Source organism: Streptomyces sp. Ru71, from assembly GCF_002920535.1.
Taxonomy (GTDB): Bacteria; Actinomycetota; Actinomycetes; order Streptomycetales; family Streptomycetaceae; genus Streptomyces.
This window is the reverse complement of sequence record NZ_PQSS01000054.1, coordinates 1-52630: the sequence shown is the minus strand read 5'-3', so window position 1 is coordinate 52630 and position 52630 is coordinate 1. Positions and strand designations below refer to the sequence as shown.

Below are 52630 nucleotides of genomic sequence, written 5' to 3'. Positions count from 1 at the left end.
CGCCGTCGGCGTCTTCGCCGTACGGGCCGCCGTCGCCACCGACCCGGGGCGGGCCAAGGGCCTGGACGACACCCTGCGCTCCTTCGCGGGCACACCGCTCGGGCCCTGGCTGCTGACCCTGGTCGCGGCCGGGCTCGTCCTGTTCGGCGGGTTCTCCTTCGCCCTCGCCCGCTGGCGGCGCGTCTGAGCCGCGCGGCCCGGGGAACACGGGGGACATGGACGACTCAGACCTCCCGCCGGACGAACGCCCCGTGGACGTCTACCTCGACCTGCTGCGGTTCCGCATGGACAGCGAGGACTTCCAGCTGCTGCTCAGTGTGGTGGAACCGGTGCTGCGGGCCATCGAGGAGAAGCGGTTCGGGGGTATGGAACTCGTGGTCGACTGCGACCGCGCGGACGGCCTGCCACAGGCGATCCGCGACGAGGCGGCCCTCGTCATCGCCACCGCGGTGACCGGCCGCCTGGACAACCAGGTCGTCGAGATCGACGTGGAGGGCTCCGGCCCCGTCCGCGTCGTGACCGACCCGGCCACCGCAGCCGACCCCGCGAGCCTCGACCGTATCGCCGGCTACCTCCACGAACGCCGCCGCACCGACGAGGAACTCCGCGGCATCGCCGAGGCGAGCGGCCTGCCCAGCGACTTCTGACCCCGCGCAGGCCGGTATATGCGCGCCGCCGGGGGAAACGCGCCGGTCGCCGGCCGGTCGCGCATCTCTGCGCGCCCTTGGGGTGGGCCATCCGCCCCGTCGGCCAGGGCACCCGGAGCCGACCCGGCGCCCCGTTCACTTCGTCGGTTCGGCCCTCGGTACGCCCAGCGGGCGGGCCAGGCCCACCACCGCCTCGTCGAGGCGCTGCAGGTGGCGCAGGACGCGGTCGGTGATGCGGCCGTAGCGCGGGGTGCCGGGGTCGCCGGGCTGGAGAAGGGCCGCGAGGCTCGCACCGGTCGCGACCCGGCCGGTGGTGTGGCCGTCGGCGACGTGCGCCGCGATGGTCCGGATGTTGTCGAGGATGCGCTGCCCGGCCCCGCGCAGCCGCGGGTCGGCCGCGATCGCCGGATGCGTGGGCAGCAGCTCCGCCATCGCCGCCAGCGACCGCGCGTGGTACGCGCACGTCTCCAGCAGCGCCACGACATAGCGCGCGGTGGTGCGCCGCGAGCGCAGCGGCGAGATGGGATGGGTCAGCGGCTGCGTCGCCGCGCTCAGATCCGCCAGCGCCTGGTCCAGGTCGCGCGCCAGATCCAGCAGATCCACCGCCGTCCCGCCGCTGAGCTGGTCCACGGCCCGCTCGGTGACGTCCGCCAGCCGCTCCAGCACCGTGCCGAGCAGGTCGTCCGTACGCCGGCCGGTGTGCACCGGCAGCACCAGCGCCGCCGCGATCACCCCGCACGCCGCCCCAAGCGCGGTCTCCTCCACCCGCAGCACCAGCACCGACGCGCTGTAGGTGTGCAACAGCGTGTACAGCAGTCCCAGCGCGGCCGTCACGAAGAACGACATCAGCGTGTACGACAGCGGCGCGGTGTAGAACATCGCGAACACGAACAGCAGCACCAGCGCGAACGCCGTCCAGGTGTGGTGCCCGACCAGCCCCGCCAGCACGATGCCCGCCACCACGCCGAGCACGGTGCCCACCAGCCGGCGGTAGCCCTTCACCAGGATCTCCCCGGTGGAGGAGGTGTTGATGAAGACGATCCAGCAGGTGAGCACCGCCCAGTACCAGCGCTGCGCGGACAGGAACTCCCCGCCCACGATGGCCAGCGCCGAGCCGACCGCCACCTGCACGGCCGCCCGGGTGGTGGGCCGGCGCAGCCCGGTCAGCTGCTCCTCCTCTTCCCGCTCGCCCTCCTCCGCGCCGCCGATCGCGGCGTCCTCGGCGTCCAGCTCCTCGCGCGAACGCGTGGTCGCCGGGGAGTCGTCGGACTCGTCCTGCGGCCCGTCCAGGGCGACCCGCAGGCCCAGCACGGCGCGGGCCGTCTCACCGATACCGCGGAAGACGTCCTGGACGGCGGCCGGCGCGGGCGGCAGGTTCTCCTCGTCGCGGTAGCCCAGCAGCCGGTTGCGCACCTGCGCGAGCCCCGTGCCCCGGGCCGCCGCGACCGGCTGCAGCACCAGCATCCGCAGCGCCTGCAGATCGCGGCGCAACGCCCCGGTCGCCTCGTCGCGCACCGGCAGATGCCCCGCGCTCGGCAGCGACGCGCCCGGCAGGTGCAGGGTGAGCGTGTCGGCGCGCTCGGCGCTGCGCGCGGTGAGCAGCAGCAGCCCGAGCCGCTCGGCGGCGATCTCCGCGTCCGCGATGCGCCGCTGCACCAGCCGGGCCACCGACTCGTCCGAGGTGCCCTCCTCCAGGCGCCCCTGGATCATCATCGCCGTCTCGTGCAGCCGCGCGGTGCCCTCGCGCACCTCGTCGAGCGCCTTGTCGACGTCATCAGGCCCGGCGTCCAGCAATTCCACCTGCGCGGCCAGCAGCTGCGCCAGCCGCGCCCGGAACGCCTGCCTCAGCCGCTCCAGGATGCCCGTGGCCGTCGCCGGCACCACCGCGAACCGCAGCAGCGCGCTGCACGCGAACGCGACGGCGACCACCCCGCACAGCGCGGGCAGGGTCGAGGAGGTGGCGCCGACGAACAGCGACAGGAAGTACACCTGGAAGGCGATCAGCCCGAGCGCGGTACCCCGGTCGCCGAACCGTCTCGCGTACACCGCGCAGAAGATGAGCAGGACGAAGAAGAGGTCGCCGACCACCCGGCGCGAGGTGAGCACCGAACCCAGCGACAGCGACACCAGCGCCATGGGCAGCCCCAGCGCCAGCGTCACCGCCTGCTGCGCCCGCTGCTTCTCCCGGATGGCGAACGTGGCGACCATCGCGGCGATGGCCCCGGCCACCAGGTACTTCACCGGGGCACCGAGGACACCGAGCACGGCGAGGGTCAGGGCGATCGCACCCGCCGTGCGTGCTCCGGCGACCAGCCGCAGCAGCCCCGGGTCGGACGCCGCCAGAGCGTCCCTCAGTCGTGTCCGGCCCGATCGCCCAGCTGCCCTCACGCCGCCGTGTCACTCCGCTCAGAAGGTCGTGGTCCCGGCCCTCAGCATGCCATGACGTGCGAGAACGCCGTGCACCGCCTCACTGCCCGGACGGCTGCGCCCCTTCCACGCGCTCCCGCACCTGTTCCGGCGTCAGATACGTGTCGGTGTACTCGAAGTCCTTCAGCTTCGCGGGACGGCGTGCCTGGAAACCAGTGCGCACGAAGTCGTCGCCCGCGAGCGCGTTCAGCGTCCAGTTGGTCAGCACCCGGGTCTTGGCGACACCCGTGCGCAGCGCCGACCAGTGGTAGCCGCGCGCCACCACCTGCGCGGGCAGACCGCGCAGTTCGATGCCGAGCGGCTTGGACACCGCGTCCTTGCCGCCCAGGTCGACGACCAGCCCGAGGTCCTTGTGCTCGTACGGCCGCATCGCCTGCCCGCGCAGGGTGGCGATGACGTTGTCGGCGACGACCTTGCCCTGCCGCATCGCGTGCTGCGCGGTCGGCGGGCAGACCGCGTCGCCGCCCTTGGCGAGGTCCGGCACGGCGGCCGCGTCACCGAGGGCGAACACCCCGTCGTGACCGGGCAGGTTCATCTCGGGGTTCACCGCCAGGCGCCCGCGCACGGTCTCCGCGCCGAGCGTGGCGATCAGCGGGCTCGCCACCACACCGGCCGTCCAGATCAGGGTGTGCGTGGGCACCACCCGGCCGTCGGTGAAGGTGACCTCGGTCGGGCCCGCCTTGTCGATGGAGACGCCGAGGGAGATCTCGATGCCCCGCTTGCGCAGCACCTCCTGCGCGCTGCGGCCGAGCTTGTCGCCCAGCTCCGGCATCAGCTTCGGCGCGATGTCGATGAGGTGCCAGCGGATCAGCTTCGGGTCCAGACGCGGATAGCGCTTGACCGCGTTGCAGGTCAGCAGCTGCAGGCAGGCGGCGGTCTCGGTGCCGGCGTAGCCGCCGCCGACGACCACGAACTGCAGCCGGGCGGCCCGCTCGGCCGGGTCGTGGCTGGCGTCGGCGAGGTCGAGCTGGGAGATCACGTGGTCGCGGATGTAGGCCGCCTCGGCGAGCGTCTTCATGCCGAACGCGTGGTCCGTCAGACCGGGGATGTCGAAGGTGCGGGTGACACTGCCCGGGGTCAGCACGATGTAGTCGTAGCGCTCGTTGACGATCTCGTCGGTGATGGTGCGGATCACGCACACCTTGGACTTCAGGTCCACGCCGATGGCGCCGCCCGGGATGATCCGGGTGCGGTACTTGCGGCTGCGGCGCAGCGACAGCGCGATCGACTGCGGTGTCAGCACACCCGAGGCGACCTGGGGGAGCAGCGGCAGATAGAGCTGGTAGGAGAACGGTGTCACCAGGGTGAGATCGGCTTCGCCGGGGGAGAGCATGCGCTCCAGGCGCCGTACGCACTCCACTCCCGCGAAGCCCGCGCCCACCACCAGGATCCTGGGTCGTGTCACGTTGGTCATCCCTTCTGCGGCTCCGGGCGGTTGGATCGACGCCTGTGCGTGTGCCCGCCCAAGCGCTGCTTCGCACCTCATCGATCCCACCGTGTTCGCGGCCGGCACGCCAGTCGGGTGCGGCAGGCAGACGAACGTACGAAGCCCCAGTCTGCCCTCCGAAGCCGTCGCCGGCGCCCTCTTGTGCGGGATTGACCGCAGGTCAGGACGTCTCCGCCAGGTGGCACAGCAGCAGGCACACGTCGTCGTCGCGCTCGGAGTCGCTCAGCAGCGGCGGCAGGATGCGGTCCGCCGCGCCGTTGAGGTCCCGCTCCAGTTCGGCGCCGGTGAAGCCGCCGAGCGCGTCGGCCAGGCGGTCGATGCCCGGGTCTATGCCTTGCGCGCGCCGCTCCACCAGACCGTCGGTGTACAGCGCCAGCGTCGAGCCGGGCGCCAGCTCCACCGTGTGGTCGGCGATCGTCTGCCGCAGCGGGATGCCGAGCATCGCGCCGGGCTTGTCGTCCAGTGTGCGCACCCGCCCGTCCGGGCCGCGCAGCACCGGCGGCGGATGGCCGGCGGCCGCCCAGGTCAAGGTCGCCTCGTCCGGGTGGACGCGGGCGATGACGGCGGTCGCGTACAGGTCGGGCTGCTGATGGTGCAGGAATCCGTGCAGCCGGGTCAGCAGCCGGCCGGGGCTGCTGTCGTCCACGGCGTAGGCGCGCAGCGCGGTGCGCAGCTGGCTCATCATCACCGCCGCGTGCAGCCCGTGCCCGGTCACGTCCCCGACCACGGTGATCAGGCTGCCGTCGGGCTGCACGAAGGCGTCGTACCAGTCGCCGCCGATGTTCAGGCCGTACGTGGCCGGCAGATAGCGCGCGGCCAGCCGCAGCCCCGGCGCCGTCGGCAGGTCGGTGAGCAGGGCCCGCTGCAGGGTCTCGGCGATGTCCCGGTTGTGCTCGAACCGCCGGGCGTTGTCGATCGCCGTGCTGGCCCGCCGGAACAGCTCGATCAGCATCACGGCGTCGTCCGGGTCCCAGCGCTCGCCGGGCGGCGACAGCGTCACCACGCCCAGCGGCGCCCGCCGCGCCGACAACGGCACGCACAGCAGCGGCCGCAGCGGATCCAGCGCCGACGGCGGCTGGTCGTCCACGCCGGGCAGTCCGCCCGGGTGATCGGCGGCGTACTGCGGCCGACCGGTGCGGGCCGCGACCACCGCGGCGGCCGGATGCGGCACCGGAGGCGACCCCTCGCCCCGCTCGCCGTCCGAGTCGAACAGCCAGACGTCGACGCCGCGCGCGTACTCCGGGACCAGCAGCTGCGGCAGCCGGCGCACGATCTCCTCGTGGTTCAGCGAGGCCGTCAGCTCCGCGCTGGCGTCGGCCAGGAAGGTCAGCCGCCGCCGGGCCCGCTCCGCCTCCTGCCGGGCCGCCCGCTCCGCGGCGAACGCCTCCCGCTGGGCCCGTCCGGCGGCGTCCAGCTCCGCGTGCAGGGCCAGCACGCCCTGGTTGGTCTGGTGCAGCTCCTCCCGGTGGAAGGCGACCAGATTCTCCTGCTCGGTCAGCTTGCCGAGCACCAGCGCGGTGTCCTCGTCGGCGCCCAGCAGCGCCTCGGCGAGCAGTTCGGCGTCGTCCGCCGGCTCGCCCACGGCGGCGGGGCCGGCCGGCTCCGGGCAGGGCACCGTCGTCCGCCACGGCCCTTCCCCGGCGGCGTCCGCGCCCGGCACGGGCTCGACGACCGCGTGCAGCAGCCGTTCGGCCGTGTCCGTCTCCAGGGTGAGCCGCCAGATGCCGCCCTTGGTCAGGCACTGCCGCAGCCGTGCGCTGAGCGCCGCCGCCAGCCGGGTGCGGTCCAGCGCGGGAACGCCGTGCGCGGCGGCCAGCCGGGCGGTGCCGATCCGGGCCCGGGCGGCGTCGGTGACGGTGCTGATCTGCCAGGTGCGGATCATGGGCGCTCCGGCGGGTACGGTGCCGGCCGAGCCGGGTTCGGCGACAGCACGGCCACGGCGGTGTCGTCACGCACCGGGCGGGCGCTGCTGCTCGCGTCGCGGATCGTCACGGCGGCGACGAGCGCCGGGTCGGCCGACAGCAGGCCCGGGTCGGACGGCGGGGTCCACCGGCTGGGCAGACCGTCGCTGTGCAGGACGAGCAGCCGGTCCGCCGACCAGGGCAGCAGGGTCTCCGTCAGCGTGGCCGGCCGGTGCACGCCCACGATGCCGGGCCGCGACAGCAGCGCACGCCAGCTGTCGCCCTCGCGCAGCCGCGCCCCGATGTTGCCGACGCCCGCGAACCGAAGCCGGCCCGCGTCCGTCTCCAGCTGGGCCAGCGCCACGGCCGCGCCCCGGGTGCCGGCCAGCTCGGTGTGCAGCCGGCGCAGCAGTTCGGGCGGCGGCAGGTGGGCCGAGCGGTGCAGCTCGCGCACGGCGGCGGCGGACGCCCGGGACGCCTCCGGGCCGTGGCCGAGCCCGTCGGCCAGCATCAGGGTGAGCCGGTCACCGGACCGGGCCCACGCCCAGGCGTCGCCGGAGAAGTCGGCACCGCCGAACGGCACGACCGCCCCGCCGGCCCGCGCCGTGGGACCCGGCTCGGAGCCGCTCGCGGCCTGGGCCGGTCCGACGCGGGCCAGTGCGACGGTGCCGCGGCCGGGCACGCTGTGCAGGCCGAAGTCGTCGGCGATGCGCCGGCAGGTGCCGAGGCCCGCGCCGAGCGAGTGCGTGGTGGAGAACCCGTCGCGCAGCGCCTCCGCCACGTCCGCGATGCCCGGGCCGTGGTCGACGGCGGCGATCTGGACGACGCCCGCCTCCTCGGCCCAGCCCGGCCGGGCCGGCGGCGCCACCACCTCGACGAGGAGCAGACCGCCGCCGGCGTGCTTGAGCAGGTTCGTGGCCAGCTCGGTCGCCACCAGCGCGGTGGCGGCCGTCCGCGGCTCGTCCAGACCCGCGAGCGCCGCCGCGCTCTCCGCGGCCACCCGGGCGTCCCGCACCCGCGTCGAGTCCTGTACCGGTACGTCCCACACCCGCGCCATCAGCCCTCCTCCCGGGGCAGCGGCGGCCGGGCCGCCCACGACGTCACGGTGACCGTGGTGCCGGCGCCCGGGGTGGAGTCGATGGCGAACTCGTGCACCAGCCGGCGGGCCCCGCCCAGCCCCATCCCGAGGCCGCCCCCGGAGGTGTAGCCGTCGCTGAGCGCCCGCTCCAGGTCGGGGATGCCCGGGCCCTGGTCGGTGAAGGTCAGCCGCAGTCCCCGCGTCGGCCCGCTGGCCACCGGGGCGGTGTGCACCTCGCCGCCCCCGCCGTGCACCAGGGTGTTGCGGGCCAGCTCGCTCGCGGCGGTGACCAGCTTGGTCTGCTCCACCAGACCGAAGCCGAGGTGCGCCGCGGCCTGACGGATGTGCTGGCGCACCCACACCAGGTCCATGTCCGACCGGATCGGCAGACGGGCCTCGACGCCCGCAGCCGTCTCCATCAACGGCTCCCCGGCCGGGGGCCGTCCGGCCCGGTCAGCAGGTCCAGAGCGGCCTGGGTGGTCAGCGCGGTCCGCAGCCCGGGCAGCGTCAGCCCGAGCTCCACCAGCGTGATGGCGACGGCCGGCCGCATCCCCGCGACCACCGTCTGCGCGGCCAGCAGCCGCGCGTTCGCCGCGATCTCGGCCAGCACCCGCCCCAGGAAGGAGTCGACGATCTCCACACCGGACAGGTCGATGACGACCCCGGCCACCCTGCTCTGCGAGATCGCTTCCGTGATGTCCTGCAGCAGCTGCTGCGCGGCACTGTCGTACAGATCCCCCTGGAGGGTGACCAGGAGGACGTCTCCGAGCCGGAGCACCGGCACGTGCCCGGCGCCCGTCGGATGCGAGAAGCTCTCGGTCACCGTGGACCTGCACCGCCGGGCTTGGGGCCGGTGATGCCGACGCCCAGTTCGTGCAGGGCGTAGGCCAGCGCGTCGGCGAGGGAGGCCCGCGTCTTCACCGAGCCGAGATCCAGGCCGAGGTGGACGATGGTCTGCGCGATGGCCGGGCGGATGCCGGAGACGACGCACTCGGCGCCCATCAGGGCGGCCGCCTGCACCGTCTTCATCAGGTGCTGCGCCACCAGCGAGTCCACCGTCGGCACGCCCGTGATGTCCAGGATGGCGAAGCGCGCCTTCTGCTCGACGACCGCCTCCAGCAGCGTCTCCATCACGACCTGGCTGCGGGCGCTGTCCAGCGTGCCGATCAGGGGCACGGCGACCACGCCGTCCCACAGCCGGATGACCGGCGTCGCCACCTCCAGCAGCTGCAGCCGCTGCCGGTCGATCAGCGCCTGACCCTCCAGCACGGCCGTCTCCATGACGACCAGGCGCAGCGTGCCGAGCAGCACGGTCAGCGCGTTGGAGCACTCCCGCACCCGGTCGGCCGGTGCGTCCGCGAGGTCGGTCAGCAGCAGTTCCACGGCGGGCGGGCGCAGCGCGTCCACCTCGCCCGAGACCCGCCCCGGGGTGAGCCCGGCGCGGGCCCGGGCGGCGCCCATCCGGCCCAGCTGCTCCCGTACGGTGGCGAAGCCCGGGGAGTCGAGCGCCGCGACCCGTTCGGAGCCGGCCACCTCGGCCAGCGCGTCCACCACCGCCTTGCCCGCCTCCACCGCCTCGTCGCGCGAGACGGTGAACACGGTGCGGAACAACGGCTCGTCTGCCCACCGCTGGGCGATCTGCTCACGGCGGCGGCGCAGGAACGCCGCGACGTCCCGTGCGGGCGAGCCGTGGTCGGCTACCGCTTCGTGCTCCGGCACGTGTGTCACTCCTCAGTTGCGTGGTGCATCGCTGTGGCCTGCGGGAGGCGACGAGAGGCGATGTGATCTCTGCCGGGCGCCCACTGTAACCATGGCCGGACGGCGCACGACACCGGGTCGCCGGCTTTGAACCCCAGCGGGGGGTGCAGGGGTTGACAGACCGGTGCGGCAACCGGCGTACGCCGGGGACGCGGTGGGGCCGGTCCGCCCCGGGGCGCACAACCCCGGCGACCCCGGTGACGGGGAACCCGTCCCGGGGTGAGAACGATCACGTGCGGAGCCGGCCGCGTGCGTCCGGGTCCGCGCCGCGTCAGGTGCCGGGCGTCTCGGCCTCCCCGGCGTCCGCCGGCCCCCGGTCTATCAGCGCCAGCGCCTCCTCGACCGACTCCGAGATCGGCACCGTGATGCTCACACCCGTCAGGTCCAGGACGCGCCGGACGGCGGGGGTGGGGGAGATGACGTGGACCGTCCCGGGAAGATCGCGCGCCTCCTGGTAGACCCGCAGGATGATGTTCATGCCGGAGGAGTCCATGAACGGCACGGCCGACAGGTCCAGCAGGAAGTGCCGGCGGCCGTGGTGGAGCTGATTGGCCAGATGGGCCTGGAACTCCGTCGCCGTGTCGAGGTCCAGATGCCCCTCGACCACGACCAGGGCGACATCGTCGCGCGGCAGGGTGACCTCGACGGACAGCGGGTTCTGGGCAAGGGGCACGGCAACCTCCAACAGCAGCGGACTCGTTTCGTGGCCCACCGGCGGATACCCCCGAACGGGCAGCCCATGCATCCCCGGGTTCACCAGGGCAGGAAAACGTGCACGTCCTTGCCCTCGCCCTCGGGCACGACACTGACCTGGGTGCACAGCGTCTGCACCAGGTACCAGCCGATGCCGCCGCCCCCGCTGCTGGGGTGGAAGGGGCGCGGCGTCGGGGGTGTCGGACTGGAGTCGTGCAGCGTGACGTGCACGCCGTCGAACGTCCGTCGCAGACGCAGTTCGAAAGGCCCGGGAGCGTACTGCACCGCGTTGGCGGCCAGCTCCGTGACGATGAGCACGATGTCGTGCCAGCACTCCTGGGCGGAGGGCGGCTGGACGCGGGCCAGGGCACGGAGATAGGCCTCCGCGGCCAGCCGGGCCCCCGTCACGTCCTGCGGCTCACCCGCGAAGCGCGTCGTGCGGTTCGGCATCTCTCGGGAGGTCAGCGGATTGTCCCAACGCGGCTCGGTTGCCATGTCCCATTCACTACCCGCCATCGGCGAGGAGCTGTCCCTTCGTACGGATCGGCTGTGCAGTGCCATGGGGAGGGTTCCCTGGGGCCGCGAAGGTACGCGTCCCGTTCCGCGAGCGTCAGCGGAACACGTCGTCCCCCTCGTCCCAGCCGAGCACGTCCGCCGGCGGCAGCCGCGCCGGCCGCGCGCGGGATGCGTACATCGCCTCGATCTCGGCGGCGTACGTCCGCACGATCACGTCCCGGCGCAGCTTCAGCGACGGCGTCAGCAACCCGCTCGACAGGTCGAACGGCTCCGGCAGGATGCGGAAGACCCGGATCGACTCCGAGCGCGACACCGCGCTGTTGGCCGCGGCCACGGCCCGCCCGATCTCCTCCCGCAGCGCGTTCTCCTCCCGCGCCTCCCGCAGCGGGGAGGTGCCCGGCAGCGCCAGCGAGCGCCGCCAGTGCGCGAGGAACTCCGGGTCCAGGGTGATCAGCGCCCCCACACAGGGACGGTTGTCCCCGACGACGACGGCCTGGTGCACCAGCGGATGCATGCGCAGCCGCTGCTCCAGGAAGGCCGGCGCCACGCTCTTGCCGCCACTGGTGATGATCACCTCCTTCTTCCGGCCGGTGATCGTGAGATACCCCTCGTCGTCCAGCTGCCCGAGGTCACCCGTGGCCAGCCAGCCGCCGCGCAGCACCGCCCGGGTGGCGGCCGCGTCACCGACGTACCCCTGGAACACCGACGGACCGCGCACCAGGATCTCCCCGTCCTCGGCGAGGCGGATCTCCATGCCCGGCAGGGCCCGGCCGACCGTGCCCGCCTTCTCCCGGCCGAGCGGCTGCATCGTGATCCCGCCGGCGGTCTCGGTCAGCCCGTACCCGTCGTGCACATAGATGCCGATGCCCTCGTAGAACAGCGACAGTTCCCGGTTCAGCGGCGAGCCGCCCGAGGTCGCCCGGCACACCCGGCCGCCCAGCTCCGCCCGCAGCCGGCGGTACACCGTCCGCTCGTACAGGGCGTGCTGCATCCGCAGATCGAGCCCCGGGCCCGGCCCGCGGCCCGTGCGCTGCCGCTCGCAGGCCGCCGCGAAGTCCCGCGCCGTCTGCGCCGCCCGCTCGAACAGCGCGCCGCGCCCGGACAGCTGGGCGGTGCGCAGAAACGTCTTGTACAGCTTCTCGAACACCGACGGCACGGCGTAGAAGTACGTCGGCCGCAGCGAGCGCACGGCCGAGGCCAGCGCCTGCGCGCTCATGTCCGGCTCATGGCCCATGAGGATCCCGCCGCGCACACACAGACCCTGCACCATCAGGCCGTACACATGGGAGAACGGCAGGAACGCCAGCACGGACGGCCGCTGGCCCGGCGGAGCGGCCGTGTGCCCCCAGCCCGCCAGCAGCGTGTCGCAGGGATGCGCCAGCGCCCGGTGGCTCAGCACACATCCCAGCGGCCGGCCCGAGGTGCCCGAGGTGTAGGCGACGACCGCGGCCGAGTCGGGCAGCACCAGCCGGCGCAGCGAGTCCACCGTGGTCGGCGGGACCAGCGCACCGCGCCGCACCAGCTCGTCGAGCGCCCCGGCGTCGAGCTGCCACACATGCCGCAGCCGCGGCAGCGAGGCGCACACCGAACCGACCGTCATCACGCTCTGCTCGTCCTCGACCAGCACGCCCACACAGCCGGCGTCGCGCAGGATGAAAGCCACCTGGTCCCGGGAGGCCGTCGGATGCACCGGCACCACCTCGGCCCCCACCGCCCACAGCGCGTGGCACAGCACCGTCCACTCGTACCGGGTACCGGCCATGATCGCGATGCGCTCGCCCGGGCGGACACCGCACGCCACGAGGCCCCGGGCCACATCGAGCACCTGATCGCGGACCTCGACGGCGCTCACCTCGTCCCAGCCGCCGTCGGCGCGGCGGCGTGCCAGCAGCGAGAGCACGGGATCGCGGTCGGCGGTCGCGAAGACACTGTCGGCCAGCCCGCCCTTCAGGGGGGCGGGTGCCGGGGGAGCGAGGGACATGCGCTGCTCCTGGGGGTACGGGGCGGAACTCCGCCGCTGACCTGTGGTCGGCGGTGCACGGAATGTAGCGCGCCGGGCCGCGCGCGGTGCGCGGACAGCGGAAGTGATGCGGCTTCGTTGATCTCGGCCCCGACGGGGGACTCGGAGCGCATGAGTTTCACGAATCCCGATCCCGAACCCGAACGCAGCACCGGACTGGAACCCGGCGGCGGCGTCCCCCCGGGCGAGACCCCGCCCGCGGAGAGCAGCCTGCCCGAGGCCGGACCCCGCGAGGTGCACAACCCGCCCAAGGGCTGGGCGAAGATGCCGCTGGTGCTGATCCTCGTCCTGGTGGTGCTGGTGGCGGCCTTCTTCCTGGCCTACGCGATCTCCCTGGCGCTGTGAGCGGCGGGGAGCGCGCCGGGGGTCAGGCCTGCGTGTGCCGGACGCACTCGGCGACCACGTCCCGCAGGCTGCCGGAGCGCTCCATCAGCCGGCGCTGGATGCGGGCACCGTTGCCGCACCGCAGCAACTCCGCGCAGGACGACCGGGCCAGTTCCAGGTCCCCGCTCTCGGCGAGGGCCTCCTCGACGTGCTCCAGCAGCGCCCGTACGACCTCCTCGGCGGGGGCCGGCCGCATGGTCGCCGGATGCAGCAGCTCACCCTCCAGGCCGGAACGGGCCGCCCGCCAGGCGGCCAGCCGCAGCAGACTCACGCTGTGCGCGGCGGGTTCCACCCCGGCCCGCCACTCACGGGCCGCCGTCTCCACCAGCCCCCGCACCACGGCGGCGAGCAGCACCGCGGTGTCCGCGTGCAGACACACGTCTGCGACCCGCACCTCCACCGTGGGATAGCGCTCCGAGAGCCTGGCGTCGAAGTACACCATCGCCTTGTCGAGGATCACCCCGGTGGCCACCATGTCGGCCACCCGCCGCCGGTAGGCCGACGCGGACCCGAACAGTTCGGTCGGCCCCGCCGACGGCCAGCGCGACCACACCCGGCTGCGGTAGCTGCTGTAGCGGGTGTCGCGCCCCTGCCAGAAGGGCGAGTTGGCGCTGAGCGCCGACAGCACCGGCAGCCAGGGCCGTATCCGGTCGACGACGGCCACGCCCTCCTCGTCGGACTCCACCGACACATGGACGTGGCAGCCGCACACCAACTGCTCCCGGGTGGCGATCCCGTACTGCTCCGCCATCCACTGGTAGCGGTCGTTGATCCCGATCGCCGGGCTGACCGGCAGCGGCGACGTCGCCAGCGCCGCCACCGTGCAGCCGATGCCCTCCGCGTGCCGGGCCGCCTCCTTGCGGCACCGGACGATCTCCTCGCGCAGGTCCGCCATCCCGGCCCGCGGCCGGGTGGCGAACTCCAGCATCTGGTCGTACAGCTCCTTCTCGAAGACGTCCTGCCCGGCGTCCTCATGTTCCGCGTGGGCCAGGGCGGCAGCGGACAGCGCCCTGGGATCACCGGTCTCCGGGTCGACCAGGAGGAGCTCCTCCTCCACTCCGACTGTGCGCACGTAAGGCCGCCCTTCCTGGCTGCGCCGCGACGGGACGCACAGCCGGGTACCCCGTGATCGTCACATGGAACGCGTAGGGTACGGCGACATCCACACCGTCGCCAGCGGAGGCAGGGTGAGCCGGATCGTCCCGTCCTCCGGCTTGACCGGGTCGGGCAGGATCACGTCGCTGCCGCCGTACTTCGCCGCGTCCGTGTTGAGGACCTCCTGCCAGGCCGTGACCTCGTCGGAGACGTGCAGGACGTAGTCGTGGCGGACGACCGGGGAGAAGTTGGAGACCGCCAGCAGCGGACCGCCGTCGGCGCCGTAGCGCACGAAGGCGAACACGTTGTCGTCGGCGGAGTCGCAGGCGACCCAGCTGAAGCCCGACGGCTCGGTGTCCCGCTGCCACAGCGCGGGCGTGGCCAGGTACAGCGTGTTCAGGTCGCGCACCAGCTCCTGCACCCCGCGGTGGTCACCCGCCGCCATGTGCCCGGGGTCCATCAGCCACCACTCCGGCCCGTGCTCCACGTTCCACTCGCCGCCCTGGGCGAACTCCTGCCCCATGAACAGCAGCTGCTTGCCCGGGTGGGCCCACATGAAGCCCAGGTAGGCGCGGTGGTTGGCGCGGCGCTGCCACCAGTCGCCCGGCATCTTCGACACCAGGGCCTGCTTGCCGTGCACCACCTCGTCGTGGCTGATCGGCAGCACGTAGTTCTCGCTGTAGGCGTACACCATCGAGAAGGTCATCTCGTGGTGGTGGTACTTGCGGTGCACCGGCTCCTTGCTCATGTACTGCAGCGAGTCGTGCATCCAGCCCATGTTCCACTTCAGCCCGAAGCCCAGCCCGCCGCTGTCGGTGGGCCGGGTCACCCCGTCCCAGGCCGTGGACTCCTCGGCGATCGTCACGATCCCCGGGCAGCGGCGGTAGACGGTGGCGTTCATCTCCTGCAGGAAGGCCTTCGCCGCCAGGTCCTCGTTGCCGCCGAAGACGTTCGGCGTCCACTGGCCGTCCTCGCGCGAGTAGTCCAGGTAGAGCATCGAGGCCACCGCGTCCACCCGCAGGCCGTCGATGTGGAACTCCTCGCACCAGTACACCGCGTTGGCGACCAGGAAGTTGCGCACCTCGGTGCGGCCGTAGTCGAACTCGTACGTCCCCCAGTCCGGGTGCTCCGCCCGCTGGTCGTTTCCGGGCTCGTACAGCGGGTCCCCGTCGAACCGGGCCAGCGCCCAGTCGTCCTTCGGGAAGTGCGCCGGCACCCAGTCCATGATCACGCCGATGCCCGCCCGGTGACAGGCGTCGACGAAGTACCGGAAGTCGTCCGGCGTGCCCAGCCGCGGCATCGGCGCGTAGTAGGAGGTGACCTGGTAGCCCCAGGAGCCGTGGAAGGGGTGCCCGGCGACCGGCATCAGCTCCACATGGGTGAAGCCCATGTCCTTGACGTACGCCGGGAGCTGCTCGGCGAGTTCCCGGTAGGTGAGCCCCGGGCGCCAGGACGGCAGATGCACCTCGTACACCGAGAACGGCGCCCGGTGCACGGGGGTGTCACCCCGGTGCGCCATCCACTCCGCGTCGCCCCACTGGTGGTGCGACGCCGTGACGATCGACGCCGTGTCCGGCGGCACCTCCGTGCACCGCGCCATCGGGTCGGCCTTCAGGAACCGGTGGCCGTAGCGCGAGGTGATCTCGAACTTGTACCGGGTGCCCTCGCCGATCCCGGGCAGGAACAGCTCCCACACCCCGGAGGAGCCGAGCGAGCGCATCGGGAACTGCGTGCCGTCCCAGTACGTGAAGTCCCCGGCGACCCGCACGCCCTGCGCGTTCGGCGCCCACACCGTGAACCGGGTGCCCTCGACCCCCTGGTGGGTCATCGGCTCCGCGCCGAGCGCCTTCCACAGCTGCTCGTGGCGGCCCTCCCGGATCAGATGCAGATCGAACTCGCCGAGCGCGGGCAGGAACCGGTACGGGTCCTCGACCACGTACTCGGCGTCCTCGTACGCCACCGCCAGCTTGTAGTTCGGGATCTTCTTCAGCGGCAGCACGGCCGAGAACAGGCCGTCGCCGTCCGAGGCCAGCGGGTGCCGCTTGCGGCCGGCCACGACGCTGACCGACCGGGCGAACGGGCGCAGCGCCCGGAAGAGGATCCCGCCCTCCACCGGGTGGGCGCCCAGCAGCGCGTGCGGATCGTGATGAGCGCCCGCCAGCAGCCGGCCGCGGTCGGCCGGGTCCAGGTCGGTGGCCGCTGTGCGGGCCGGGCCCGACGGCTCGGGGAGTGAGGTGTCGCGCAGCGCCACGGGTCAGTCTCCTCTCACGGCGAGTCGTTCGATCGCCGCCATGGGTACGGGAAGCCAGGCCGGGCGGTGCCTGGCCTCGTAGAGCACTTCGTACACGGCCCTGTCCGTCTCGTAGGCGCGCAGCAGGGCGTGCTTCTTGCGCGGGTCCCAGCCCGCCCGCGCGGCATAGCCCGCGCAGTAGGCCTCGCGGCAGCGGCGTGCCCACTCGGGACGCCAGGGCCGGCGCTGCCGGGCCGCGTAGTCGAAGGAGCGCAGCATGCCGGCGATGTCCCGCACCGGCGAGTGCGTACTGCGCCGCTCGGCCAGCGGCCGGGACGGCTCTCCCTCGAAGTCGATGACGAACCACTCGCGTCCGGCGCGCAGCACCTGACCGAGGTGCAGGTCGCCGTGGATGCGCTGGGCCGGCGGGCCCGGATCGCAGGCCACGAGCGCGCCGAACGCCGCCCGCAGCCCCGGCACGTACGGCCGCAGCGCCTTGACATGGTGGGCGGCGGCGTCGAGCCGCTCGGTCATCGCCGCCGCGAGCCGGGCGTTCTCGGCGTGGCCGCCGGCCGGGAAGGCCGCGGCCAGCGCCAGGTGCACCTCGGCGGTGGCCGCCCCCAGCGCGCTCGCCTCGGCGGTGAAGTCCTCGCCCCGGGACAGGGCCTGCAGGGCGAGGGTCCAGCCGTCGGAGGCGTCGGGCAGGAAGGGCTGCAGCACCCCGAGCGTCGCCTCCTGCGGCATGCTGGTGCGCACCCACGCGACGGGGGCCGGCACCCGGGCGCAGCCCTCCCGGGCGAGCGCCAGCGGCACCTCCAGGTCCGGGTTGACGCCGGGCTGGATGCGGCGGAACAGCTTCAGGATGAACGCGTCGCCGTACACCAGCGACGTGTTGGACTGTTCGGCGTCCAGCAGCCGGGGTGCCAGTCCGGAGGGGATGGGCACCGACGGGTCGGAGTCGAACAGCAGTGGCCCCAGCGTGCCGGTGTGCCGCATGCGCTCCAGCAGCAGATGGGCCGAGCGCGGGTCCAGCAGCGCGTCGTAGACCGTGAGCCCGGCCATCGGCCCGCTCTCCGCCCGCCCGATCAGCGCCTTGCCGAGCCGCGGCGACAGATGCTCCTGGAAGCCGAGCAGCAGCTGGTAGCAGTCGCCGCCGGCCGGGGCCGTCCCGCCGGGCGCGGGCACGCCGGCGTGCGGCGCGTGCGACCCGGCGTGGGCGGCATGGATGAGCACATGCAGACAGCCCGGGAACAGCTCGGTCATCGACAGCAGACGCAGATCCGTGACCGGCCGGTCCTTCCCGGCGAACCAGCGTTGCCGGGGCAGCCACTCGCGCAGCAGACCCGCGAGCGAGTCCAGATGCAGAGCGACGCCGGTGCTCGGCTGGAGGGATGCGGTCTTCGGCATGGTGACGCGTCCTTTCCTCGGCGCGCTACTGTCGGCGGCCGATGCGGGATGCGACTCGGGCGAGCCGGAACCAGTAGAAGCCGTGGCCTGCGAGGGTGAGCAGGTAGGGCAGCTCTCCGATGGCGGGGAAGCGCACGCCGCCGAAGAGTTCGACCGGATGGCGGCCGTTGTAGGCCCGCAGGTCCAGTTCGGTGGGCTGGGCGAAGCGGGAGAAGTTGTTCACGCAGAGCACCAGGTCGTCCTCGTACTCGCGCAGGAACGCCAGGACCGCGGGGTTGGAGGAGGTCAGCTCCGTGTAGGTCCCCAGTCCGAACGCCGGGTTCTGCTTGCGGATCTCGATCATGCGGCGGGTCCAGTGCAGCAGCGAGGAGGGCGACGCCATCGACGCCTCCACGTTGGTGACCTGGTAGCCGTAGACCGGGTCCATGATCGTGGGCAGATACAGCCGCCCCGGGTCGGACGAGGAGAAGCCGGCGTTGCGGTCCGGGGTCCACTGCATGGGTGTGCGCACGCTGTCGCGGTCGCCGAGCCAGATGTTGTCGCCCATGCCGATCTCGTCGCCGTAGTACAGGATCGGCGAGCCGGGCAGGGACAGCAGCAGGGCGGTGAACAGCTCGATCTGGTTGCGGTCGTTGTCCAGCAGGGGCGCGAGCCGGCGGCGGATGCCGATGTTGGCGCGCATACGCGGGTCCTTGGCGTACTCCGCGTACATGTAGTCGCGCTCTTCGTCGGTGACCATCTCCAGCGTCAGCTCGTCGTGGTTGCGCAGGAAGATGCCCCACTGGCAGCCGTCGGGGATCGGCGGGGTCTTGGCGAGGATTTCCGAGACGGGGTAGCGCGACTCGCGGCGCACGGCCATGAAGATGCGGGGCATGACCGGGAAGTGGAAGGCCATGTGGCACTCGTCGCCGCCCTTGGCGTAGTCGCCGAAGTAGTCGACCACGTCCTCCGGCCACTGGTTGGCCTCCGCCAGCAGCACCGTGTCCGGGTACATCGCGTCGATCTCCCGGCGCACCCGCTTCAGGAACTCATGGGTCGCCGGAAGGTTCTCGCAGTTGCTGCCCTCCTCCGCGTACAGGTACGGCACCGCGTCCAGCCGGAAGCCGTCGATGCCCAGGTCCAGCCAGAACCGCAGCGCCGCCAGGATCTCCTCCTGGACGGCCGGGTTCTCGTAGTTCAGGTCGGGCTGGTGGGAGAAGAAGCGGTGGAAGAAGTACTGGCCCCGCACCGGGTCGAAGGTCCAGTTCGACACCTCGGTGTCGACGAAGATGATCCGCGCGTCCGGATAGCCCTTGTCGTCGTCGGCCCACATGTAGTAGTCGCCGTAGGGGCCGTCCGGGTTCTTGCGCGACTCCTGGAACCACGGGTGCTGGTCGCTGGTGTGGTTCATGACGAAGTCGATGATCACGCGCATGCCGCGCTGGTGGGCGGCGTCCACGAACTCCACGAAGTCGGCCAGATCGCCGAACTCCGGCAGCACGGCCGTGTAGTCGGCGACGTCGTAGCCGCCGTCCCGCAGCGGTGACTTGAAGAAGGGCGGCAGCCACAGGCAGTCCACGCCCAGCCACTGCAGATAGTCGAGCTTGGCGGTCAGGCCCTTGAGGTCGCCCACGCCGTCCCCGTTGCTGTCCTGGAAGGACCGGACGAGGACCTCGTAGAACACGGCACGCTTGAACCAGTCGGGGTCCCGGTCCTTGGCCGGGGTGTCCTCGAAGGTGTCGGGAACGGGCGAGTTGACGGACATGGGGCTGATCGACCTCCGTTTCGTGGGGTGGCTCACCGGACGTGGAACACGTGGGCCGGCGTCCGACCGGGGTCGAGACGCACGTAGTTGGCGCTTCCCCAGCGGTAGGTCGCACCGGTCAGTTCGTCGTGCACGGACAGCTCGGCCTGCCAGTCGCGGCCGAGGTGCGGCATGTCCAACGAGACCGTGGCCTCCTGGGTGTGGTGGGGATCGAGGTTCGCGACCACGAGCACCGTGTCGTCGCCCTCGCGCTTGCTGTAGGCGATGACCGCGTCGTTGTCGGTGGTGTGGAAACGGAGGTTGCGCAGCCGGCGGAGCGCCGGGTGCGCGCGCCGGATGTCGTTGAGGCGGGTGATCAGCGGGACGATGGTCCGGCCCTCCCGCTCGGCGGCCTCCCAGTCCCGGGACACGAGCTGGTACTTCTCCGAGTCCCGATACTCCTCACCGCCCTGCTTCAGCGGGGTGTTCTCGCACAGCTCGTAGCCGGAGTAGATGCCCCAGGCGGGGGAGAGGGTGGCGGCGAGCACCGCACGCACCTCGAAGGCGGGACGGCCGCCGTGCTGGAGGTAGCCGGGCAGGATGTCCGGGGTGTTGGCGAAGAAGTTCGGCCGCATGTACGCGGCCGTGTCGGCGGACAGCTCGGTGAGGTACTCGGTCAGCTCGTGCTTGCTGTTGCGCCAGGTGAAGTACGTGTAGGACTGCTGGAAGCCGATCTGGGCCAGGGTGTGCATCATCGCCGGGCGGGTGAACGCCTCGGCGAGGAAGATCACGTCCGGGTCGGAGGCGTTGATGTCGGCGATCACGCGCTCCCAGAAGACGACCGGCTTGGTGTGCGGGTTGTCCACGCGGAAGATCCGCACCCCGTGCTCCATCCAGTGCCTCAGGACGCGGACCGTCTCGGTGACCAGGCCGTCCATGTCCTGGTCGAAGGCGATCGGGTAGATGTCCTGGTACTTCTTGGGCGGGTTCTCGGCGTAGGCGATCGTCCCGTCCGGGCGGTGGTGGAACCACTCGGGATACTTGTGCACCCAGGGGTGGTCCGGCGAGCACTGGAGCGCGAAGTCCAGGGCGATCTCCAGGCCGTGCTCGGCCGCCCGGCGTACGAACCAGTCGAAGTCCTCGATCGTGCCCAGCTGCGGGTGGACGGCGTCGTGGCCGCCCTCCGGGGAACCGATCGCCCACGGCACGCCCACGTCGTCGGGCCCGGCGGTCAGGGTGTTGTTCTTCCCCTTGCGGAAGGTGGTGCCGATCGGGTGGATCGGCGGCAGGTAGACGACGTCGAAGCCCATCTCGGCGATCTTCGGCAGCCGCCGGGCCGCGGTACGGAACGTGCCGTGCGGCTGTTCGGGCGTGCCCTCCGAGCGCGGGAAGAACTCGTACCAGCTGCCGAACAGCGCCCGCTCCCGCTCCACCAGCAGGGGCATGGCCTTGGACGCGGTGACCAGTTCACGCAGCGGATGGCGGGCCAGAACCTCGTCGACCTCCGGCGCCAGCGCGGCGGCGTAACGCTCCTGCACCGGCAGGGAGTCGTCGAGCAGCGTCTTCGCGGTCTCCCTCAGCAGGGTGCGCGCCGGGCCGCGCGGCGCTCGGGCCGCCGCCCGCTCGTACAGCTGGCCGCCCTCCTCCAGCACCAGGCCGGTGTCGATGTCCGCCGGGATCTTGACCGCCGCGTGCCGGCGCCAGGTGGTGACCGGGTCGCTCCACGCCTCGACGGTGTACGTCCAGTGCCCCTCCGCGTCCGGTGTCACCTCGGCGCCCCAGCGGTCGCTGCCCTCGGCCAGTTCACGCATGGGGGTCCACGGCCCCTTGCGGCCGTCCGGGCCGCGCAGGACCACGTTCGCGGCGACCGCGTCGTGCCCCTCGCGGAACACCGTCGCGGTCACCAGGAACGTCTCGCCCACGACGGCCTTCGCCGGTCGCCTGCCGCACTCCACGCGCGGATGGACGTCCCGCACGGGGATACGGCCGATGGGCTTGGTGGACTTCATCGTGAACCTCCTGCGTGCTCGAAGCCGGGCCGTGGCCCGGCTGGTGGATGTCCAAGCTGCACCGGAGGAGGGCTAGTGCTCCGCCGGGAAACGCCGGGCGGAGCGTGATCCACTCCTGCGCGCCACGTTTTTCGCCCGCCGTCGCGGGCTGCCCTTCCACAGGGAGGTGGCCGCGTCCGACCGCAGATAGCGCTCGGCGGCGTCGGCGGCCTCGCGTGCGCAACGCTTGCCCATGAGCACGCACAGGGTGTATCCGGTGTCCTCGAAGGTGGCCCGCACCGAGCTGTCGGCGGGCGAGGCGAGCATGGCCCGTTCCCACGCGCGGTAACGCTGCAGATGCCTGGCGACTTCGGCTTTCGCGGGTAGCAGCATGGCGCTGTTCACCTTCCGGGAGAGCGAGAGGTTACGACGCCCGACGGGCGGGCCGGCCGCGCAAGCAGAGGGGCATCAGCCGAAAAACCTCTCGTGGCCTTCACTTATGGTGCACGCGCGATGACCCACCGTCCTGTTGGATCTTGGCCGTGGTGTGCTCGTGTTGCACGAATGGCGTATCACCCGCAGTGTTGGATGTGACTCAGAAGCGAACATCGCTCACGCTTCGTGTTCGGGGTATCGCCCGCCAGGGCGTCGGGAGCGGGAGCGTCGCCGGTGAGGAGCCAACGACAATGAAGACCGCAGTGCCCTGCTACTACCACCTCGACGTGGAAGTCAGCCCGCAACGGGTCGGACAGGTCAGGCGCATTCTGGCCGCGCACCTGAAGTACTGGGATCTGGAGAACCTGGTCGAGCCCGTGTGCCGCAGCACCGAGATGCTGCTGCAGGCCATCGACGAACACGCCACCGACAAGAACACCTCCATCGAGATGTGGTGGAACGGCCAGCACCTCATCACCGCCATCGGGGAGAACGACTGCGACCTGCGCCCGGACCAGGACCTGCGGGCCTGCCTGGAGCGCATCGCGGCCAGCAGCGACGGCTGGGGGTGCTGCGCGACCGACACGGGCAGCAAGGTCATCTGGTTCTCGCAGCGCGCCCGCGCCGGCGACCGCGAGCCGCTGGTGCCGACCACACCGGCCCCGGCCCTGCGCGAGATGCTGCAGGTGCCGCGCGAGATGCCGGCCGTCGCACTGGCCGGCGAGACGGTGGGCGACGTCCTGGAGGTCAGCCGGTGACCACCGCCAACCGGAAGAACAAGGCAGGGGTGCCCGTGTGGAGCGGGCACCCCTACCCGCTCGGTGCCGCCTTCGACGGCCAGGGCACCAACTTCGCGCTGTTCAGCGAGGTCGCCGAGCGTGTCGAGCTGGTCCTCGTCGACGAACGCGGCACCCACCGCGCCGTCCCGCTGACCGAGGTGGACGGCTTCGTCTGGCACGGCTACCTGCCCGGCGTCGGCCCCGGCCAGCGTTACGGCTACCGGGTGCACGGGCCGTGGGCACCGGCCATGGGCCACCGCTGCAACCCCGCGAAGCTGCTCCTCGACCCGTACGCGCGTGCGGTCGACGGGCAGATCGACAACCACTCCTCGCTGTACGAGCGCAACCCCCACGGCCCCGACCCGGCCGACAGCGCCGGGCACACCATGCTCGGCGTGGTCACCGACCCGTACTTCGACTGGGGCGACGACCGGCCGCCGCGCACCGCTTACGCCGACAGTGTGATCTACGAGGCGCATGTGCGCGGCCTGACCCGCACCCACCCCGACGTCCCGCCCGAGCTGCGCGGCACCTACGCGGGCCTCGCCCACCCCGCGATCCTCGAACACCTGACCTCGCTCGGCGTCACCGCCGTCGAGCTGATGCCGGTCCACCAGTTCGTCCAGGACGGCGTGCTGCAGGACAAGGGCCTGTCCAACTACTGGGGCTACAACACCATCGGCTTCTTCGCGCCGCACAACGCCTACGCCGCCCACGGCAGCCGGGGCCAGCAGGTCGCGGAGTTCAAGTCGATGGTCAAGGCGATGCACGCGGCCGGCCTCGAAGTGATCCTCGACGTCGTCTACAACCACACGGCCGAGGGCAACGAGAAGGGCCCCACGCTCTCCTTCCGCGGCATCGACAACGCCTCCTACTACCGCCTGGTGGACGGCGACTTCGCGCACTACTACGACACCACCGGCACCGGTAACAGCCTGCTGATGCGCCACCCCTACGTTCTGCAGCTGATCATGGACTCGCTGCGGTACTGGGTGACGGAGATGCACGTCGACGGCTTCCGCTTCGACCTGGCGGCCACCCTGGCCCGCCAGTTCCACGAGGTGGACCGCCTGTCGGCGTTCTTCGACCTGATCCAGCAGGACCCGGTGATCAGCCGGGTGAAGCTGATCGCCGAGCCCTGGGACGTCGGCGAGGGGGGCTACCAGGTGGGCAACTTCCCGCCGCTGTGGTCGGAGTGGAACGGCAAGTATCGCGACACGGTCCGCGACTTCTGGCGCACCGAACCCGGCTCACTCGGCGAGTTCGCCTCCCGCCTCACCGGCTCCTCCGACCTCTACCAGCACAACCGCCGGCGCCCCCGCGCCAGCGTCAACTTCGTCACCGCGCACGACGGTTTCACCCTGCGTGACCTGGTCTCCTACAACGACAAGCACAACGAGGCCAACGGCGAGGGCAACCGGGACGGCGAGAGCCACAACCGCTCCTGGAACTGCGGCACCGAGGGCGACACCGCGAACCCGGCCGTACTGGAACTGCGCGCCCGCCAGCAGCGCAACCTCCTGGCCACGCTGCTGCTGTCCCAGGGCATCCCGATGCTGTCCCACGGCGACGAACTAGGACGCACCCAGCGCGGCAACAACAACGCCTACTGCCAGGACAACGACATCTCCTGGATCGACTGGCGGCTGACCGACGAACAGCGCGACCTCGCCGACTTCACCCGCCGCCTCATCCGCCTGCGCGCCGAGCACCCCGTACTGCGCCGCCGCCGCTTCTTCCGCGGCGAGACCGCGACCAACGCCGACCAGCCGCTGCCCGACCTGGTCTGGCTGCTGCCGGACGCCGAGGAGATGACCGACGAGGAGTGGCAGCGATCCGACGCCCACTGCATCGGCGTCTTCCTCAACGGCGACGCCATCGCCGAACCGGACCGCTACGGCCGCCCGGTGGTCGACGACTCCTTCCTCCTGCTGCTCAACAGCTACTGGGAACCGGTCGTCTTCCGCCTCCCCGACGCCCTCTACGGCGAACGCTGGACGGCCTGCGTGGACACGGCGGAACCGGACGGCGTCCCCGACGAGACCGAGTACAAGGCGGCAACGGACGTCACCGTCGCCGCCCGCAGCCTGATGGTCCTCTCCCGCCCCACCCGAGGCATCAGAAACCCACCCACCTGACGCCCCCGAGACGCCGCCACCCCCCACCGGGGGTGGCGGCGCACCCATGAACAGAAAGGGGCCGCCGCAGGCATACAACGGGCGCGGGGAACTGCGCGAGCAACCACGACGAAACCCGCACAGGCCACCGCAGGCACCCGCGGGCACCCACCCGCAGACGAAGACGAACCCCACCCGGCGGAGCGTCAGCGCAAGGTACGCGACGTGATCGTGAACTGCGCCCCGTCCGGATCCCGCAGCACAGCCTCCTCCGCCCCCTTGCCCAGCACACTCCCCCCATGCTGCTCCGCGGCCAGCGCACAAGCCGTGACGTCCGCGACAGCGAAGTGCACCTGCCAGTGCGGCCGGATGGTGGGATCGGGCGCCGCCTCCAGCGCCCCCGACTCGATGCGCGCCACGATGTCACCCTCGCTGCGCAGCACGACCTCGTTCCCCTCGTACCCCACCTCGCAGCAGCCGGGCCGCTGCGACGCCCAGTCGAGGATCTCGCCGTAGAAGATCGCGGCGTCGAACGCGTCCCGCGTGTGCAGCCGGACGAAGGCCGGCGCGGCCCGCCGCCAGCTCTCCCAGTTGGTGAAGAGCTCACCCTCCCAGATCCCGAACGTCGCCCCGTCCCGGTCGGCGATCAGCGCGGCACGCCCCGGCGGCAGCGAGATCGGCCCCACGGCCACCGTCCCGCCGCGCTCCCGCGCACGCGAGACGGCCTCGTCGGCGCTCGGCACGGCGAAGTACGGCGTCCACGCCACCGCCATCTGCCACATCGTGGCGACCGCGGCGATCCCGGCGACCGGCACATCGTCGGCCAGAGCGATCCGGAACCGGTCGCCCAGCTTCCCCTTGCGCCACTTCCACCCCAGGACGGCCGAGTAGAAGTCCTGGGTGGCCTCAAGATCGCGACTGGTCAGGCTCACCCAACAGGGTGCACCGAAGACATGGTGGGAGGAGACGACCTGAGTCGCTCGGGGCAGGGAGGGCGTGTCGTGGTTCATGGCGTCCTGATCTCTTCGGCCGTTGGCCACCGGTCCTCCTCCAGTGTCCGACCGGATCCCCGCGGGGCGCCTGTCGAGTACGCCCGGTGGCGTCGTGTCGTCCCCGGGGGCAACGATGGAGGCGTGGCACGAGTACCGCGGGAACCGGACGACGAAACCGGTCGGATCTTCGAGCTCCAGGAGGAAGTCGAGCAGCTGAAGGAAGCGGTCACCTCGCACGCCGTGGTCGACCAGGCGATCGGCATGGTCGTCGCGCTCGGCCGGGTGACACCCGATCAGGGCTGGCAGATCCTCAAGGAGGTCTCCCAGCACACCAACATCAAGCTCCGCACGGTCGCGGAGCTGATACTGGCCTGGGCGCGGACGGGGGAGATGCCGCAGCAGATCGGCGCGGAGCTGGAGGCGGCCCTGGACCGCCACGGCCCCACGCAGATCCCGGGGTCGCCCGTGGAGTGACGCGCCTGATGACGCCCCCTGCGCACCGGCGCTCAGTGGGTGCGAACCCCAGCATGGGCCCCGGCGTGGGCCTCGGCGGGAACCTCCTCGTGCGCCTCGCCGTGGCTCTCCGCGAGGATCTCCTCGCGCAGATGGGCGAAGCACCCGCTCAGCAGCCGGGAGACGTGCATCTGCGAGATGCCGAGCTGCTCGGCGATGCTGCTCTGCGTCATCCCCCGGAAGAAGCGCAGGTAGAGGATGGTGCGCTCGCGCTCCGGCAGCGCCTGCAGGCACGGCTTGACGGCCTCGCGGTCCACCACCGTGTCGAAGCCCGGGTCCGGACCGCCCAGCGCGTCCCCGAGGGCGTAGCCGTCGGTCCCGGGCATCTCCGCCTCCAGGGACAGCGCGGAGAAGCACTCCAGCGCCTCCATGCCGGTGCGTACCTCCTGCTCGGTGAGGTGCGCGTACGCGGCGATCTCGGCGACGGTGGGCTGCGGGCCGGAGCTGGACTGGCCGAGTTCCTTCACCGCGCGGCGGACCCGGTTGCGCAGGTCCTGCACCCGGCGCGGAACGTGCAGCGTCCACATGTGGTCGCGGAAGTGGCGCTTGATCTCGCCGGTGATCGTCGGCACGGCGTACGCCTCGAACGCGCCGCCGCGCGCCGGGTCGAAGTGGTCGACGGCCTTGACGAGCCCGAGGGCCGCCACCTGGTACAGGTCCTCAAGGGACTCACCGCGCCCGCGGAAGCGGACGGCGATCCGCTCGGCCATGGGCAGCCACAGCCGGACCAGTTCGTCGCGCAGAGCCCTGCGCTCGGGGCCGTCGGACAGCGTCGCCAGCCGGGCGAAGTCCTCTGCGGTGTCGGGGGCGTCGTCGTGCGGATGCTGCTGCGTCCTGATGGCGGTACCCATCGATGCGCGCCTCCCTCAGCGGGGTGCTGGGTGGACAGACACCGTGGGGCGCGGTCGCCGAGCGGACACGGAGGCCACCGGGTCCGGCGAACCGGTCCCACGGAGGTGCCTCCTGTCCGAAGCACTGCAAAGCGGATTCCCCTATTCCGCACGGGCGAAACATGATTCGTGAATGTTCTGACTCACGGTGCCCACGCGATGACTCACCGCACGCACCCGCCGCCCCCTTGATCACCTGTGACGATCAAGGAGGTTGATCATGCCCGCCGACGTGATGTGCGGCACGCCGCAGAAAACAGGCCGGACGACCGGATCCGGATTCTCCCTGGGCACGGCTTGATCACCGATCAAGTACCCCGAATCCGCTGGCCACAGGGCATTGTGCGCATTTGACAGTGGACTGACCGCCTGGATAGGAAGCAGCTCTGAGAAGTCGAGAGGTGGACTGTGTACGAGCCGAACGTGGTCGGGGACTGGCACGAGTACGAGGAGCATGCCGGCCTCCGCGTCCGCGTCCACCGTCTGGAGCAGGCCGAGCCGCCGCGCGGACGGGACGACGCGGCCGAGGGCCTGACGTACTTCGCCCTCCGTGTCACCGTCGAGAACCGCGGCCCGGAACGGTTCGGCATCCACCTTGAGGACGGCCAGCTCGACGTGCGCGTGGGGCCGGACGGCGAGGGGGCGTTCATCGACTGGCGCAACTCGCAGTTCATCGAGGGCTTCGACGTCTACCCGCTGCGCCGCGTCACCGCCGTGCTGTACGCCGCCGGACCCGAGGACGCCCTGAGCCAGGTGGACGTCCAGGTCCAGCTGCGGGTGGACGAGGAGTGGGCCGAGCGCCGGATGTGGACCGGTGGCCTGGGCGTCACGGCCCAGCCCGCGCACATCCCGGCCGGCGCGGGCCGCGACTGCCTGGCCCACCAGGTCACCGCCTTCCTGCGCGACCAGGCGGAGGAAGGCACCGCCTGACGCCAGGCTCTCCCCGGCCGTCCCCCGGCCGGGAGCGCGCGACGGCGTCCGCTCAGTGCGCGATGCCGTCGATGATCTCGCGGGCCCCCTGCCGCAGCAGCGCCACCGCCACCGACGTCCCCAGGGTCGCCGGGTCCAGCCGGCCGGCCCACTCGTGGGCGTTCAGCCGGGTCTTGCCGTCGGGGGTGAACACGCAGGCCCTCAGGGAGAGTTCGCCACCGCCATCGACACGGGCGTAACCGGCGATCGGGCTGTTGCAGTGCCCCTGCAGCACATGCAGGAACATCCGCTCCGCCGTGGCCTCCCGGTGGGTGTCCGGATCGCCGAGCGCCCCGACGGCGTCGATCAGGTCGGTGTCGTCCTCCCGGCACTGCAGGGCGAGGATGCCCGCGCCGATCGGCGGCATCATCACCTCGGGGGAGAGCACCTCGCTGATCACGTCCGGCCGCCCGATGCGCTCCAGGCCCGACACCGCCAGCAGCAGCGCGTCCGCCTCGCCGGCCGCCAGCTTCTCCAGCCGGCGGTTGGCGTTGCCGCGGAACGGCACGCACGTCAGATGCGGGTGGGTGGCCGCCAGTTGGGCGATCCGGCGCACCGACGACGTGCCGACCCGGGTGCCCGCCGGCAGCTCGTCCAGGGTGAGACCACCGGGGTGCACGAGCGCGTCACGGATGTCGTCCCGCTTCAGGAAAGCGGCGAAGACCGTCCCGGCCGGCAGCGGCCGGTCCGCGGGCACGTCCTTCACGCAGTGCACCGCGAGGTCCGCCTCACCGGCCAGCAGCGCCGCGTCGACCTCCTTGGTGAAGGCCCCCTTGCCCTCGACCTGGGACAGATCGCCGAGCCACTTGTCCCCCGTCGTCTTCACCGGGACGACCTCGGTGCGCACCCCCGGATGCACCGCGGCCAACTCGGCGCGGACACGCTCCACTTGGGCGAGGGCCATCGGTGAGTCGCGGGAGACGATGCGGATCAGTTCCGGAACGGACATGCGGGCCACGATAGACCCTCCGCGAGGATCAGCGCGCCACGGCCAGGCTGAAGCGCAGCTTCTCCCTGGCGCGGGCGCCGAGCCGGTGGTAGAAGCGCACCGCGCCCTCGTTCCACGCCGGGGTCTGCCACTGCACCTCCTCCAGGCCGAGCCGGCGGGCCTCGGCGACGACGGCCTCCACCAGCAGCGCGCCCAGTCCGCCGCCCCGGTGGTCCGCGGCGAGGAACAGGCAGTCCATGTGCAGGTACTCCCGCCCTTCCCAGGTGGACAGTTCGGGGGCGCACGTGGCGTAGCCGGCGACCTCACCACCGGGCAACTCGGCCACCAGGCAGCGCAGCCGCGGCTCGGCGGTGTCGAACAGCAGCACGGCGAGGCGCTCGGCGAGATCCGGGACGGGCGGGGCGGACCGCTCGTAGGCAGCGTGCTGGGCGGCGAGTTCGGCCACCCGCGGCAGATCGGCGCGCTCGGCCGGGCGGACCCGTGCGGTCGCGGTCATCGCACGGCCCCCTCGAAGGTGTCGCCGGCCCAGGCCGCGAGCCGGCCGGCGAGGGCGCCGGTGCCGTCCAGGACGTGCCGGGAGAACGCCTCACGCTCGTGCGCGAGGAGCGCGGCCTCCCACACGCAGGGGGCGAGGCCGGCCCGTCCGGGCCGCAGCGCGGCGGGCTCGCCGGCCGGGCCGGTGAAGACGGCGAGGTCCGACATGTGGCCCTCGATCCAGGTGTGGACCAGCACATAGTCGCCGTCGCCGCCCGCGTGCACGATCAGCACCGCGAGTCCGAGCGAGCCCCGGCCCCGGCCCAGCGCCAGATGGTCCCCGGCGAGCCGCAGCGCGGCCTCGGCGTCCTGCTCGGTGACCGTGCGGCCCGGCGCCTGCAGCGCGTACGCCTTGACCAGGTGGCCGGCGGCCCGCCGGGTGCCCAGGGGCCGGGCGGCGCGGGCGTGGTGCCCCTCGGCGAGGGCGAGGACGGCGTCCTCGGTGACGGCCGCGGGCAGTTCGTCGTGGTGATCCATCCGCACATCATGGGGTCACGGGCCGTCATCGGACCAGCGGTTCGCTGAGCTCGACGGCGCGCAGCGCGGCGGCGAGGGCCTGCTCGTCACCGACGTCCAGGGCGGTGTCGGTCAGCTTGATCACATGCTCGTCGCCGTGTGCGAGCGCCCGCTCCACCACGTCCTCGGCCGTGAGGGCGCCCGGCGACGTCCACGGGACCGGCTCGGCGGGGGCGTACATGGCGGTGACCGCCGCCGACGCGGTCCATGCGGCGTGCAGGCCGGCCACCCACTGCTCGCGCGGCAGCGCGTCCAGCGCGCGCAGCACGGCGTTGGGGGCGGTGGCCGCGTGCACGAGCATGGTCTCCTCGCCGTGCCCGTGGGTGGCGTAGCGATGCGTGGCCGCCCGGACGAGCTCGGTGAGCCGGGCGCGGGCCGTGTCGGGGTCCGTCACGTCCTGCGCCCAGCCGGGCAGCCGCCGCACGGCCGCCAGCCGGGCCGGGAAGCCGCCCTCGGCGTTCTCGATCGGCACCACCGCGTCCAGGGTCTGCGCGGCGCTGTCCCTGCCGGGCAGCGTCTCGATGCCGGTGACGGGGTGATGACGGGCCGCCCAGTAGCCGAGGGCGTGCGCCAGTTCGGTGCGCCTGGGCTCGTTGTCCTCGGCGGCGAGCGCGCGGACCGCGTGGCCGAGCCGGATCACCGGGTGCGTGGAGCCGCCGTACAGCCCGGGCAGCAGGCGCGGCCACCACTCGGCGAGGACGGTGCGCCACGGGCGTTCGGCGAGCGCGCGCGAGAAGTACGCGATCCAGTCGGCGGCCCGCCGGGGATCGCCCAGCGCCTCGCGCCAGTTGGCGTCCGTGACCCGGGCCAGCGGGGTGGGGAAGTCCTCCAGCTTGGGCCGGTAGAGGTCCAGCCAGCGGTGCACGGCCCCGGCCCGGCCGTGCGCGGCCAGCACCTCCACGACCATCGGGGCGTGGTTGGTGAGCCGGCCCAGCCGCTCCGGGCCGGTGGAGTGGAGGCGTTCGAGCGCCTCGTCGAGAGCTCCCGTGGTGTCGTTCGCTGTCATGACGCGGACGCTACGCCCACGCCCCCGCGCCGCGGATCGGGCCCGGGGCGGAGGCGCTGCAGGGCGGGGGTCCTAGGCCCCTGCCGGCTCCCGTCCGCCGGTGACGAAAAGGGATCGCAGGGTGGGGGGAGTTCGGCTACGGTCCCGGCATGTTCGTCGTCACAGTGACCTACACCGCGCCGCTGGAGGCAGTGGACCCGCTCAGACCCGCCCACGGCGACTGGCTGAACGAGCTCGTCGCACGGCGCGTGCTCCTGGCGGCCGGGCGCCAAGTGCCTTTGGTGGGCGGGGTCTACCTCGCGGCCGGGATGCCGGCCGAGGAGCTCGACCGGATCCTGGCCACCGATCCGTATGTCCTGCACGGTGTCGCCCGGCACGACGTGGTGGAGTTCGTGCCCCTGCTGGTCGCGCCCGGTCTGGAGGACCTGAAGGCCGAGGCGTGATCCGCGCCGGGCGGTGCGGCCGTCACGCGTTGGGGTCGAAGGGGATGCCGGCCGGTTTCGCCGCCGTCAGATGGGAGGCGAAAGCGCCGTCCTTGAGGCCGAAGTGGGCGCTGCCGAAGTCGTAGGCGCTCAGCTTCTCGCGCAGGCCCGGAGGATAGCCGTTCCAGCCGACCAGCGCCGGGTACTGCCAGGTGTGCTGGTGGTTCTCCGGCGGCTCGTCGTTCGCGTTCGCCAGGCGGAAGCAGTGCGTGCCGATGCCGTCCTTGTGGTAGACGATCTTCGGATGGGTGCCGTCGAAGCGCACCTCGGGCGCCGCGTGCACCGTGAACGAGCCGTGGTTGGACGTCGATACGTACTTCACCCGGCCGTCCTGCACCCACACCGCCACGTGCTCCCAGTCGTGCCGGTGCCCGCCGATGCTGGTGCCGGGCAGGGCCTGGTCCTTCTCGAAGTACAGGCCGTACAGATAGGCGCACCAGCCGTTGTTGCACTTGGAGCGGGAGTAGCCGTTGGTGTTGACGAGGTCGGAGGCGTCGTGGCAGTTGCCGTTGAGCGCGCCGGTCGGGTTGAGCCCGCCGTTCACGGTGCCGTCGGGGCCGATGGCCGGGGTGGGATAGCAGCCGTCGGTGTCGTAGTCGTAGGCCGGCTGGTAGGCGCGTTCCTGGCTGTCCGCGTCGGTGGGCAGCGCCGGCGGCGGGGCGGCGAAGGCGACGGCGGGGAAGGCGACGACGAGCGCGAGCGCGGCGGCGGAACCGGTCAGCCATCTCCTGCGGTGGGTCCTGAACGTCACTGCGTCCTCCTGCTGGCGCGGCACGGCGTGGCGCGGCGTCGGCTCGGTGGGCGGCGGCGCTGCGCGGCCGGGCGGTTGTGGGGGCGTTCAGCGTCCCGCGGTTTGCATGTCCGCGCCAAGAGGGGAGAGGTGTGTTGTCCGTGAAGTGCCGTTGAATGTTGGGCTTATGACGGGGCGTCGGGAAGGTCGGCCGCCGACTCCTCGGGAGTGAGGTCCTGGCGCAGTCGTAGCCAGGACGGCTGACGCAGCATGCCGGCCCGGGTGCGGGTGCTGTAGCGGACCTCGCCGACGAGCCGGGGCACCACCCACTGCGCGCCCGGCACCCGGGGGTTGGGTGTGAACGGACAGGTTCCGGTCGCCAACTCCGTCAAAAAACCCGCGAGTTGTGTTCTCTCCTGCTCGCTCCAGCCGGTACCCACCCCGCCCACGTACCGCAGTCGGCCGGTCGTGTCGCGCTGGCCCACCAGGACCGCGCCCGGCAGTCCCGACAGCCGTCCCTTGCCCGGGAGCCAGCCGCCGACGATCACATCCACCCCGTGCATGTTGCGGATCTTGATCCAGGCCCGGGAGCGCACCCCCGGCTCGTACACCGAGTCCAGCCGCTTGCACACCAGGCCCTCCAGGCCGTGCTCACGGGTGGCGCGCAGCGCCTCGGCGCCGTGGCCGACGAGTGCGGCGGGGGTCGACCAGTACGGCCCGTGCAGACCGAGCGCCTCCAGTTCGGCGCGGCGTTCCCGGTACGGCAGGGTGAGCAGGGGGCGGTCGGCGAGGTGTACGACGTCGAACAGGGCCAGGTGGACGGGTTGCTCGGCGGCCTTGCGCGCCGCGCGGGCCGGGGCGTGGGCGAGGCCCATCCTCGACTGCAGCAGCTGGAAGTCCGCCCGGCCGTGTGCGTCCAGGGCCAGCACCTCGCCGTCCAGCACCGCGGGGGTGGGGCCCAGCGCCTCGCCCAGTGCCAGCAGTTCCGGGTAGGCGTCCGTGATGACCTCGCCGGAGCGGGCCCGCAGCGCGACGGTGCCGTCCCCGGGGAGGTAGACCATGACCCGCTGCCCGTCCTGCTTGGTCTCGTACGCCCAGCGCGCGTCCTGGGAGGCGGGTGGGAGCGTGCCGGGTGTGGCGAGCATGGGAACGATCAGCGGCAGGGTCACGTCTTGAGAGGTGGACGCGGGGGAGGTGGGTCACGCGCGGTGGTCCCGGGTTTCGCCTGAACGGACCGGGGCGAGGCTTGATTTACTTGAGTTACGCAACGATATGGTAACGTGGGAGCATGGCAACATCACCGCTCCCTGCCGCCCCCGCCGCCTCCCCGGAGGTCGCCGAGATCGAGCGTGCCCTGAACCGCATCACCTATCTCAGCACCCGGGCCCGGCAGCACGAGCGGCTGATGGCCCTGGCGGGTGTGCCGCTGGACCGGGCCGCGGTGGCGCTGCTGCGGCAGGTCGCCGACTCCGAGCCGCTGCGGTCGGGGGAGCTGGCGAACCGGCTGGGTGTGGAGGCCTCGCACGTCACACGTACCGTGCAGCAACTGCAGAAGTCCGGGTACGTCACGCGGGTTCCCGACCCGGACGACGGGCGGGCGCAGCGGATTCAGCTCACCGATGCGGGGCGACTGGCCGTCGAGGCGATCCGGGATGCCGGGGCGCGGGGGATGCAGTTGGCGTTGGAGGCGTGGTCCACGGAGGATCTGCGGCAGCTGGCCACGTTGTTTCATCGGATGGTTGATGACTTTTTGGCTCGGGCTGCGCTGGTGGAGGAGGGGGAGGGGTAGTCGGTCGGCTGCGGGTGCGTTGTCCTTTGTCGCGGGTGCCTGCGGCGGCCTGTGCGGGGTTCGTTGTGGTTGCTCGCGCAGTTCCCCGCGCCCCTTATATGCCTGCGGCGGCCCGTTGCTGTTGCGTCGTGGCTGGCGTAGCGCCTACGGCCTGGTCGCTGCGGGGCCCCGGTGGGGGGTGTCCCCTTCCCGCCGTACGCGGCTGTCGCGGCTTCGGCTACTCTCCAGTAGTGTCGCGCGCGCCTGACTTCCCGTCTGGAGGAACCGTGCTCTGTTCGCCCCTGTTCGCCGGTCTGTTGGGTGTCGCCCACGTTGCCGTATCGGAGGTGCGGTCGTGAGCAGTGCCCTGGCTGTCGGTGATCGGGTCGAGGACTTCGCGCTGCCCGACGAGACGGGTGTGATTCGGCGGCTCAGCGAGTTTCTTGCGGACGGGCCTGTTGTGCTCTTCTTCTATCCGGCCGCGTTGACTCCGGGCTGCACCGCAGAAGCCTGCCATTTTCGGGATCTGGCCGGCGAGTTCGCCGCCGTGGGGGCTCGCGCGGTCGGGGTCAGTGGGGATGCCGTGGAGCGGCAGCAGGAGTTCGCCGAGCGTCACACGCTCGGGATTCCGCTGCTTGCCGATGTCGACGGGGCTGTGCGGGAGCGGTTCGGGGTGAAGCGTGGGTTCTCGCTGGCGCCCACCAAGCGGGTCACCTTCGTCATCGCCGAGGACCGTACGGTGGTGGAGGTCGTCCGGAGCGAGCTGCGGATGAACACGCACGCCGATCGGGCACTGGAGGCGCTGCGGGCCCGCACGGGGTGAACGGGGTCCGTTGAGCGGCTCAGCCCGCGTCCGCCGCTACCTGGGCCAGGGTGCGGCCGGTGCGGACCGAGCGGGCGCGGTGCGGGTCGGGGGTGCCGCGTCCGTGGCCGCCGTGGCCGGCCTTGACCAGGAGCCAGTCGCCGTCCCGGAAACGGGTGAGGGCGTACTCGCCGCGCAGCTTGCTTCCCTTGAGCCGGAACCTGGCGTGGCCGCGCTCCAGGGACTCGGCGAAGTCGACGGGCCGGCCGTGGCGGTCGTGGCTCAGCGGTTCATAGGTGCCGCGGTCCCAGACGATCACCGTGCCGCCGCCGTACTCGCCCTTCGGGATCACGCCCTCGAAGTCCTCGTACTCCAGCGGGTGGTCCTCGGTGGGCACGGCCAGCCGCTTGTCGTGCGGGTCGCCGGACGGCCCCTTGGGGACCGACCAGGACTTCAGGACGTCGCCCACCTGCAGCCGGAAGTCGAAGTGCATCCGGCGGGCGTCGTGGATCTGGACGACGAACCGTGGCTCGTCGTCCGTGGCCGCCGTGCGGCCCCGGGGTTCCGAGGTGCGGGCGAAGTCCCGCTTGGCGTGGTAGTCGCGCAGGCGCTCCACCGAGTCCTCCTTCCGACGGTGGACACGGGTACCCCGCGGGGTCGGTCAGAACTCCTCATGGGTCTCGGGGTCGCCGCCGATGCGGCGTCGGGTGTGGTGTCCGACGGCCGTCATCTCCTCGGGGGTCAGCCGGAAGTCGAAGACGTGCAGGTTGTCGCGCTGGCGTTCGTGGTCCGCGGACTTGGGGATCGGCAGTGCGTCGAGCTGGATGTGCCAGCGCAGCACCACCTGGCCGGGGGAGACGCCGTACTTGCGGGCGATGTCCGCGATCCTCGGGTCGTCCAGCAGATGGCTGCCCCGGCCGAGCGGGCTCCAGCTCTCGGTGACGATGCCCTTGTCCGCGTGGAAGGCGCGCAGCTCCGGCTGCGGGAAGAGCGGGTGCAGCTCGATCTGGTTCACGCTCGGCAGCACGCCGGTCTCCTTCTCCAGGCGCGTGATGTGCTCGGGAGTGAAGTTGGAGACGCCGATCGAGCGGACCAGGCCCTCCTCACGCAGCTTGATCATCGCCCGCCAGGACGCGACGTACCGGTCGAGGCGGGGCAGCGGCCAGTGGATCAGGTAGAGGTCCACGTAGTCCAGGCCCAGGCGCCGGCGGGACTCCTCGAAGGAGGCGAGGGTCTCCTCGTAGCCGTGGTGGCGGCCCGGCAGCTTGGTCGTCACGACCACCTCTTCGCGGGGCACGTCGCTGCCGGCGATGCCCCGGCCGACGCCGCGCTCGTTGCCGTAGTTCGCGGCGGTGTCCACCAGGCGGTAGCCCAGGCCGAGCGCGCCGCGCACCGCCTGCTCGGCCAGGGCGTCGTCCATCGGCCAGGTGCCGAGCCCGAGGGCCGGGATCACCATGCCGTCGTTGAGGGTGTACGTCGGGATGTCGCTCACGGTCGGACCTTCCCCTCGGCTGTGTCGTCCTACCAGCGTCACGGATAGGGTGAGCGGTGATCAACCGGACCGGGCGGGGATGAGGGCAGCGGAAGGCATGGGCGGCACCGAGGACAAGCGCACCACGGGCACGCGTCCCACGTCACGGGACGTGGCGCGGCTCGCCGGGGTGTCGCACACCGCCGTCTCCTTCGTCTTCAACGGGCGGGCCGAGGGCAACCTCTCGCCCGCCACCCAGGAACGCATCCGGCAGGCCGCCGCCCAGCTCGGCTACCGGCCCGACCCGGTCGCAAGGGGCCTGCGCCGCCGCCGTACGGCCGTGATCGGGCTGGTCACCGACGAGATCGCCTCCTCACCGTTCGCCGGGCGGCTGCTGCGCGGCGCCATGGAGACCGCGTGGGACCGGGAGCACCTCGTCCTGACCGTCGACTCCGGCGGCGACCCGGCCAAGGAGGACGCGGCCGTCGCCGAGCTGCTCGACCGGCGGGTGGACGGCATCATCTACGCCGCGATGTCGCTGCGCCGGGTGCGCGTCCCCGAGGGCCTGCACCGCACCCACTCCGTGCTCGCGAACTGCCTGCCCGAGGACGACTCCCTGCCCGCCGTCATCCCCGCCGAACGCGCCGGCGGCCGCACGGCGGCCCGGCTGCTGCTGGATCAGGGGCACCGGCGGCTGGCGCACGTCGGCGGCCTCGACGACATCGCCTCCGTGGAGCGGCTGCGGGGCTTTCGGGACACGCTGCGTGCCGAGGGCATCACGGTCCCCAAGGAGTGGGTGGTGCGCACCGGTGGTGAGATCGCCGGCGGTTACGAGGGCGCGACGCGGCTGCTCGGGGGTGTTCCGGCCGACCGCCGGCCCACCGCGATCTTCGCCTACAACGACCGGGTCGCGGCGGGCGTCCTGCACGCCGCGACCCGGCTCGGGATCGATGTCCCCGGTGACCTGTCCGTCGTCGGGTACGACGACCAGGAGCACATGGCCGCCTTCCTCACGCCGGCCCTGACCTCGGTCGCCCTGCCGCACCGCGAGATGGGTGAGGCCGCCGCCCGGCTGCTGCTCGATGCCATCGGCACGGGCCGCACCCCGGCGGCGACGGTTCGGCGGATCGCCTGCCCGGTGGTCAGCCGTGCGTCGGTGGGACCTGCGCCCACCCGGTGACGGTGGCCCCCTCGCCGGTGACGGTCAGCTCGGCGACGTCGGAGGGGCTCGCGTAGACCCGCTCGGTGACCGTGCACCGGTCGTCGGCGAACAGCTCCAGCAGGGAGCCGTCGACCAGCAGCCGCACGCTGCGGGCCGGGGTGCGCAGCACGACGGGTGCCGAGCCCTCCCGGCCCACACGGGCCCAGGCCGAGCGGTCCAGGGTGACCGTGCCGGCGTCCGGGTCCAGGCGGACCGTCAGCTCCGCGCCGCTCGGCGAGCGCAGCAGGGACACCGTGACCGGCGTGGTAGCCGTCAGCTCCAGGTCGTAGGCCTGCGGCAGCGGTGCCCGGCCGGGGGCCGTCACGAACGGCTCGGGCGCGCGCAGCAGGGTCAGCTCCGGGGCGGGGGAGAGGCGCAGTGAGCCGTCCTGGGCCACGTCGACCACCCGTGGCGCCGTGAGGACGCCGGCCCAGCCCGCGCGTGCCACCTCGGCCGCGTCCCGTGCCTCCCAGGACCAGCCCCACATCAGGGCGCGCGCCGGCTCCTGGAGGACGGCGGGTGCGTAGAAGTCGCGGCCGTGGTCGAGGCGGCCACCGGCGGCGGCCTCGAAGGCCAGTCCGTTGTCGGCGGACGGTGTCAGACGGCCGGTCAGGTAGCCCGTGCTGCACGGGTCGCCGTCCCAGAGCGACAGCACCAGCACCCACTGGCCGCCCGGTGTCAACGCCAGCTGCGGGCACTCCCAGCCCACCGCCTTGTCGCCGAACGCGTCCGCCGCCACCGGGTCGTTGCCGTCGAGGAGCACCCCGGCGAACCGCCACGCGGTCAGGTCGTCACAGTCGTACAGCAGGACCGACGGTGTGCCGTCGGCGTGGCCCGCGCCGACCAGCGCCCAGCGGCGCCCCTCGTGCCGGAAGACGAACGGGTCACGGAACATCACCACGTCCAGGCCCTCGGGCGGCCCCGCCACCACCGGCTCGGGCAGCGTCTTCCACTCGGTGAGCGTCTCGTCGTCCGGGTCGGCGGCGCGGGCCAGGCAGATGGTGCCGAGGCCGGCGTGGTCGCGGTCGACGCCGGTGTACACGGCGGTGGGCACGCCGTCGTCGTCCACGACGCACCCCGACCAGCAGCCCGCCTCATCGGGACCTCCGGGGGTGGGGTGAGCGCGATCGGGTGGTGGGTCCAGTGGGCGAGGTCGGCGCTGGAGGCATGGCCCCAGTGGATGTTGCCGTGCACCGGGGACTCGGGGTTGTGCTGGTAGAAGAGGTGGTACCGGCCGCGCCAGCGGAACGGCCCGTTCGGGTCGTTGGCCCAGTGGGCGGGGGGACGGACCCGGAAGCACGGGGCGTGGGCGAGGCTCAACGGTTGACTCCTGCGGACGTGATGCCCTCACGCAGAGGGCGCTGGCCGACGACGAACACGGCGACGGCGGGGATCATGGACAGCACGACTCCGGCGAGGACGACGGAGATCGAACCGGTGCCGAGGTTGCCCTGAAGCGAGACCAGGCCCAGCGGCAGCGTGTAGTTCTGGTTGGAGGTCTCCAGGATCAGCGGCCGGAAGAACTCGTTCCAGTGGTAGTTGAAGGCGAGGACGCCGACGATGGCGAGGCCGGGCGCGGCCAGCGGCGCGTACACCGACCGGAAGATCCGCCAGGGGCCCGCGCCGTCCAGCATCGCCGCCTCGCCGAGGTCCTTCGGCATGCCGAGGAAGTACTGGCGCATCAGGAAGGTGCCGAACGCGGTCGGGAAGGCCGGGACGATCAGCCCGAGCAGGGTGTCGGTCAGACCCATCGACTTCAGCACCAGGAAGACGGGCACGATCGTCACCTGCAGCGGCACCATCATCGTCGCCAGGACCAGCCCGAACAGGGGCTTCTTGAAGCGGAATTCGAGGCGGGCGAAGGCGTAGCCCGCCAGGCCCGCAGTGATCATCTGGCCGGCCGCGATCAGCGCGGTCACCAGCGTGGAGTTCAGCGCCAGCAGCCAGACGTCGATCTGGTCGAACACCCCGCGGTACGCCTCGGTGGTGGGGTGCGTCGGGATGATGCGCGGCGGCAGGTCGAAGGACTCGGCGGGCGTGCGCAACGAGGTGGAGACGGTCCAGATGACCGGGCCGAGGGTCAGCAGCGCGCACACCGCGAGGCCGGTGATGCGCGCCCACGGGGCGAGGGAGTGCCGGGCACGGCTCAGGGTCGGGATCGCTTGGCTCATGTCGCTCACCGGGTTCACTGGTAGTGGACGAAACGCCGGCTGAGCCGGAACTGGAGGGCGGTGACCGCCATGATCAGCACGAACAGCAGCACGCCCACCGCGGACGCCTCACCGAAGCGCAGCTGCTCGAACGCGGTCTCGTAGATGACCATCACGACCGTGCGGGTGGAGTCCCCGGGCCCGCCGTTGGTCAGCACGTACGGCTGCTCGAAGACCTGCAGCGCGTTGATGATGCCGACCACGGACGCCACCAGCAGCGTCGGCGACAGCAGCGGCAGGGTGATGGCGAGGTGCTTGCGCAGACCGGTGGCGCCGTCGAGGGAGGCGGCCTCGTGGACCTCCTTCGGGATGTTGTTCAGACCGCCCACGAAGAGCAGGAACGAGAACCCGAACTGCTGCCAGACATAGACCAGGATCACCGCCGCCATCGCGCCGTGCTCCGAGGTCAGCCAGGGCACGGGGGCGATCCCGACCAGCCCGAGCAGCCAGTTCACGACCCCGAAGTCCTGGTTGAACAGGTACTTCATCACCACGGAGATCGACGCCGCCGACAGCACCAGGGGGAAGAAGAACGCCGAGCGGAACACCGAGCGCAGCCACACCGGCATCCGCCCGTTCACCACGATCGCCAGCACCAGCGCGATCAGCAGCTGCAGCGCCACGGCCAGCACCATGAACACCAGCGTGTTGCGGAAGGACACCAGCACGGTCGAGTCGCCGAACACCTCGCGGTAGTTGGCCGCCCCGGCGAAGCGCGGCGAGTCGATGACGTTCCAGTGGAACAGGCTCAGCACCACCGAGCCGACGATCGGCACGACCGTGAAGACGACGATGCCGACGATCGTGGGCGCAAGGAACAGCGTGGCCAGCAGCCGGGTGCCGCGCTCGCGCCCGGCGGGACGGGCCGCCGCGGGGGGCGCCTTCGGGCGTGCGGTGCGCGCCGGCGGTGTCTGGGTGTTCGTCATACCTCACGCTCCATGGCCTTCTCCAGGTCGCCCTGCATCCGGCGCAGCGCGGGACGCACCGCGCGCGGCGCGGACAGGGCCGTACCGGTGTGCTTCAGCAGCACCTGCTCCACCTCGGCGACCTGCGGCGGCGCCGGGATCGGTCCGGTGTCCGGGAACCGGTCGAGGGTGTCGTAGAAGACCCGCCAGTGCGCCGGGCCGGTCTCGCGGTAGCGGCCGGCGGTCAGCATGGAGCGGCGGGCGGGGGTCGTCTGGTTGGTGCTGAACAGCTGCGTCAGGGTGTCGCGGCGGGCCGAGTACTTGATGAACTCCCACGCCTCGTCCTGCCGCTTGGAGGTGCGCAGCATCGCGTAGCCGGCCGCGCCGTACTGCATCCGCTGGGTGCGCCAGCGGGGGAAGTACTGCACGTCGAAGCCGTCCCGCCGCACGCCCGCCTGGTGCAGGCCGCCCGCCCAGAAGCCGCCGGCCGGGGTGACGCCGACCCGGCCGGTGGAGAACACGCCGATGAGGTTCTGGCCGTTGCCGCCCTCGGGGCGGCTGCACAGCCCGTCACGCACCAGGGAGGCGAGGTAGTCGTACGTCTCCTCGACCCGGTCGGCGGTGGCCTGCGGGGTGGTCCAGCGGAAGCCGCCGCCGCGCCCGCGCCGCTGCCCGGCCGGGTAGAAGGAGTTCCACAGCCACTCGCCACCGGGCGCCTTGGACTCGGTCAGCAGGTTGGTGCCGTTGGCGAACAGCCAGGGCACCACGCCGCCCCACAGCCGGTTGGTCCAGAAGTACGGCGTGAAGTGCGAGTCGCTGGCCTGCTTCATCCGGCGCAGCAGCGCGGTGAAGTCGTCCCGGGTCCACTCGGCCTCGGGCAGGTCGGCGCCGGCCCGTCGCAGCACCTGGGTGCTGAGGTACATGTCGGCGGCGTTGAACTCGATCGGCAGCTGGTACAGGCTCCCCTCGTACATCATCGACTCGACCAGCGAGGGGTGGACGTCGGCGAAGTACTCGCGCAGCTCGGCGGCGTCCCGCTTCACCCAGTGGTCGAGCGCCACCCCGAGCCGCTGTGCGAACAGCTGCACGCCCTCGGTGGCGACATAGACCAGGTCGGGTGCGGTGCCCGCGGCGATCTGCGTGAGGATCTTGGCGAAGAAGTCCGACCAGTCGACGGCCTGCACCGCGTTGATCCGGACCTTGATGTCGGGGTGCAGCTCGCGGAAGCCGTCCAGCAGGGTGCGCACACCGTCGGGGGAGAACGCGGAGCCCAGGGTCGCGACGACGAGGGAGCCGTCGTCGCGCCCGGGGATGTCGGCTCCGGTGAGCCGGTCCCAGCTCGCGGCGGTACCGGCCACGGCCGCGGCGGCCGCGCCGTAGGCGCCGTACCGCAACAGGGTGCGGCGGGGGAGGTGCGGGTCGGTCATCAAGGGGGCCTAACTCGTGTTAGTCGAGCAGTGATGCCCCAGATGATGTGAAGCGTGTTACGCCCCTGTCAAGAGTGTTGCACGCCTTGACCTTTAACGAGTTAGGTCTACAGTCCTGGTCCACATGAGCCGCCGCTTTTCGACGAGAGGGACGAGTGTGATGCGTGGATTGTCCAGAAGGGCGCTGTTCGCAGGATCGGCCGCGGGAGCCACGGTGGCGCTCCTGCCGGCCGCACCGCCGGCGCAGGCGAGGCCGAAGGGCGGGGCCGGCTGCGCGAGCTACCGCGCCCGGTACCACTTCACCGTCCCCGACCAGTGGAAGAACGACCCGCAGCGCCCGATCTGGATCGACGGCGAGTACCACTACTACTACCTGTACAACGCCGACTACACGACCGGTGCCGTCGGCACCGCCTGGCGCCTGGCCACCAGCTCCGACCTGGTCTCCTTCACCGACCGCGGCATCGCGGTGCCCAAGGACACCACCCCCAACGGCGACGTCTGGTCGGGCTCCGCGGTCGTGGACACCGACGGCACCGCGGGCTTCGGCAAGGGCGCGGTCGTCGTCCTGGTGACCATGTCGCCCGACGACGGCCCGACGTCCCAGGCGCAGTTCCTGTACTACTCCACCGACGGCGGCCGCACCTTCGTCCCGCACGGCACCGCTCCCGTCCTGCCCAACCCGGGCGTGCGCGACTTCCGCGACCCCAAGGTGATCCGCGACGAGGAGCGCGGCGGCTGGGTCATGGCCCTCGCCGAGGGCGACAGACTCGGCTTCTACCGGTCACCGGACCTGCGCGCGTGGACACCGGCCGGCTCCTTCACGCACGACGGCATCGGGGTCCTGGAGTGCCCCGACCTGTTCGCCCTCACCGCCGACGACGGGACACACCACTGGGTGCTGGGCGCCAGCGCGAACGGCAAGGGCGCCGGCCTGCCGAACACGTACGCCTACTGGATGGGGGCCTTCGACGGCTCGCACTTCACGCCCGACACGGCCGAGCCGCAGTGGCTCGACCACGGCTGGGACTGGTACGGCGCCGTCACCTTCGACAAACGCGACGCGCACGGCCGGCTCGACGAGCGGACGCGCTACGCGCTCGGCTGGATGAACAACTGGGACTACCCCCACACCACCCCCACCATCGACTGCGACGGCTTCAACGGCACCGACTCGATCGTCCGGGAGATATCCCTGCGCCGCACCGCGACCGGCGGCTACCACCTCGCCTCCCGCCCGGTGGCCGCGCTGGACTCCTACGTCTCCCGGACCGTGCGGCTGGGCGACGTGACGGTCGACGGCACCCGGCTCCTCGACTACCGGGGGACGTCCTACGAGGTGAGCTGCGAGATCACCTGGGACCAGCTGACCGGCGCCGGCCTCCAGCTGCGCCGCTCACCCGACGGGGGCCGCCACATCGACGCCGGCGTCTACGGCGACTACGCCTTCCTCAACCGCCGCCCCACCGTCAACCCCGACGCCTCGGCCCGCTGGCAGGAGAGCCGCAGCCCCTTCGACCCGGCGGCGCGCTCGGTGCGGCTGCGCATCCTGGTGGACCGCACGAGCGTGGAGATGTTCGTCGACGACGGCCGCCATGTGCACTCGTCGGAGGTCTTCCCCTACCTGATCGACACGGGCCTGGCCCTGTTCACCATCGGCGGCACGGCGGTGTTCCGGAACACGGTGATCCGCGAGTTCACGGTCTGAGGTCGTCCGAGGTCACCCCCGCCGGCGTGCGGCGGCACCGGCCGGATCTACCGCCGCACGCCAGGGGGCGCGGGGGCGCCCTCGCCCCGGCGGCCGTTCGCTGTCACGATCTTCGGGGAAGGGGAACGCCGACGACCAACCATCGGAGCGCGCACATGACGACGCACACATCGGGGACGGACGAGACGGCCCCGGACGCCGGCCTGGACGTGCGTCCGGTCGCCGGACACATCGGGGCCGAGATCGGCGGCGTGGACCTCGCCGGGGAACTGGACGACGCGGTGGTCGCCGCGATCCGGGCGGCGGTGCTGCGCTGGAAGGTGGTGTTCTTCCGCGGGCAGCACCTCGACCACGCCGCCCACGTCGCGTTCGCCCGCCGGTTCGGCGAGCCCGTGGTGCTGCCCAAGCGGGGCAGCGCCTCCCCGGCCGGCGTACCCGAGATCGAGACCACCGCCGACCGGCTGGAGCTGGGCGGGCGGTTCGGCATGGAGCACGACGAGTGGCTCCAGCGCCGCCGCCACACCCTGCTGCGCGGCTGGCACTGCGACCACGGCGCCCGCGTCGACCCGCCCGCCGCGACGATCCTGCGCGCCGAGACGGTACCGCCGTACGGCGGCGACACCACCTGGTCCAACCTGGCGGCGGCGTACGCCGGACTGTCCGCGCCCGTGCGGGAGTTCGTCGACGGGCTGCGGGCCGAGCACCGGCTCGGCGTCGGCTACCAGCCGCGGCCCGGCGACGACGCCTACGTCCGTCACCTGCTGGACCACCAGATCGCCACCGAGCACCCGCTGGTGCGGCTCCACCCGGAGACCGGCGAGAAGATCCTCTTCGTCAACGGCTACTACGTCGAGCAGATCGCCGGCCTCTCCCGCCCCGAGAGCCGGGCGATCCTGGACATGCTGCTGGAACAGGCCGTCCGCCCCGAGTACACGGTCCGCTTCCGCTGGGAGCCGGGCAGCGTCGCCTTCTGGGACAACCGCGCCACCATCCACCTCGCCCCCGCCGACAACGCCCACCTCGGCTTCCCGCGGATCATGCACCGGGTGATGCTCGCCGGGGACGTGCCCACCGGGGTGGACGGCCGGCCCTCGAAGGCGATCACCGGGAGCGCGCCCGGCCGCTGGTGAGGTCAGGCGGCGGCCCGCCACCCCAGTGCCGGGCCGAGCCGGGTCGCCATGTCGGTGAGGATCTGCACGTAGTCCTCGTGCCGGAAGGTGAACGGCAGCGCGAACGCCACCTCGTCCACCTCGCGGAACGCGGCGTGGGCGTGCAGGCGTTCGGCGATCTCCTCGGACGTGCCGACCAGGTCGGGCGCGAACAGCAGTCGCCCGGGCCCCTGCGGGGAGACCGTACGCGGCAGGCGCGCGGCGGCGTACGCCTCGTACCGGGCGCGCTGTTCGGGTGTCGCGGAGTCCGTCGGGATGACGACCAGCCCCTGGGAGACACGGGCGGCCTCACCGAGGGGATGGGCGGCACGGAAGGCCCGGATCAGCTCCAGCTGGATCCGTGCGAAGTCCCAGGGCCCGCTCTCCTCCTCGGCCTTGACGACACTGCTGGTCAGCAGGTTCAGACCGTGCTCGCCGGCCCACCGGGCCGAGCGCCGGCTGCCCCCGCCGTACCAGAGCCGGTCGCCGAGGCCCGGGGAGTGCGGCTGCACCCGGTCGGAGAAGGTCTCGAAGCCCTCCGTGCCGCTGAAGTCCGTCACCGGCTTGCCCCGTACCGCGTCCAGCAGCCGTTCCACCCGGCCGTAACCGAAGTCCTCGACCTCGGTGCTGTCCGGGTACAGGGCGTCCTTGACCTGGTCGTAGTGCATCGGCGGGCCCACGCTCACGCCCGGGTTGAGGCGGCCCCCTGACAGGACGTCCACCGTCGCCAGGTCCTCCGCCAGTCGCAGCGGGTTCTCCCAGCCCAGCGGGATGACCGCGGTGCCGAGCTCGATCCGGCGGGTGCGCTGCGAGGCCGCCGCCAGTACGGCCACGGGGGAGGAGATGCCGAACTGGAGGTGCCGGTGCCTGAGCCACGCGCTGTCGAACCCGAGCCGCTCACCGAGCTCGATCAACTCCAGCGTCGACTCGTGACCACGGGCCGGATCGGCCTCGTCGAACAGCCCGATGGTCAGGAAGCCGAGCTTGCGCAGGGGGCGTGGGGTGGGCGGCACGGGCACCTCCGTCGTCCGGGCACGTACGTGCCGTACACGGTCTCGGTGCGAGCTTACGACTTGATCATTGCAGCGGTATGAACACCGCGAAGGGCGGTCAGTCCAGCGGATCGAGCGTCAGATACGCCTGCCGCGGGGCGCCGTCGTGGACCAGGGACTCCTGGTGGCCCACGTCGTCGAAGGCGAAGGCGTACGCCTTCCCGTCGGCCATGCGGTCGTGGATGATCCGCGCGTAGTGGTTGGTCACCGCGTCCTGGTAGAAGCCGGCGGTCGAGGTGTCCGGCTGATTCGGATTGGTCAGCAGCGTGGAGCGGTTGAAGCCCGCGCACAGCGTGCGTGAGATCGGGCCGCGTACCTGGTCGTTGGGGGCGTCGAGCAGCTTGTGGCAGCCGAAGACGCTGTCCGCGTCCGGCTTGGCGAAGCTGGTGACGACCGCGCTGGTGCCGTCGGTGAAGTTCATGACGCCGCCGGAGACACGGCCGTAGAACTTCCTGGCGGGCTGGTCGGCGAACGGGGTGACGGTGAGGGTGGAGCCGGCGTACTTCTGCCAGACGCGGTTGATGTAGTCGTCCATGACGGACGCCGGCAGCGCCCCCGACTCCAGCCCGTGTCCGGGGGACAGCGCCCGCAGCACGGTGCCGTCGGAGCGGGTCTGCACCAGGCCGCCCCAGCCGCCCGGCTGAGCGCGCAGCGCGCTGAACACCCCTCGGTAGCCGCCCGCCTTCAGATGGCCGGTGCCGACCGTAGCGCCGTCGGAGCGCTGCACCCCGACCGCGTAGGGGGCGGAGAACATGTCCACCTGTGTGCTGTTGAGCCACAGACCCGAGTCGTTGAGCGTGTACTCCGACCAGTTGAAGAGGATGTCCCGGTTGGGGTCGCTCGGATTCTGCACGGCCGGCTGGACCAGCCCCCCGGTCGCCAGCCGGAAGTCCAGCTTGCGGCCGTAGGAGAAGTAGATCCGGCCGGACAGCTTGGGGATGCGGATCGTCGTGGACTGCCCGGCGGCCGGCCCCGGGATCGACGCGTCCGGCGCGGGCACGGGCGGGACCCCGCCGGCCGGCCAGGGGTGGAAGGCGCCGCTCGCGTCCGCCCAGCCCTGCTGCCCCGTCGTCAGCAGAGTGCCGAGCGTGTAGATGTACACGGGCTCGGTGCGACCCGAGTTGTTCGTCAGCTTCAGCGGAATGGTCTCGGGCACCGCGGCGCGTGCCGTCGAGGGCGCCTCGACGGCGACGACACCACCGATCAGGGCTGCGGCCGCCGTGGCGGCGAGAAGCCGGTGCTTGAGGCGTGCGAGCACGCTGCACCTCCGTACGTGTGGGGGGTTGGTCCGTACCAGTTCTTGAGAGCGCTCTCAGATTTACGCCAAGACGCGTTCATGTCAATCAGATGAACAAAGAAAGACGCCCGCGGCGCACAACCACGGGCGTCCCGAAGAACGAAGGGGCGCTTAGAAGGTGCGCTCCAGCAGATCCTCCAGCGCCGCCCAGTGACGCGCGGCGCCCTCCTCCTGGTACGCGGAGGTGTCGGCCTGGGTGTACCCGTGCGGTGCGCCCGGATAGACCTCGCAGCGGTGCCGCACGCCCGCCGCGGTCAGCGCCTGCTCCAGCCGCCGCTGCTGCTCCTCGTCCATGGACGGGTCCTGGTCGGCGTGCCCGAAGTACAGCTCCGCCTTCACCCGGTCCGCCACCAGGTGCGGACTGTCCGGGGCGTCCGTCGCGAGCCGCCCGCCGTGGAAGCCGGCCGCGGCGGCGACCCGGTCCGGGAACGCGCCCGCCGTGCGCAGCGCCAGCCGCGCACCCATGCAGTACCCGGTGACGGCGACCGGACCGTCCACCGTGGACGGGGATCCGGCCAGCCAGTCCAGGAACGCGCCGGCGTCGCGCATCGCCATCTCGGGCGTCAGCGACCGCATCACCGGGTGCAGCCTGTCCCAGATCTCCGGGCGCGCGGCCGGGTCGATGAACTCGGGCAGCTCCACGACCGGGGCCCGCCCGTGCCGGTAGAAGACGTTCGGCACCAGCACCGTGTACCCGCGGCCGGACCCCGCGATCCGGTCGGCCATCGACCGCAGGTGCGGGCGCAGACCGAAGGCGTCCTGAAAGAGCAGGACGGCCGGACGGGGCCGCCCGTCGGCGGGCCGGGCCAGATAGCCGTCAGCGGTGCCGTCCCGGGTGGGGATGTCGACGTCGCTTCCCTCGACGGAGGTCACGGTGGCCACCTCTTCCTGGATCGGCGGGGCAATGGCGCGGTCGGCGCCCCCACATAGTTGCATGGGACACGTGGTCGGCCGTCAGAGCCCCTCTCACTCGAAGCGCGAGGTGTCCCCGGCCCCGTGGCGGACGATCTCCGCCTCGCCGCCCGAGAAGTCGATCACCGTCGTCGGCTCGGTGCCGCAGTCACCTGAGTCGAGCACCGCGTCCAGTACGTGGTCGAGGCGGTCCTTGATCTCCCAGCCCTGCGTCATCGGCTCCTCCTCACCGGGCAGCAGCAGCGTGCTCGACAGCAACGGCTCCCCGAGCTCGGCGACCAGGGCCTGGGTCACCGTGTGGTCGGGGATGCGCACGCCGACCGTCTTCTTCTTCGGGTGCTGCAGCATGCGGGGCACCTCCCTGGTCGCCGGGAGGATGAAGGTGTAACTGCCCGGGGTCGACGCCTTGATCGCCCGGAACACGTCGTTGTCCACCCGCACGAACTGGCCGAGCTGGGCGAAGTCCTGGCACACCAGGGTGAAGTGGTGCCGGTCGTCCAGCTGCCGGATGGAACGGATCCGCTCCATCCCGTCGCGGCTGCCGAGCCGGCAGCCCAGCGCGTAGCAGGAGTCGGTCGGGTACGCGATGAGCGCGTCGTCCCGGATGCTCGCGGCGACCTGCGAGATGGTGCGCGGCTGGGGGTTGTCGGGGTGCACGTCGAAGTACTTCGCCATCCGCCGAGCTTATGCCCGCGGGGCGGCACCTACGCACCCCGGCTGCGCCTGGCGTGGTTCGGGTTGCGCACCCGGCGGTGCGTTGGCGCGCGGCGACATGACCGGCCGGGGGTGGGTTGCGCACCCGGCGTCGCTTTGCGGCCGGCGCGGCCGGGGCTATGCAGCCCGGCGCCGACTGGTGCCCGGTGCTGTGGCGGGCCGGGGGTGGGTTGCGCAGCCCGGCGCGACGGGGTGCCGCTGCGCCCACCCGTGCCGCCCCAGCGGCACGACTGCCCGCAGCTATGCAGGTAGGGGCCTGCACCCCCGGCGTTGCGGGCCGGGGGTGGGTGACGCAGCCCGGCGTGACGGGGTGCCTCCCCCAAGCTCTTCGAGCCGGGGGGACCCCAGCCGCCCACCCGTCCGCCCCAGCGGCACGACTGCCCGCAGCTATGCGGATACGGGTGCTGCCCCCGCGCGGCGGCCCGCGGCTAAGTCGATGGCGGACGCACGCCACGGCGGTGGGATGGCCGCCGACGGCGGGGAGGGGGTGGGGTGGGGGGTGTCCGCCCGCAGCGGCCGGCACCGCCGACCCTCGCCGTGTCGGGGACAGTGGGCCGGACCGAGGACGGATACCCCCCACCCCGGCCCCGACTCACCCACCGGACCGAAGGCGCTACACCAGCCACAACGCAACCGCAACGGGCCGCCGCAGGCACCCGCGAGCAACCCCCCACCCACCCCCAGACGAACAACGAGCCCCCGCCCCTGCCCCCGTGTGGTGACCGCCCGCGTGGGTACCCGCCCGCCACTGACGGCAACCGCTGAATCGGACGGAGGGTGCCCGCATGACCAGCAACACGGAGACCGGCGGCGTCACCGGCACGCAGGACAAGGACTACAACCTCATCTGGTACGTCGAGGCGTGCCTGAGCAACGCGCTCCGGCTGGAGACCTACATCCAGGATGCCGAGCGCGAGAAGGACACCGAGGTCGCCGACCTGTTCCGCAAGGCACAGGCAGACAGCCGCAAGGGCGCCGAGCTGGGCAAGGAGCTCCTGCGGGCGCGGCTGAGCGGCAGCTGATCCCGCGACGACGAAGCGAAGGCCCGCACCCGAGCGAGGGTGCGGGCCTCCTCAATAGACCAACGCCGACCCCCGCCCCCCGTGCCCGGTGTGTCCGAAAGCACGTCACCGGCGGGGACCACCCCCGCGGGCCCAGAGGCTACCGTTTTGTACTGCTCCCCTTCCCCCAGCGGCTTCGGACGGCCCGGCAGTGCACGCAGACCTCTCCCCGCTCATCGCGGCGACCGCCCACTGGCTGACCAGCGCCTACCCGGCGTGCGGCGGCGCCCTCTCCTCCGCCCTGTGCGAGGTCCAGGCCCGGCAGGCCGTCACGGTCGCCGCCTGGCTCCGCTACCCGACGGCGATGGACGCCGCCCTGGTCGGAATGGCCGGCCCAGGCGGCGCCGCCCGGCTCGACTGGGTCACCGGCGCGGACGGCGCCCCGGCCGCGGACGGCGACGACGACGCCTGGCGCAGCTGGGTCGACGAGGTCGTGGCCAGCTGGGCGGCCTGCCTGCTCACGGACGAGGAACTGGCCGCCCAGGCGGTGGCCGCACTCCTGGAGGGGGACCACTCGGCAGGCCTTCCGTTGGAGTTCCGCCGCCTCGTGACCCCCGACGACGGCGACCGCCGCGCCGCCGCCCTGCTGCGCCACCCCGACCTGCTCGCCCCCGTGGCCGAGCTGCACCACGCCCAGCTGCTGGATGTGCTCCGCCCGGGACAGGCGCTCATCGCCTGAGCGGCGCTCGGACCGAGCCAGACGACACGACGCGGCCGGGGGCGGCATCCGGTGTGGATGCCGCCCCCGGCCGCGTCGGTATCGTCCGCGCCGTCGTGCCCGAGACTCAGGCCGCCGTCCCCAGCGCCTCACGCTCGGGCAGATCGCCCTCCCGGGCCCGCAGGGTCACCGGCGACGGCGTGCGGCGGTCGCGAAGCAGCAGACCCGCTCCGATGGTGCCCGCGATGAGGAGGCCACCGGTCACCAGGGCGCCCCGCGCACCGGCCCACTCCATGAGCAGACCCAGCGCGGGCGGGCCGCCCAGGCCCCACACCGTGCCGATGCTGCTCCACACACCCAGCACCCGCCCCCGCAGATGGGCCGGCGGGTCGGTCTGCAGCACGGCCGTGCCGGCGGTGTCGGACACGGACTCCACCACGGCCATCGGCAGCACCATGACCAGCAGCACCGCCAGCGACGGCGACAGTCCGGCGACCACCTGCAGCAGTCCACCCGTGGCGGCCAGCATGCCGACCACCCGCACCGACGGGCGGCGCAGCCGGGCGCCGAGGATCGCGCCGAGGATGCCGCCGACGGCCAGCACGGTGGACACCGTGCCGAAGGAACCCGCACCGCCCGCGAGCGGCCCGGTGACCAGGACGGCGAGCGTCAGCTGGTAGTTGCGGCCGAAGACCGCGCTGATGCCGGTGATCCCGGCCAGGGCCAGCAGACGAGGCCGGCGCACGAAGAAGGCGAGCCCCTCCCGCACAGTCATGTCCTTACCGCGACCGCCACTGCCACCGCGCCCACGCCGTGACGCCGTGGCCAGCCGAGCGGCACCCTCGCCGCGCCCGGCCGCTCCGGGTGCGGGACGCAGGAAGGGGATCACCGCCGTCACGAAGAGGAACGACAGACCGTTCGCCGCGTACGCCGAGGCCGTACCGAGGACACCGACGGTGACACCCGCCAGGGCCGCACCCGCGAGCCGCCCGGAGTTGTGCACCAGGGCGCCCACGCCGATGGCGGAGGGCACGTCCTCGACGGGCACCAGATCGTTGCCCAGCAGGGCGCACGCCGGTCCGTCGACCGTGGCGACGATGCCGGTGACGGCGGCCAGCACCATCAGGGAGGTCATGTCCAGCCGGTCCAGCGCCACGAGCAGCGCCGTGGTGAAGGCCACGGCCCCGAGCAGCGCCTGGCTGACGGCCGCGGTCAGCTTCCGCGGCCATCGGTCCACGGCGGCGCCGCCCAGCAGGCTCATGAACAGCGCGGGCGCGGCCTGCACCGACATCGACAGACCGGTGGCGGCGGCGGACCCGGTGATCTGCAGGACCAGCAGGTTCTGCACCGTGAGCTGCATCCACGTGCCGGCGTTGGAGACGAAGTTCGCCAGCGACCACCAGCGCATGCTGCGGTGGCGCAGGGAACGCCACGGCGAGCGGGACGCGCGGGTGCGCGGCGCGGCGGCGGTGTCGGGGGCGGGCACGGGCAGGGCGGAATCAGGCGAGGAAGACACAGTGCGGTACTCGAAGACGAGTCGGGGACTCGGTGGGGCGAGTCGGCGGTCACGATGAACGCCGGCTGCGCTGCACGGTCGTTCCGATGCCGGGATTTCGGCGCGGACCATCGTGGCAGAAGGGGGTGCCGAGTGGTCGCCAACGCCCGGCCGCAGGGCATGCCGGAGCCCTCAAATCACCGCCACCCCACGGGACTTGAACTGCGAGTGGGTTTGCTCACAGGCTCCCGGCGCCCCGTTCCGCCGGCCGGTGAGAGCGTGGCGCCCGTCACCCCGGCGCGGCCCGTCCCCCGGCCGCCGGAGCCCGTGAACCGGAGCTGTCTCCCTGGCCACGGCGGTCACGCCAGCACCAGACGTCAGAGTATGAAAGCGACTGGGCGGGGCACCCGGATGCGGCTCCTCACGGCGGGAGCAGGCTTGTGTACCACCCGGGAAGGGGGCCCTTCTCATGACGTCGGCACTCCCGCTCGGCTCTCCGCCCCCGTGGCGCCGGGCCCTGGTCACCGGCGGCGCGGGTTTCCTCGGCTCGCACCTCGTGACGCGCCTGCTGGATT

At 72.3% G+C, this 52630-nt stretch carries 50 protein-coding genes and 1 pseudogene; 16 read left to right on the top strand and 35 right to left on the bottom strand.

Features of this window, described 5'->3' with window-relative positions:
* Together C3489_RS26645 and C3489_RS26640 are read left to right on the top strand one after the other, a co-directional pair.
* On the top strand, positions 1–187 hold a 187-nt coding region (locus C3489_RS26645), incomplete at its 5' end, for a DUF1206 domain-containing protein (RefSeq protein WP_146075352.1).
* Positions 188–215: 28 nt separating this feature from the next.
* The gene (locus tag C3489_RS26640; RefSeq protein ID WP_103784616.1) at positions 216–647 is read left to right on the top strand and encodes a hypothetical protein; all 432 of its coding nucleotides are present in this window, start codon (positions 216–218) and stop codon (positions 645–647) included.
* Positions 648–782: 135 nt separating this feature from the next.
* Here the strand turns inward: C3489_RS26640 and C3489_RS26635 are convergent, their stop codons facing one another.
* The 10 genes from C3489_RS26635 to C3489_RS26590 all read right to left on the bottom strand — a co-directional run bounded on the left by C3489_RS26635 (position 783) and on the right by C3489_RS26590 (position 12448).
* Positions 783–3035 carry an FUSC family protein gene (locus C3489_RS26635; protein WP_103784615.1) on the bottom strand — a complete coding sequence of 751 codons (2253 nt, stop codon included), beginning with the start codon at positions 3033–3035 and terminating at the stop codon, positions 783–785.
* 79 nt (positions 3036–3114) lie between these two features.
* The gene (locus C3489_RS26630; protein WP_103784614.1) at positions 3115–4488 is read right to left on the bottom strand and encodes an NAD(P)/FAD-dependent oxidoreductase; all 1374 of its coding nucleotides are present in this window, start codon (positions 4486–4488) and stop codon (positions 3115–3117) included.
* Between the two features lie 193 nt (positions 4489–4681).
* A complete protein-coding gene (locus C3489_RS26625) occupies positions 4682–6403 on the bottom strand; it encodes a PP2C family protein-serine/threonine phosphatase (protein ID WP_103784613.1) in 1722 nt (573 codons plus the stop codon).
* Positions 6400–7479 carry an ATP-binding SpoIIE family protein phosphatase gene (locus tag C3489_RS26620; RefSeq protein WP_103784612.1) on the bottom strand — a complete coding sequence of 360 codons (1080 nt, stop codon included), beginning with the start codon at positions 7477–7479 and terminating at the stop codon, positions 6400–6402. Before C3489_RS26620 ends, C3489_RS26625 begins: the two co-directional genes overlap by 4 nt.
* Positions 7479–7919: an anti-sigma regulatory factor gene (locus tag C3489_RS26615; protein WP_103784611.1), complete on the bottom strand. Its 441-nt coding sequence runs from the start codon at positions 7917–7919 to the stop codon at positions 7479–7481. The genes C3489_RS26620 and C3489_RS26615 overlap by 1 nt, the downstream gene beginning before the upstream one ends.
* The gene (locus C3489_RS26610) at positions 7919–8323 is read right to left on the bottom strand and encodes an STAS domain-containing protein (protein ID WP_103784610.1); all 405 of its coding nucleotides are present in this window, start codon (positions 8321–8323) and stop codon (positions 7919–7921) included. The genes C3489_RS26615 and C3489_RS26610 overlap by 1 nt, the downstream gene beginning before the upstream one ends.
* Positions 8320–9219, bottom strand: a complete 900-nt coding sequence (locus tag C3489_RS26605; protein WP_103784609.1) for an STAS domain-containing protein — start codon at positions 9217–9219, stop codon at positions 8320–8322. Before C3489_RS26605 ends, C3489_RS26610 begins: the two co-directional genes overlap by 4 nt.
* A gap of 310 nt (positions 9220–9529) precedes the next feature.
* On the bottom strand, positions 9530–9931 hold the full coding sequence (locus tag C3489_RS26600; RefSeq protein ID WP_103784608.1) for an STAS domain-containing protein: 402 nt from the start codon (positions 9929–9931) through the stop codon (positions 9530–9532).
* 80 nt (positions 9932–10011) lie between these two features.
* A complete protein-coding gene (locus C3489_RS26595; RefSeq protein WP_103784607.1) occupies positions 10012–10446 on the bottom strand; it encodes an ATP-binding protein in 435 nt (144 codons plus the stop codon).
* A gap of 115 nt (positions 10447–10561) precedes the next feature.
* Positions 10562–12448 (bottom strand): long-chain fatty acid--CoA ligase, encoded by a 1887-nt coding sequence (locus C3489_RS26590; RefSeq protein ID WP_103784606.1) that lies wholly within the window; start codon positions 12446–12448, stop codon positions 10562–10564.
* Positions 12449–12598: 150 nt separating this feature from the next.
* Here C3489_RS26590 and C3489_RS26585 point away from each other — a divergent pair, with 150 nt between their 5' ends.
* Positions 12599–12832 (top strand): DUF6480 family protein, encoded by a 234-nt coding sequence (locus C3489_RS26585; protein WP_103784605.1) that lies wholly within the window; start codon positions 12599–12601, stop codon positions 12830–12832.
* A gap of 22 nt (positions 12833–12854) precedes the next feature.
* On the opposite strand, the gene C3489_RS26580 is transcribed toward C3489_RS26585, so the two are convergent.
* The 6 genes from C3489_RS26580 to C3489_RS26555 all read right to left on the bottom strand — a co-directional run bounded on the left by C3489_RS26580 (position 12855) and on the right by C3489_RS26555 (position 21707).
* Positions 12855–13943: a glutamate--cysteine ligase gene (locus C3489_RS26580; protein WP_103784604.1), complete on the bottom strand. Its 1089-nt coding sequence runs from the start codon at positions 13941–13943 to the stop codon at positions 12855–12857.
* Between the two features lie 60 nt (positions 13944–14003).
* Positions 14004–16217: a 1,4-alpha-glucan branching enzyme gene (glgB, locus tag C3489_RS26575; protein WP_103784603.1), complete on the bottom strand. Its 2214-nt coding sequence runs from the start codon at positions 16215–16217 to the stop codon at positions 14004–14006.
* 3 nt (positions 16218–16220) lie between these two features.
* Entirely contained in the window at positions 16221–17603 is a 1383-nt protein-coding gene (locus C3489_RS26570) for a maltokinase (RefSeq protein ID WP_103784602.1), read from the bottom strand.
* 25 nt (positions 17604–17628) lie between these two features.
* Positions 17629–19347: a maltose alpha-D-glucosyltransferase gene (gene treS, locus C3489_RS26565; RefSeq protein ID WP_103784601.1), complete on the bottom strand. Its 1719-nt coding sequence runs from the start codon at positions 19345–19347 to the stop codon at positions 17629–17631.
* A 32-nt stretch (positions 19348–19379) separates the two neighbouring features.
* On the bottom strand, positions 19380–21335 hold the full coding sequence (locus tag C3489_RS26560) for an alpha-1,4-glucan--maltose-1-phosphate maltosyltransferase (protein WP_103784600.1): 1956 nt from the start codon (positions 21333–21335) through the stop codon (positions 19380–19382).
* A gap of 72 nt (positions 21336–21407) precedes the next feature.
* Positions 21408–21707, bottom strand: coding sequence for a DUF5133 domain-containing protein (locus C3489_RS26555; RefSeq protein ID WP_103784599.1), 300 nt, complete (start codon positions 21705–21707; stop codon positions 21408–21410).
* A gap of 293 nt (positions 21708–22000) precedes the next feature.
* Between C3489_RS26555 and C3489_RS26550 the strand changes: the two genes are divergently transcribed.
* Together C3489_RS26550 and glgX are read left to right on the top strand one after the other, a co-directional pair.
* Complete coding sequence (locus C3489_RS26550; protein WP_103784598.1) at positions 22001–22507, top strand: pep a2; 507 nt, start codon at positions 22001–22003, stop codon at positions 22505–22507.
* A 29-nt stretch (positions 22508–22536) separates the two neighbouring features.
* Positions 22537–24666, top strand: coding sequence for a glycogen debranching protein GlgX (glgX, locus tag C3489_RS26545; protein ID WP_103784619.1), 2130 nt, complete (start codon positions 22537–22539; stop codon positions 24664–24666).
* A gap of 185 nt (positions 24667–24851) precedes the next feature.
* Here the strand turns inward: glgX and C3489_RS26540 are convergent, their stop codons facing one another.
* Entirely contained in the window at positions 24852–25655 is an 804-nt protein-coding gene (locus C3489_RS26540; RefSeq protein ID WP_181139855.1) for a VOC family protein, read from the bottom strand.
* A 123-nt stretch (positions 25656–25778) separates the two neighbouring features.
* On the opposite strand from C3489_RS26540, the gene C3489_RS26535 reads away from it, so the two are divergent.
* Complete coding sequence (locus tag C3489_RS26535; protein WP_103784596.1) at positions 25779–26111, top strand: ANTAR domain-containing protein; 333 nt, start codon at positions 25779–25781, stop codon at positions 26109–26111.
* 32 nt (positions 26112–26143) lie between these two features.
* Here C3489_RS26535 and C3489_RS26530 read toward each other — a convergent pair whose 3' ends face one another.
* The gene (locus C3489_RS26530) at positions 26144–27001 is read right to left on the bottom strand and encodes an RNA polymerase sigma factor SigF (protein WP_103784595.1); all 858 of its coding nucleotides are present in this window, start codon (positions 26999–27001) and stop codon (positions 26144–26146) included.
* A 447-nt stretch (positions 27002–27448) separates the two neighbouring features.
* On the opposite strand from C3489_RS26530, the gene C3489_RS26525 reads away from it, so the two are divergent.
* A complete protein-coding gene (locus C3489_RS26525) occupies positions 27449–27970 on the top strand; it encodes a hypothetical protein (RefSeq protein ID WP_103784594.1) in 522 nt (173 codons plus the stop codon).
* Positions 27971–28022: 52 nt separating this feature from the next.
* On the opposite strand, the gene hemC is transcribed toward C3489_RS26525, so the two are convergent.
* Genes hemC through C3489_RS26505 form a run of 4 tightly spaced genes read right to left on the bottom strand, consistent with a single transcriptional unit; the run spans position 28023 to position 31014 of the window.
* Positions 28023–28958, bottom strand: coding sequence for a hydroxymethylbilane synthase (hemC, locus tag C3489_RS26520; protein ID WP_103784593.1), 936 nt, complete (start codon positions 28956–28958; stop codon positions 28023–28025).
* A gap of 28 nt (positions 28959–28986) precedes the next feature.
* Positions 28987–29454 carry a GNAT family N-acetyltransferase gene (locus C3489_RS26515; RefSeq protein WP_103784592.1) on the bottom strand — a complete coding sequence of 156 codons (468 nt, stop codon included), beginning with the start codon at positions 29452–29454 and terminating at the stop codon, positions 28987–28989.
* Positions 29451–29969: a hypothetical protein gene (locus tag C3489_RS26510; protein ID WP_103784591.1), complete on the bottom strand. Its 519-nt coding sequence runs from the start codon at positions 29967–29969 to the stop codon at positions 29451–29453. Before C3489_RS26510 ends, C3489_RS26515 begins: the two co-directional genes overlap by 4 nt.
* 25 nt (positions 29970–29994) lie before the next feature.
* The gene (locus C3489_RS26505) at positions 29995–31014 is read right to left on the bottom strand and encodes a questin oxidase family protein (RefSeq protein WP_103784590.1); all 1020 of its coding nucleotides are present in this window, start codon (positions 31012–31014) and stop codon (positions 29995–29997) included.
* 149 nt (positions 31015–31163) lie between these two features.
* Here C3489_RS26505 and C3489_RS26500 point away from each other — a divergent pair, with 149 nt between their 5' ends.
* Positions 31164–31457, top strand: a complete 294-nt coding sequence (locus tag C3489_RS26500; protein WP_103784589.1) for a YciI family protein — start codon at positions 31164–31166, stop codon at positions 31455–31457.
* A 22-nt stretch (positions 31458–31479) separates the two neighbouring features.
* Here C3489_RS26500 and C3489_RS26495 read toward each other — a convergent pair whose 3' ends face one another.
* The gene (locus tag C3489_RS26495; protein WP_103784588.1) at positions 31480–32247 is read right to left on the bottom strand and encodes an NPP1 family protein; all 768 of its coding nucleotides are present in this window, start codon (positions 32245–32247) and stop codon (positions 31480–31482) included.
* Positions 32248–32411: 164 nt separating this feature from the next.
* Positions 32412–33371, bottom strand: coding sequence for an ATP-dependent DNA ligase (locus C3489_RS26490; RefSeq protein WP_374936781.1), 960 nt, complete (start codon positions 33369–33371; stop codon positions 32412–32414).
* Between the two features lie 143 nt (positions 33372–33514).
* On the opposite strand from C3489_RS26490, the gene C3489_RS26485 reads away from it, so the two are divergent.
* A complete protein-coding gene (locus tag C3489_RS26485; RefSeq protein WP_103784586.1) occupies positions 33515–34015 on the top strand; it encodes a MarR family winged helix-turn-helix transcriptional regulator in 501 nt (166 codons plus the stop codon).
* 334 nt (positions 34016–34349) lie between these two features.
* Positions 34350–34817: a peroxiredoxin gene (locus tag C3489_RS26480; RefSeq protein ID WP_103784585.1), complete on the top strand. Its 468-nt coding sequence runs from the start codon at positions 34350–34352 to the stop codon at positions 34815–34817.
* Between the two features lie 19 nt (positions 34818–34836).
* Here C3489_RS26480 and C3489_RS26475 read toward each other — a convergent pair whose 3' ends face one another.
* Together C3489_RS26475 and C3489_RS26470 are read right to left on the bottom strand one after the other, a co-directional pair.
* On the bottom strand, positions 34837–35412 hold the full coding sequence (locus C3489_RS26475; RefSeq protein WP_103784584.1) for a DNA polymerase ligase N-terminal domain-containing protein: 576 nt from the start codon (positions 35410–35412) through the stop codon (positions 34837–34839).
* Positions 35413–35457: 45 nt separating this feature from the next.
* The gene (locus tag C3489_RS26470) at positions 35458–36288 is read right to left on the bottom strand and encodes an aldo/keto reductase (protein ID WP_103784583.1); all 831 of its coding nucleotides are present in this window, start codon (positions 36286–36288) and stop codon (positions 35458–35460) included.
* Positions 36289–36385: 97 nt separating this feature from the next.
* On the opposite strand from C3489_RS26470, the gene C3489_RS26465 reads away from it, so the two are divergent.
* Positions 36386–37447, top strand: coding sequence for a LacI family DNA-binding transcriptional regulator (locus C3489_RS26465; RefSeq protein ID WP_103784582.1), 1062 nt, complete (start codon positions 36386–36388; stop codon positions 37445–37447).
* On the opposite strand, the pseudogene C3489_RS26460 reads toward C3489_RS26465, so the two are convergent.
* From C3489_RS26460 to C3489_RS26445, 4 genes and pseudogenes are all read right to left on the bottom strand, one after another.
* A pseudogene (locus C3489_RS26460) lies at positions 37410–38788 on the bottom strand (glycoside hydrolase family 32 protein). The gene C3489_RS26465 and the pseudogene C3489_RS26460 sit on opposite strands and share 38 nt — an antisense overlap.
* Positions 38785–39639, bottom strand: a complete 855-nt coding sequence (locus C3489_RS26455) for a carbohydrate ABC transporter permease (RefSeq protein ID WP_103784581.1) — start codon at positions 39637–39639, stop codon at positions 38785–38787. The pseudogene C3489_RS26460 and the gene C3489_RS26455 overlap by 4 nt, the downstream one beginning before the upstream one ends.
* 14 nt (positions 39640–39653) lie before the next feature.
* A complete protein-coding gene (locus C3489_RS26450; RefSeq protein ID WP_103784580.1) occupies positions 39654–40604 on the bottom strand; it encodes a carbohydrate ABC transporter permease in 951 nt (316 codons plus the stop codon).
* Positions 40601–42010 carry an extracellular solute-binding protein gene (locus tag C3489_RS26445; RefSeq protein ID WP_103784579.1) on the bottom strand — a complete coding sequence of 470 codons (1410 nt, stop codon included), beginning with the start codon at positions 42008–42010 and terminating at the stop codon, positions 40601–40603. The genes C3489_RS26450 and C3489_RS26445 overlap by 4 nt, the downstream gene beginning before the upstream one ends.
* 160 nt (positions 42011–42170) lie before the next feature.
* Here C3489_RS26445 and C3489_RS26440 point away from each other — a divergent pair, with 160 nt between their 5' ends.
* Both C3489_RS26440 and C3489_RS26435 read left to right on the top strand, forming a co-directional pair.
* Positions 42171–43718 carry a GH32 C-terminal domain-containing protein gene (locus tag C3489_RS26440; protein ID WP_103784578.1) on the top strand — a complete coding sequence of 516 codons (1548 nt, stop codon included), beginning with the start codon at positions 42171–42173 and terminating at the stop codon, positions 43716–43718.
* Positions 43719–43873: 155 nt separating this feature from the next.
* Positions 43874–44848, top strand: a complete 975-nt coding sequence (locus C3489_RS26435) for a TauD/TfdA family dioxygenase (protein WP_103784577.1) — start codon at positions 43874–43876, stop codon at positions 44846–44848.
* Between the two features lie 2 nt (positions 44849–44850).
* Here the strand turns inward: C3489_RS26435 and C3489_RS26430 are convergent, their stop codons facing one another.
* From C3489_RS26430 to C3489_RS26415, 4 genes are all read right to left on the bottom strand, one after another.
* Complete coding sequence (locus C3489_RS26430) at positions 44851–45879, bottom strand: LLM class flavin-dependent oxidoreductase (protein WP_103784576.1); 1029 nt, start codon at positions 45877–45879, stop codon at positions 44851–44853.
* A 97-nt stretch (positions 45880–45976) separates the two neighbouring features.
* Positions 45977–47176: a glycoside hydrolase family 64 protein gene (locus tag C3489_RS26425; RefSeq protein WP_103784575.1), complete on the bottom strand. Its 1200-nt coding sequence runs from the start codon at positions 47174–47176 to the stop codon at positions 45977–45979.
* 150 nt (positions 47177–47326) lie between these two features.
* Complete coding sequence (locus C3489_RS26420) at positions 47327–48088, bottom strand: dienelactone hydrolase family protein (protein WP_103784618.1); 762 nt, start codon at positions 48086–48088, stop codon at positions 47327–47329.
* Between the two features lie 93 nt (positions 48089–48181).
* Complete coding sequence (locus tag C3489_RS26415; protein ID WP_181139853.1) at positions 48182–48802, bottom strand: L-threonylcarbamoyladenylate synthase; 621 nt, start codon at positions 48800–48802, stop codon at positions 48182–48184.
* 824 nt (positions 48803–49626) lie between these two features.
* Between C3489_RS26415 and C3489_RS26410 the strand changes: the two genes are divergently transcribed.
* Both C3489_RS26410 and C3489_RS26405 read left to right on the top strand, forming a co-directional pair.
* Entirely contained in the window at positions 49627–49863 is a 237-nt protein-coding gene (locus tag C3489_RS26410) for a hypothetical protein (protein ID WP_103784574.1), read from the top strand.
* A gap of 190 nt (positions 49864–50053) precedes the next feature.
* Complete coding sequence (locus C3489_RS26405; RefSeq protein WP_103784573.1) at positions 50054–50581, top strand: hypothetical protein; 528 nt, start codon at positions 50054–50056, stop codon at positions 50579–50581.
* A 106-nt stretch (positions 50582–50687) separates the two neighbouring features.
* Here the strand turns inward: C3489_RS26405 and C3489_RS26400 are convergent, their stop codons facing one another.
* Positions 50688–51968, bottom strand: a complete 1281-nt coding sequence (locus C3489_RS26400) for an MFS transporter (protein WP_258054952.1) — start codon at positions 51966–51968, stop codon at positions 50688–50690.
* A 556-nt stretch (positions 51969–52524) separates the two neighbouring features.
* Here C3489_RS26400 and C3489_RS39540 point away from each other — a divergent pair.
* On the top strand, positions 52525–52630 hold a 106-nt coding region (locus tag C3489_RS39540), incomplete at its 3' end, for an NAD-dependent epimerase/dehydratase family protein (RefSeq protein WP_374936780.1).

Coding starts and splice junctions, on each gene's coding strand:
- C3489_RS26640 (WP_103784616.1), top strand. CDS start 216: ATGGACGACTCAGACCTCCCGCCGGACGAACGCCCCGTGGACGTCTAC.
- C3489_RS26630 (WP_103784614.1), bottom strand. CDS start 4,488: ATGACCAACGTGACACGACCCAGGATCCTGGTGGTGGGCGCGGGCTTC.
- C3489_RS26625 (WP_103784613.1), bottom strand. CDS start 6,403: ATGATCCGCACCTGGCAGATCAGCACCGTCACCGACGCCGCCCGGGCC.
- C3489_RS26620 (WP_103784612.1), bottom strand. CDS start 7,479: ATGGCGCGGGTGTGGGACGTACCGGTACAGGACTCGACGCGGGTGCGG.
- C3489_RS26615 (WP_103784611.1), bottom strand. CDS start 7,919: ATGGAGACGGCTGCGGGCGTCGAGGCCCGTCTGCCGATCCGGTCGGAC.
- C3489_RS26595 (WP_103784607.1), bottom strand. CDS start 10,446: ATGGCAACCGAGCCGCGTTGGGACAATCCGCTGACCTCCCGAGAGATG.
- C3489_RS26590 (WP_103784606.1), bottom strand. CDS start 12,448: ATGTCCCTCGCTCCCCCGGCACCCGCCCCCCTGAAGGGCGGGCTGGCC.
- C3489_RS26585 (WP_103784605.1), top strand. CDS start 12,599: ATGAGTTTCACGAATCCCGATCCCGAACCCGAACGCAGCACCGGACTG.
- C3489_RS26570 (WP_103784602.1), bottom strand. CDS start 17,603: ATGCCGAAGACCGCATCCCTCCAGCCGAGCACCGGCGTCGCTCTGCAT.
- treS (WP_103784601.1), bottom strand. CDS start 19,347: ATGTCCGTCAACTCGCCCGTTCCCGACACCTTCGAGGACACCCCGGCC.
- C3489_RS26560 (WP_103784600.1), bottom strand. CDS start 21,335: ATGAAGTCCACCAAGCCCATCGGCCGTATCCCCGTGCGGGACGTCCAT.
- C3489_RS26555 (WP_103784599.1), bottom strand. CDS start 21,707: ATGCTGCTACCCGCGAAAGCCGAAGTCGCCAGGCATCTGCAGCGTTAC.
- C3489_RS26550 (WP_103784598.1), top strand. CDS start 22,001: ATGAAGACCGCAGTGCCCTGCTACTACCACCTCGACGTGGAAGTCAGC.
- C3489_RS26540 (WP_181139855.1), bottom strand. CDS start 25,655: ATGAACCACGACACGCCCTCCCTGCCCCGAGCGACTCAGGTCGTCTCC.
- C3489_RS26530 (WP_103784595.1), bottom strand. CDS start 27,001: ATGGGTACCGCCATCAGGACGCAGCAGCATCCGCACGACGACGCCCCC.
- hemC (WP_103784593.1), bottom strand. CDS start 28,958: ATGTCCGTTCCGGAACTGATCCGCATCGTCTCCCGCGACTCACCGATG.
- C3489_RS26515 (WP_103784592.1), bottom strand. CDS start 29,454: ATGACCGCGACCGCACGGGTCCGCCCGGCCGAGCGCGCCGATCTGCCG.
- C3489_RS26510 (WP_103784591.1), bottom strand. CDS start 29,969: ATGGATCACCACGACGAACTGCCCGCGGCCGTCACCGAGGACGCCGTC.
- C3489_RS26505 (WP_103784590.1), bottom strand. CDS start 31,014: ATGACAGCGAACGACACCACGGGAGCTCTCGACGAGGCGCTCGAACGC.
- C3489_RS26500 (WP_103784589.1), top strand. CDS start 31,164: ATGTTCGTCGTCACAGTGACCTACACCGCGCCGCTGGAGGCAGTGGAC.
- C3489_RS26490 (WP_374936781.1), bottom strand. CDS start 33,371: ATGCTCGCCACACCCGGCACGCTCCCACCCGCCTCCCAGGACGCGCGC.
- C3489_RS26485 (WP_103784586.1), top strand. CDS start 33,515: ATGGCAACATCACCGCTCCCTGCCGCCCCCGCCGCCTCCCCGGAGGTC.
- C3489_RS26465 (WP_103784582.1), top strand. CDS start 36,386: ATGGGCGGCACCGAGGACAAGCGCACCACGGGCACGCGTCCCACGTCA.
- C3489_RS26455 (WP_103784581.1), bottom strand. CDS start 39,639: ATGAGCCAAGCGATCCCGACCCTGAGCCGTGCCCGGCACTCCCTCGCC.
- C3489_RS26450 (WP_103784580.1), bottom strand. CDS start 40,604: ATGACGAACACCCAGACACCGCCGGCGCGCACCGCACGCCCGAAGGCG.
- C3489_RS26445 (WP_103784579.1), bottom strand. CDS start 42,010: ATGACCGACCCGCACCTCCCCCGCCGCACCCTGTTGCGGTACGGCGCC.
- C3489_RS26440 (WP_103784578.1), top strand. CDS start 42,171: ATGCGTGGATTGTCCAGAAGGGCGCTGTTCGCAGGATCGGCCGCGGGA.
- C3489_RS26435 (WP_103784577.1), top strand. CDS start 43,874: ATGACGACGCACACATCGGGGACGGACGAGACGGCCCCGGACGCCGGC.
- C3489_RS26415 (WP_181139853.1), bottom strand. CDS start 48,802: ATGGCGAAGTACTTCGACGTGCACCCCGACAACCCCCAGCCGCGCACC.
- C3489_RS26410 (WP_103784574.1), top strand. CDS start 49,627: ATGACCAGCAACACGGAGACCGGCGGCGTCACCGGCACGCAGGACAAG.
- C3489_RS26400 (WP_258054952.1), bottom strand. CDS start 51,968: ATGCGCTGGTGGTCGCTGGCGAACTTCGTCTCCAACGCCGGCACGTGG.